A 56,286-nucleotide genomic window follows, 5' to 3' on the forward strand; every position below is an offset into this window, starting at 1 on the left:
AGGCTTATAAAGGGAAATAAAGCCATTTGTGAGCCTTCCTTGACCTGTCCCCACGATGAAGCCGATTGAGCAGTAAATTTCCAATTTAAGCGAAACAAAGCCTGAAACTTCTTGATGTACCGAGAAGTTTCAGGCTTTTTCTTTTGATGGATTTCCAGCGAAAATTGCGCCATACGCCAATTTTACGCCAAACGATGCAGGATTTTGTGCAGAGCAAAAAGAGCGTTGTTCGCGTTTGCGCAGCGAAGCGGAGCAATGAAAGCCCCAGTGGGGCTTTTAAGCGACCGAACGGTCTTGCGTAAGCAAGATGGAGGGGCCCCGCCCCGACAAGTTCGCGTTTGGTGTAAGAATTGGACGTGTGGTGGATGGATGTAGACCTGCAAAGGGCTGCATCAGGAAGTGGCTTTATATATTTGCAAACGGACAGCTGAAACTTTCCACCGCAAAAGAAGCAACTGTGAAGAACATGGAGGTTTCCTTATGAACAAACTGCTTTCCTGCCGCTACAACATGGACACCAACCGGGTGGAAGCCCGGTTCGAAGATGAAACTACTCTTGCCATCGACTGCATCGCCATTGAAGACGAGTATGGCAACACTCCGGCGCAGCGGGCAGAGCTGGACTGGCTGCTCTACAACAAGCTCTTGGAGTATGCCCAGCTTGTGCTGGGTGGGGAGATTGAGCGTTATCTCTCGCTTGGTTGCGACCACGGCAGGCTGGAAGATCAATGACATAACAAACACAGCCCCGCTTTGGTGAAGGAGAAGCCAAAGCGGGGCTGTATTCAATGAAGGAGAAATGAGGGGAATATCAGGTCACAGATTCAATTCAAACTGTTCTGCCGTGATGGTTGCTTTGCCATCGGCAGCAAAGGTGATGCCATCGGCAGACTGGGGAGTGTAGATCCATACGGTCATGGTCTGCTCGCCATCGTTGGCGAAAACTTCGATGCTGTTTTTATCCAGCAGGATGCGGAGCTTGAGCGCACCGTTCTGGCTGCGCACCTTGCAGCTGCGGCGGTGAACGATGTCGGCACGGGAACCGGCATAGCTGCGATCCAGCGTCAGCTCGGAGGTGTAGGGATCGTAGGTCAGGCTGGTGTGATGGTCTGCATCGGCGGCCAGCTTCAGGGTGAAGGAGCGGTATTCGCCAGGCTGCACCGTGACGGTCAGGTCCGCCACACGGCCCTTGATGCCTTCCAGAGAAGTTTCGTTTTGCACCGTCACATTTTCGTGGAAGATTCGCTTGCCGTGGACGGCATCCAGCTCCCGCACCGGGGCCTGAACAATGCGTCCGTCCTTGATGTGCAGTTCCCGGGGGCAGATGGTCTGCCCGAACCACTTGCAGCCCTGGGGCTTATCCTCGGTGTCCGACCAAGTCTGCAGCCATGCGGTCATGATCCGGCGGCCATCCGGGGCAAGGGTGGTCTGGGTGGCGTAGAAGTCGATGCCGCCGTCCATCAGCTGCACGTTTTCCTTGGTGAAGGTGTGGGTGGCTTCGTCGTAGCTGCCGATGAAGGCAATGACGTTGTGACCGTTGTGGAACTCGCCCTTGGGCAGCATCTCCATGGGGCCGAGCATCAGGACCTGCTTGCCATCCAGCGGGAAGAAGTCCGGGCACTCCCACATTTTGCCGTACTGATTGTTGCAGCGTTCCAGCACCGTGACAAAGTGCCAGTCGAAGCCGTCCTTGCTCTGGAACAGTGCCGCTGCGCCGCTGTCGTCCTCGGCCCGGCAGACGGTGACGACGGAGTAAGTGCCGTCGGCCTCCCGCCAGATCTTGGGGTCCCGGAAGTCAAACTTGCTGAAGCCTTCCGGCAGGTCTTTCTGGGTCAGCACCGGGTTGCAGGCAGGCTTTTCGTAGTTGAGACCGTCACCGATGGCAATGCTCTGGGTCTGGATATCCCGCATCTCCCCATTGGGCTGCTTTTCTGCAATCACGCTGGTGTACATCAGCAGCTGCTTGCCGTCATCCATCACGGTGGCAGAGCCGGAGAAGCAGCCGGGGCCGTTGTCCACCGGGGAATCCGGTGCCAGCGCACAGGGCAGATACTCCCAGTGCAGCAGGTCGGTGCTGACGGCGTGACCCCAGTGCATGGGCGCCCACCGCACATCGTAGGGGTTATACTGATAGAACTGGTGATACTTCCCTTTGTAATAAGAGAAACCGTTGGGGTCGTTCAGCCAGCCCACATAGGGGGTCATGTGGTAAGCAGGGCGTTCCGCCGGGGAAATGGCAGCACCGTGCTCGGCCTCGTAGGCACGGGCTTTTTGTAAAGTCAAATCGTTCATGGAATCCTCCAAAGGAAAGAATTCTTATGCGTAGTAAGCATCCAGATATTTCTGCATAATGCCCAGATAGTCGGACAGGCCGTAGTCTTCCAGCTTGCTCAGATATTCGTTCCACTCTGCATCCGTAGTGCCGTTCATGATCCAGTCGGCCTTCTGGGTATTCATGTAGGTCTGCAGATCTGCCTGCAGGTTAGAGACCTGCTCGGTGTCCTCGCTGCTCATAAAGACATTGGGATAGACATAATCGTTGTTCATATCCGGGGTGTAGATGTCCTTGATCCAATCCAGGCGGTACTGTGCATCGTCCGGGCAGGTAACGTATACACCATAGTAATCATCCAGAACCGCCAGAGGCCCGCTGACACACTGCGCTTCACGGACTTCCACGGGAGAAGCATCGCCCAGAGGAGCGTGCTTCAGCATGGGCTCGCCCTTATCGTTGGTGGACAGTTCAAAAATGTTAAAGCCTTCCGCATCGCCGTAGGTACCCCAGTTGTTCTGCGGAGACTGGAGGGGCGCGTACATCTGATCCAGCCATGCGCAAACCAGTGCGGGGTTCTCCGCCTTTGCGGTGACAACACATCTGCCGCGGGCAAAGCCGCTGGTGAAAGAGCCGTTCTGCGGAGTGATATTCCGGGTATCGGCGGTCAGGGCAGGCAGCGGCTCCCAATCGGTCAGGTTGTCAATGTTGGCAACATCCCAGCTGAAGCAGACACCATAGCGGCCAGCCTTGCCCTTGGAAACATAGGTGGACCACTCCTGCGTGAAGCACTCCGGGTCAATGAGCTTCTCGGCATACAGCTTGTGCAGCCAGTCCAGACCATCGCGGTAGCCTTGCTGGGTAGCGGCACAGATGACTTTCCGGTCGTTGGTAACGGCAATATGACGGTCTTTGTCTGCATCGCCGTAGCCTTCGCCAAAGCCATTGATGAGGATGCTGGGGTCCTGATCGCCGTTGTTGACGATGCAGGACATGGGGATGATGTCGCCGTCAATGCCATACTCTGCCTTGATAGAAGCAGCGTTATCACGGAATGCCATCAGCACCTGCTCAAACTCGTCCACCGTGGTGGGCATCGACAGACCGAGGAAGTTCAGCCACTTGGTATTGATGAAGCTCATGTTGCCAATGGTCTGGATGGCGGTCTTTTCTGAGCCGAGCTGCTCGATCCAAGGCAGTGCCCAGATGTGGCCATCGCTGTCGGTGCACATGGTGCGGTACTCCGGGTACTGCTCAAAGACCTTCTGGAGATAAGGCATATTGTTGTCAATGTAGTCTTCCAGATTGAGGATGACACCCTGATCTGCGTAGCGCAGCAGATTGCTGTCGGTAAAATCAGCAGTAAAAACAAAATCCGTCAGGGTGTTGGGGTTGGACATATTCAGGGTGATCTTATCGCTCCACTGGTCGGACTGGATGGCGGTCCAGTCGATGTGCACATTGGTCTGCTCTTCCAGACGCTTGAAGATGGTGCGGTTGTTCGGCTCGGGTTCGCTGCCCACAGGGAAGCTGGTCATACCGGTAAAGGTGACCTTTTCGGACAGCGGAAATGTAACGGCACCGGTCGTGTCCACAGCTGCGGCAGCAGAATTACCGCTGCCGGTGGATTTGCCGCCGCCACAGGCAGACAGAGCAGCGGCAGAGCCCGCCAGAGCGCAGACCTTGAGGAAGTTGCGGCGAGAAATCAGCTTTTTCATGGTATTTTCTCCTTTTTTATGTTTCTTTTTTCGTGTAACAGATGAGCGTACCGGCTCATAAAATTCTGGAATATCCTCAGCCCTTAATGGAACCAGCCATGATGCCGGCATCAAAATACTTCTGGAAGAAGGGATACATCACCAGCAGCGGCAGACTGGAAATAATAATGGTTGCATATTTGAGCAGCTCTGCCATCTTCGCACGTTCGGCCGTACTCTGGATATCTGCGATCATGCCGGATTCCGGCTGGCTCTGGATCAGGATGGAACGCAGCACCAGCTGCAGCGGCTGCTTCGATGCGCTGTTCAGGTAGATCATGGCGTCAAAGTAGCTGTTCCACATTGCCACGAACTGCCACAGGGCCAGAACTGCCACCACCGGCATACAGACGGGCAGCAGGATCTTGAAGAAGTAAAGCATCTCGCTGGCTCCATCCACATCCGCAGCTTCACGCAGCTCACGCGGGATGCCTTGATAATAAGTACGGGCAATGATCATGTTCCACACGCTGAATGCTCCCGGCAGAATGACCGCCCACATGGAATCCAGCAGACCCAGAGTGTTGATGAGCAGGTAGGTGGGGATCAGACCGCCGCTGAAAAACATCGTGATCACAAACAAGGTGTTGAAGATCGTTTTGCCTTTGAAGTCCGGCAGCGACATGGGATAAGCGGCAAGCATCGTCACAGCTACCGAGATGATGGTGAAGATGATGGAGTAAAGTACCGCGTTCTTGAAGCCGACCCAGATCTGCTTGTCCGAAACGACACGCTGGTAAGCATCCAGACTCCACTTGCTGAAATCAAAGGAGATGCCCTTGTTTTGCAGAGTGACCGGGTCCATAAAGGACGCGATGACGATGTAGATCATCGGAACGATGATCGCCAGCAGGAACAAGCCCAGAAGTGCGTAGCCGCAGTACAGGATGATCTTATCTTGTCTGGTGTAGAGGGCCATTTTTGATTTTTTCTGTTTTGCCATGGTAAACCCCTCCTTACAAGCCCTTGCCATCGTTCATTTTGGCAACGACCTTGTTCACTGCGATCAGCAGGATGACGTTGACAACGGTGTTGAACAGACCGACTGCCGTGGAAAAGCTGTAATCGCCGTCCAACAGGCCCTTTTTATAAACGTACGTTGCAATGATCTCGGCCGTGTTCAGGTTCAGGTCAGTTTGCAGGGCATAGGCCTTTTCAAAACCGATGCTCATGATGTTGCCTGCCTGCAGGATGAACTGAATAACGACCATATCCTTAATGGCGGGCCACTCCACTGTCATGATCTGCTGGATCAGGTTTGCGCCGTCGATCATCGCAGCTTCCTTCAGATCCTTGCTGGCGTTAGAAAGGGATGCGGTGTACATGATGGATGCCCAGCCGGCACCCTGCCAGATGCCGCTGATGATGTAGATGGGGCGGAACGCTTCCGGCAGCGTCATGAAGTTGATGCTGGTGTGAAGCAGGCCGTTCACAGGACCGGTGACACTCAGCAGCACACGGACGATACCGCACAGCACGATGACCGAGATGAAGTTGGGCATATACAGCACCAGCTGCACCTTCTGCTTGATCTTCTTGCTCTCGATACGGTTGAGCAGGAATGCCAGCAGGATGGGGATCGGGAAGCCCCACAGCAGACCGTAGACGCTCAGCTTCAGGGTGTTGATCAGATAGCGCTGGAAGTCCGGCGAGGACATGAAGCGGGTAAAGTTTTTCAAGCCTACCCACTCGCTGCCCCAGATACCTTTGAAGGGATTGTACTTCTGGAACGCGATCAGCACACCGCCCATGGGAGCGTACTTGAACACCAGCGTCAGCACCACGGCAGGCAGCAGGAACAACAGGTAAAGCTGCCAATGCCGTTTGATGTAGACCCATGTGTTGTGCAGCTTGCGTTCTGCTGTTAGCACAGCCGTTTCCGGCGAGGCCGTCTTTGCTTTCATGAATCATTCTCCTCCTTTTTGATTTGCTTGCCGTTTGATTTACGTTTTACATTTGCACCTTTGAATTTTACGTTTTCATCACTTCGCTTGTGCAAATGTAAAACTCTGTAATTCATTTATACCACGCAAACAAGCGAATGTCAATGATAATTCATGGGATACATAAAGAAATACTGTGCATTTGTACAGATGCACAAATCCGAACGTGCGCAAATATGCAAAATGCTGATTTGCATTTTTGCATTTGACTAATTTGTGCATTTGCACTATACTGGAGTCGCAAAGAATAAGATCCGTCACCAGACTTTATCTATAAAAGAAAGAGGATGACTTATGGCAACCAAGGTCACCATTCAGGATATTGCAAACGAGCTGCAGCTTTCCCGCAACACAGTTTCAAAGGCCATCAACAACACCGGTGTGCTGGCAGATGCCACACGGGAAAAGATCCTGCGCAAAGCCGCCGAAATGGGCTATAAGCAGTTTGCCTATCTGCCGCTGTTTCAGGAAGACGATGCAAAAGCAGCAGAGCCTTTCATTCTGCCGAGTGACAAACGGGAGATCGCCATGCTGACGACCCAGTTTCTGAGCAGCTCTCACTTTTCCTCCATGATGCTGGATCGTTTCCAGGCGGAAATCGACCATCTGCACAGCGGCATGACCATTCATCGCATTTCTCCCATAGAGCTGAAAGAGAAAAAACTTCCATCTTCTCTCAACATCCAGCGCACAGCCGGCATCATCTGCTTTGAAGTATTCGACTATGACTACGCACAGATGCTGTGCGATCTGGATGTTCCGCTGCTGTTTGTAGACACCCCCGTGATGGATATGCGTCCTCCTCTTAAAGCTGACCGCCTTTATATGGAAAACCGCATTGAGATCCAGAATGTGGTGGCCCACATGGTCCAGCGCGGCAAAAAACGCATCAGCTTTGCGGGGGATAAAAACCACTGTCAGTCCTTCTTTGAGCGTTATATGGCTTATAAGGATGCAATGGAGCACTTTGGTCTGACAGAAGGCCTGAGCACCTGTGCGATGCCATCTGGACAGCAGAACTATCCGGCATCCCTGTACGAAACCATACGTCGGTTCAAAACGATGCCGGATGCCTTTGTCTGCGCCAATGACTTTGTTGCTATGGATCTGGTCAAGGCATTGAATGAGCTGGGGTATTCGGTTCCCGATGATATCTGGGTCTGCGGCTTCGATGACAGTCAGGAGGCTTCCTACTTTGTCCCCCGTCTGACTTCGATCCATATCCATGAACAGATCATGGGCTACACCGCTGCCAATCTGCTTATGACCCGCATCGAAGAGCCATCGCTGAACTATCGCACCGTCTATACGGAAACCAACCTGATCCTGCGCGAATCCACAGGAGATTGAGCGAAAGGAGAACCCCCATGCGTGACCTGTGCAATACAGACAAGCCGCTGTTTGCTGTGCTGACGAAATTGACTTACAGTGCTTACCTGAACATCTTATGGCTCGTGTGCAGCCTGCCCATCGTTACCATAGGGGCTTCTACGACCGCCTTGTTCTACGTCACGCTCAAAATGGCGGAAGATCGGGACGATGGTCTGACCCGGATGTTTTTTAAGGCGTTCCGGGAAAATTTCAAGCCTGCCACAAAACTCTGGCTTATCCTGCTGGCAGTCGGCAGTTTCCTGGCTGCGGATGGCTTTGTGCTGCGCCGAATGTGGAGCGAAAACATTTTCTGGACGCTGCTCACTGCAACGCTTATTGGTGCGGCAGTTCTGTACGGCATCGTTCTGCTGTATGCCTTTCCTCTGCTGGCACGGTTTGAAAACACCACCTTCGGCATCCTGAAAACAGCGCTTCTCGTGGGTGTCCGGTATCTGTTTTGCACCCTGCTGATGGCGGCGATCTATGGCATCATGGGGTACGTCATTGTGTTTGTGTTCACACCTGCATTCCTGCTGGGCATGGGTTTCTGCGCCATGCTCTGCTCCTTTCTGATGCTTCGGATCCTCTATCTGATCGGTGGAGACCCTGATGCAGTACACGAGGAATACGACCATGACAAAAACTGACCGGGATACGCTCCGCTCCCTCCATGGGCGCAAAAAGTGGGAGCACATCTGGGCATATTACAAGCTGCCCATTGCGATCGTACTCATCGTCGTCTATATCCTTGGCTATACAGCCTACCGCCATGTGACGAAAAAAGAGGATGTGCTTTACCTTGGTCTGGTAAATATCACTGCCGGGTCTGATCTGACGGAACAGCTTACCACCGGCTTTGCCGAGGCGCAGGGTCTGACCAAAAAGCAACAGGTCGATCTGCTGTCCGGCTTGCTGCTCAGCGAGAGCGAACACGCAGAGGAGCAGTATGTATATGCTTCGGAGATGAAGCTGCTGGGTGCAGTCAGTGCCCAGCGGTTAGATGTTGTTCTGATGGACGAATATGCACGGGATCGACTGTTGGCTGATGATTATTTTCTCGATCTGCGGACGTTGGATGCGTCTTTCCGTGCACTGTCGGGTCTGAACGCCGGTGGAACCGTGCTGGATATTTCGGACACGCCGTTTGTCAGGCAGGCAGGTTTTTCTGGCAGGGTCTATCTTGGGGTGGTGCAGAATGCACCGCACCCGGAGCGTACAGCCGCTTACATTCATTATCTGTTCCAGCGGTGATCGTTGGGTTTCACATCAAGAATAAGGAGAAGTATCATGGACATTTTAACGATTGGTGAAGTTTTGATCGACCTGACCCAGACCGGCAAGGATGCGCGCGGCATCCCTCAATTTGCCGCAAACCCCGGCGGTGCCCCGGCAAATCTGGCTGTGGCTGCTTCCAGACTGGGCGCACAGACCGCCTTTATCGGCAAGGTGGGTGCGGATGCCTTTGGCCGCTACCTGAAAGCGGTTCTGGCAGAGAACAAGGTGGATGTTTCCGGCATGGCGGTGGATGCAGACCACCCCACCACCATGGCGGTGGTCTCGGTGGATGCCACCGGTGAGCGGGATTTCAGCTTCTACCGCAGTGCCAACGCTGATGTGATGCTGTGCAAAGAGGACATTTCGGACGAGGCTCTGAAAGCTGCCAAAATCGTCCACTTTGGTTCTGTCAGCCTGACCGCCGACCCCTCCCGTACCGCTACGCTGGACGCTGCCGCCCGTGCCAAAAAGCTGGGTGCTACCATCACCTACGACCCCAACTACCGTGCCAACCTCTGGAAGAGCAAAGAGGATGCCATTGCCCAGATGAAAGCACCCCTGCCGCTGGTGGATATCTTGAAAGTGTCCGATGAAGAGCTGCCCCTGCTCACCGGCACCACCGACTGTGAAAGCGGCACGGCACAGCTGGCACAGAACGGCATCCGGCTGATTTTTGTCACCTTGGGTGCAAACGGCGTATTCTACCGCTTTGGGGACAAGACCGGCCATGTGGCTGGCGTTCCCTGCAAGGTGGGTGACACCAACGGCGCAGGCGATACCTTCTTTGGGGCTGCCCTGTCCAAGCTCTGCAAGGAGAAGCTGGACACCCTGACTGTGGACAAGCTGGAAGGCATTCTGGCCTTTGCCAACAAGGCAGCCAGCATCACCACCAGCCGGCATGGTGCTATCCCCGCCATGCCCACCCTTGCGGAAGTGGAGGGCTGAACCATGGCAGTAAAACAGGAATTTGCGTCCCGATTTGCCAAGCACAAGGACGAACTGGAATGGCTGTTCATGGAACTGTACCACAACCGGGAAGGGCTGGAGGTTCTGGAGCGGGAGATGGCAGAAGCCTACAACGCCCGCAGCGCCGAGCTGAAAGCACTGGACAAGGCACGCTCTGCCGACCCGGAGTGGTACAAGCGGGGCAATATGTTCGGCATGACCATGTATACCGACCTCTTTGCCGGAAATTTGAAAGAGCTGGCAAAGAAGCTGCCCTATCTCAAGGAGCAGAAGCTGACCTATCTGCACCTGATGCCCCTTTTGCAGATGCCCCACCCCCACAACGACGGCGGCTATGCAGTGGAGGACTTCGACACCGTAGACCCTGCCCTTGGCACCAACAAAGATCTGGAAAACCTGACCCGTGAACTGCGGAAAGCAGGCATCAGCCTGTGTCTGGATTTTGTCATGAACCACACCGCCAGCACCCACCGCTGGGCCATGGCGGCAAAGGCGGGCGACCCGTGGTTTCAGGCTTATTACCATCTCTATGACGACCGCACCATCCCCGACCAGTACGAGCAGACTGTGCCGCAGGTGTTCCCCAACACCGCGCCCGGCAACTTTACATGGTGCGAGGAGATGCACAAGTGGGTGCTGACCACCTTCCACGACTACCAGTGGGACCTGAACTACGCAAACCCGGCGGTGTTCGTGGACATGACCAAGAGCATCCTGCACCTTGCAAATCTCGGTGTGGAAGTGTTCCGCATTGACGCAGTGCCCTATATCTGGAAGCAGCTGGGCACCACCTGCCGCAATCTGCCACAGGTGCACACCATTGTGCGGATGCTGCGCATGGTGCTGGAATGCGTCTGCCCCGCGGTCATCCTCAAGGGCGAGGTGGTCATGGCTCCCAAGGAGCTGGCGGCATACTTCGGCACCCCGGAAAAGCCGGAATGCCATATGCTCTACAACGTATCTACCATGGTCAACCTGTGGGGCGCCCTTGCCAGCCGGGACACCCGGCTGCTGAAGGCGCAGCTGGATGCCCTGCACGCCCTGCCGGACAACTGCTGGTTCGTGAACTATCTGCGCTGCCACGATGACATCGGCTGGGGTCTGGACGAAGCGGTGGAAAACCGGCTTGGCATCGACCCGCAGAAGCACAAGGAATACCTGTACCACTTCTACGAGGGCAATTTCCCCGGCAGCTGGGCAAAGGGCGAGCTGTACAACTACGACCCCGCCACCGGCGATGCCCGAAGCTGCGGCACCACCGCCAGCCTGTGCGGCGTGGAGCAGGCACTGGAAAAAGACGACAAAACCGCACTGGACTACGCTGTGAAGCGCGACCTGCTGCTGCACACTGCTATGGCATTTTTGCAGGGCTTCCCCATGCTGAACTGCGGGGACGAAATTGCACAACTCAATGGCTGGGACTACAAAAACGACCCTGACCGTGTGGAGGACAGCCGCAATCTGCACCGTACAAAATTCAACTGGGAGGACGCAAAGCAGCGCACCCGGAAGGGCACGCTGCAAAACCAGCTGTGGCAGGGCATGGAGCAGCTGCGCCAAATGCGTGCAGACCCCTGCTTTGCCCCGGATGCGTGGGTGACCACATGGGACAGCCACAACCCCGGCGTGCTGGCGCTGGTGCGCAAGCGCGGTGAGGAAACGCTGGTGGGACTGTTCAACTTTACCGAGTACCCGGCAGGGGCAAGTCTGGACGCTCTGGGCGGCGAGTATCACGCCCCGGAGGGCACTTCCGTCTGGCTGGCGGATGTGGAGCTGGAGCCGTACCAGGCAATGTTGGTAAAAAACAAATAAGCAAAACGAGCCCATCTGGCTCTCTCTTTTCGCCAAAGTTTTCAGAGCATTTTCTCGCAATCTGCCGAAAGTAGCGTGTTCTCAAAAGTTCGCGCTTGCGCAGCGCAGCGGAGCAATGAAAGCCCCAGTGGGGCTTTTAAGCGACAGAACGGTCTTGCGCAGCAAGATGGAGGGACTAAGTCCCGACAAGTTCACGTTGACACAACTCGATTTTTGTGGTAATCTATCCCAAAAATTTAATATAACATATTTACTTAGAGTTTCAGCTCGGCTCCCGAAGGAGCCGGAGCAAGTTTTTAACTTTCTATCGCTACATAGCAAACCCGAACCAAGGCCATCCCGGAAGGGATGGTCAGGTTCAGGTTGTTGTGTGGCGATTTTTTATTGCCAAATCCAGCACCGCACCTTGACAACCGCATGACCGTCTGCATGGGATACACGGCGATGACCCCGCAAGGGAGAGCCGGGAAACGCCGCCGAGAGGGGGCAGGAAAACCATGTGGGGAGAACGGCTAAACGTTGATTCCTCAGTTACCAGAAAACAATGTGGTCAAATTGACCACATTGTTTTTCTGTAACGCCAGTGAAAGGAGGGTCATCTCCATGTATATGACAAACGAAAAATGGGAGCAGAACAATCAGGATTATTTGAAAGAATCGTATGAGGAAACGGGTTTTACCGCCGGAGGATACGCCGTCCGCAAACTTATCTGCCGCGGCTGCGGTCGGGTGTTCTACACCACCATCTACACCAAGAAATACTGTCACAGCTACTGGTGCGGCAATCAGGCCAACAATCGGCGGCAGCGGGAATACCGCCAAATGCGCCGTCAGGATTTAGTATGCCAGTGCTGCGGTGAAAAATTCACACCCAAACGTGCAGATGCCCGCTATTGCAGCAATGCCTGTCGGCAAAAAGTCTATCGAAAACGTGTTACAGATGCTGCAAGTGCTCAAAATGAGCACTTGGTTAAGCGTAACGCATCTGCCAAATAAAACTCAGTCCCTCACAAATGAGGGAACAGAAATTCATCGACCTGTTACGGAAAACCAAGTGGTCAAAATGAGCACATCGTTTTTCCGTAACGCCTCAAGGCCTGTTGAAAATCAGGTTGCCAAGATGACAACCTGATTCTACCCGTAACGGAATCAGCGGGCCAAAATGGCCCGTTGAAAAAGCCGGACGAGCTGGTGGGCAGGGATTCGCAAATCTTTGACCGCCAGCTTGACCGGAGCAAGAGTGCAGAGAGTGCAGCTCTTTGCCCCAGTGATATGATGCTGTGCGTCATATCCTACTGGGTATTATCTGGCGCAAAAAGGCGGCAGATCCAGCAGCTTCGCTGCTGCGCTTTCCCCGCCAAGCTGTTGAAACGGAGGGATGTCTATCTGAAATTAACACGACACAACGGACGAGCCGGAACCCACGGCACTTACAACCCCAAGCACAACGACCGCAGTTTCAACCTTGCCAACAGTGAGCACATCGACCCGGAACGAGCCAAGGGCAACATCTACTGGGACTGCTTTCACGGTTTCCGTTCGGCTCTTGACCCACAAGACCCGGACGATCTGGCGGCAACCTTCTCGGACGTAGAACGGCAGTTCTACGAAACCCACTACACGGCTTTTGTGGAAAGCCAGAACGAGCGTAACGCCAAGATCCGGCACACAGAGCGCAACCGCTCCATTCCCGACCTGCTGTCCAGCCGCAAGACCTGCCCGGAAGAGACCATCTATCAACTTGGAACGCTGGATGAACACGCTTCGGCAGAGGACTTGCTGAGCGTCGTCACAGAGTTCATCGAGAAGTTCAAAGCCAAGTATGGCGACCATGTTCATGTGCTGGACTGGGCACTGCATCTGGACGAAAGCACACCCCACATCCACGAGCGTCATGTGTTCGACTGCGAGAACAAGTACGGCGAGGTTGCTCCCCAGCAGGAAAAGGCACTGGAAGCGTTGTGTTTCGACCTGCCTGACCCGGACAAGTCCCTCAGCCGCCGGAACAATCGCAAAATCTCCTTCGATGCCGCCTGTCGAAAGATGCTGTTCGAGATCGCCAAGCGGCACGGTCTGGAATTGGAGGAGGAAGCGGAGTACGGCAACCGCAAATATCTGGAAAAGCAGGACTTCATTCTTGCCAAGCAGAAGGAGCAGCTTGCCGCCCAGCAGAGCAAGCTGGACGAGTTGACCCTGAAAGTTTCGGACATGAAGACCCTGCTGGAGGATGTTTCGGCTGCAGCCTACGACAAGGCGGTGGAGGTCGTGACGGACGTGGTGCGCACCGAGACCCGCAAGGAAGATATGCGGATGATCGAGGACACAAAAAAGTGGGTGCTGTCCCCGGAACGCAAGGCTCCGCAGGCCACGAGAGAGTACGCCGCCCATCGGTTGGACACCGTGCTGGACAAGTTTCTCAAGACCATGCAGACCACTGCTGCCCGCTTGCAGGAGAAGCTGCTGAAGCCGGAAGTTCGGCAGAAAGGCAAAGAACAGGTCAAGGAGAAAGCACGGGATTCCGTTCTGCAACTGCTGAACCGCTTGCAGGCGGAACAGACCCAGCGGAAGCCCGGAGAGCAGCATACTGCGGAGAAATCAGAAACACGAGGTGATGTTTATTGAGCAAAGAAGCCAACGAAGAACGCACTCCACGAACCGTTGGAGATGTGAAGGAAATGCTCACCAAGCACTCCAACGGAGAGATCCAGCGGACGATTCAGAACTGCATCACGATTTTGCAGAACGACCATGTGCTGGCCGATGCCATTCGACTGAACCTGTTGAGCGAGCGCATCGACATCGTAAAGTCTGTGGGCTGGCCCCGCTCCGGCAAGACGCTGAGCGACACCGACATGAAGTATATCCTGCGTCGGATGGAGAAATACGGCATTTCCAGCGAAAAGAAAATCGAATCTGCCATCCGCATCGTTGCCAACGAGAACCGCTATCATCCCATCCGAGATTACCTGAACAGCCTAAAATGGGATGGAACAGAACGGATAGCCCACGTCCTGCACCACTTCCTCGGTGCTGCGGAGGACGAATACACTTGCGAAGCTATGAAAATTTTCCTGCTGGGAGCCATTAAGCGCGTGTTCCAGCCGGGATGCAAATTTGAAACCATGCTCTGTCTGGTGGGCGGGCAAGGCACAGGAAAGTCCAGCTTTTTTCGGCTGTTGGCGGTCAAGGATGAATGGTTCTCGGACGACCTGCGGCGGCTGGACGACGACAACGTGTACCGAAAGCTGCAGGGGCACTGGATCATTGAAATGTCGGAGATGATCGCCACCGCCAATGCCAAGAGTATCGAGGAGATCAAAAGTTTTCTCAGTAAACAGAAGGAAACCTATAAAGTCCCCTACGAGACCCATCCTGCCGACCGTCTGCGCCAGTGCATCTTTGCTGGCACGACCAATCGGCAGGATTTTTTGCCCCGTGACCGCACAGGCAACCGCCGCTTCATCCCCGTCCCGGTGGATGCGGAACTGGCCGAGGTGCACATTCTGGACAACGAGGAAGATTCCCGTGCCTATATCGACCAGCTCTGGGCGGAAGCCATGACCATCTACAACAGCGGTAACTACAAGCTGGCGTTCAGCCCCGCCATGCAGGAAACCCTGCAAGCCCATCAGCAGGACTTCATGCAGGAGGATGCACAGGCTGGCATGATCTACGCCTTTTTGGAGGACTACACGGGTGAACGAGTGTGTTCCAAGCAGCTCTATGCGGAAGCACTGGGCAACACCAACATCCCGGCAGAGTGGGAGACCCGTGCTATCTGCGAGATCATGAACACGGGTATTTCGCGCGGCGATATCCAAGGCTGGCAGGCGCACAAGACCGCCAAGCGTTACCCGAAGTACGGCGTTCAGAAAGGCTGGGAGCGCGTAACCAGCCCCGAAACCGGGGCTGAAGATTTCTCCGAAATAACGGACGCAGAAGCCAAGCAGCTGGGCTTTCCCTTCTGACGGACACCGGTTACACGTCTGGTTACAGATTCGGTTACGCCCCAGTTACAGCCCAAAAACCGCATGACTGCTGCGTTTTTCTCTTTCTGTAACCATGTAACCTTAAAAAGAGAAGAAAAAGTATAAAGCCCACCGGATGCCCTGTGTGCAGAAAAAGAGAGTTTTCCTGCCCGGTTACAGGCGTTCGGTTACAAGGAATTGGAGGTCTGCCTATGAAGGAAGTTCGCGTTTGCGAAGCAATGAAGTCTCCGGTGGAGACTTCAAGCGACGGAACGATCTTGCATCAGCAAGATGGAGGGACCAAGTCCCGACAAGTTCCGATTTGGGAAAAGAGCAATCTGACGCTGGAAGAAGCTGCGGCTTACTCCGGCATTGGCATCAACAAGCTGCGTTCATTATCAGATAACGAACATTGCCAGTTCGTGCTGTGGGTGGGTTCCAAGCGGCTCATCAAGCGGCGCAAGCTGGATGAATATACGGAGCGAATGTACTCGCTTTGAAAATGTCCCGGATAATTTTCAAAACGTCTTGCAGAGAATGGCGTATCTGTGGTACTATGAACACAGAACAACGCTCTTTTCTGCACCGCGATGTAGAAAGGAGCAACGCTCATGGCAACAACTCAGAATACGAAACGCAAAGACAAGGCGCGTGTGGTTCTCCGCAAAGGGGAATCCCAGCGCAAAGATGGCAAGTACGATTTCCGTTGGACTTCCCCGGATGGCAAGCGGCACTCTATTTATGCCGCGACCTTAGAGGAACTTCGGGAAAAGGAAAACGACATTCAGCGAGATTCGCTGGAAGGCATCAAGGCAGAAGCACGGTACGTCACTCTGAACGATGTGTTCACCCTGTGGGCAAAGGTCAAGCGTGGTCTGAAGGACAACACCTTTCAGAATTATCGGTACCTTTATCGGCAGTTCGTGGAGCCGGATTTCGGCAAATCGAAGGTGTCTGCGCTCAAGAAGTCGGACGTGAAGCAGTTCTACAACACGTTGGCGGATGAGCGGGGCTTGCAGATCTCTACGATTGACAGCGTACACACGGTTTTGCATCAGGTGCTGGACATGGCGGTGGATGATTGCTATCTGCGGAGCAATCCCTCGGACAATGTTCTGCGGGAGCTGAAAAAGGCACATCAGTTTGAAACCAACCGCCGTAAGGCACTGACCGTAGCAGAGCAGAATCTGTTGCTGTCCTACCTCTCCAAAACGCCGAAGTACCAGCACTGGTACCCGATTTTTGCGGTCATGCTGGGAACGGGCTTGCGCGTAGGAGAAGCCACTGGCCTGCGCTGGTGCGATGTGGATTTAGAGGAAGGCACGATCTCCGTCAACCACACGCTGGTCAACTACGACCACCGTGAGAACAACGGCGGCAGGAAGGGCTGCTACTTCAACTGCCACTCGCCCAAAACAAAGGCTGGTGTCCGCACTGTTCCGATGATGGACTTCGTGAAAGAAGCCTTTGAAAAGGAACGTGCCTATCAGGAAGAAGCAGAGATCCATTGCACGGTAACGGTGGACGGTTACACGGACTTTATCTTTGTCAACCGCTTTGGTGAGTGCCAGCATCAGGGAACGCTGAACAAGGCCATTCGGCGCATCATCCGGGACTGCAACGATGAAGTGCTGGCGAAGAATCCGAACAGCACCGTACTCCTGCCGCGTTTCAGCTGCCACACCCTGCGGCATACCTTCACGACCCGGATGTGCGAAGCGGGCGTGAACATCAAGGTGATTCAGGATGCGCTGGGACATTCGGATATTTCCACGACCTTGAACATCTATGCGGATGTGACCAAGGAACTGCGGAAGTCTGAATTTGAAAATCTTGACCGTCAGTTCGCACAGTGGAAAGACCCTGAAGAATAAAATAAAGCATACGCCAAATACGCCATACGCCATTTACGCCAATTCATACGCCAAACAATACAGTTCGGATAAAGGCTTGTGTAGAGATGTAAATGGAATGGCAAAATTCAACCCTTGCGGTGTAGAGTAGTATCAAGAAATAAAGGCTTATAACTGCTCGTCGATGACATCCCCACGATGAAGCCGATTGAGCAGTAAAACGTAAAAATAAAGCGCTGATACGATGAATTTTCGGCAGGAGTTCAAACGGTATCTGCGGTACTACACCACAACTACACCAATTTTGGGGCGTTTTCCCGAAAAGGAGCCTTACAAAGCGGTGTGGTGTAAGAATCGAATAGGCGGATTGGTGTAGTGGATACACCGAACCCCAAACGCAAAAAAGCGGCAGCTATGTTGTGAAAATACAACGTAGCTGCCGCTTTTTGTTTCGTATAGAGATTTTATGCTGACAGGCAACTTCTCCTGTGGTTAAATCAATTTGTCGTTGGCAAGTGTCAAACACTCCTGATTTGGCATACGCCAAAATTTACGCCAATTTAGCGCAGTTCCTCAAGCAATGCCGTGCATCCTTCCAGTATATCCTGCCATGTGGTTTCAAAATCTCCCGTGAACCATGGGTCTGCCACTTCACGGGGATGATCCGTATGCGCCATCAGCAGCGAGACTTTATGCTGTGGGTCTCCGCCGACAAGCCGCAGGATGTCGCACAGATTGCTTTCATCCATGCCAATCAGATGATCATACCGTGCATAATCCAGCCGGGTCATCTGCCGGGCGGTCTTGCCGTTGCAGTCGATGCCATGTTCTGCCAGCTTCTGCCGTGCAGGAGGATAGACCGGATTTCCGATTTCCCATGCACTGGTGGCGGCTGATGCGATTTCAAATTGCTCGGATAGTCCTGCCTTGGACGTAAGGTCTTTCATCACATACTCCGCCATCGGGCTTCGGCAGATATTTCCGAGACAAATAAATAAGATCCTGATCATGCCGGGTCGTTCTCCTTTTGGCTTACAAAAGCATAGCCGCCGTGGGTAGTGCGGATAAAGCTACCGCAGCCGACCAGCTTCTTTCGCAGATTGGAAACGGTATTTGCCACGACCTTTAAGGTGTCGTCACAGTTTTGTCCCCACACAGCACGGAAAAGCTCTTCTTTTGAGAAGATTTGTCCTTCGTGGGAGGCAAGCATCAGCAGCAAATCGAACTCCAGTCGTGTAAGGGAGACTTTTCTGCCGCTGCACAACACTTCGTGGGTCATTTCGTCCAGTGTAAGCCCCGGAAGAACCAACTTCTCCCATGAATCAATGGATATTTGCTCTGCCTCGATGTGCTCTCGTTCCAGAAGCATCCGGATCTTCTGCTCCAATTCCGGGTCAGGCTGTCGGGTCTTTATAACGATCATGGCAAACTCCTGCGTGTATTTTACTCTGCGGCGGTATCCATTTCCCGGAGCAGGTTTACCATCTCGATGGCACTGACTGCACAGTCATAGCCTTTATTACCTGCTTTGGTGCCTGCCCGCTCGATGGCCTGTTCGATGTTTTCGGTGGTCAGAACACCAAAGAGGACGGGAACCCCGCTTTCCAGCGAGACCGTGGCAATGCCTTTGGAAACCTCATTGCACACATAGTCGTAATGGCTGGTAGAACCGCGAATCACGGCACCAAGGCAGATCACAGCATCATACTTTCCGCTTTTTGCCATTTTAGAGGCAACCAGTGGGATCTCAAAAGCACCTGGAACCCATGCAACATGAATATCAGCGTCCTGCACATCGTGCCGGAGCAGACCATCCATTGCTCCGCTCAGAAGTTTGGACGTGATAAATTCGTTGAAGCGGGCAGCTACGATACCGACCTTGATGTTCTGAGAAACCAGCTTACCTTCAAATGTTTTCATTTTTAAATACCTCTTTCGTTGTTAATATTCCAGAAGATGTCCCATCCGTGCCTGCTTCGTTTTCAGGTAAAACAGGTCATACGGGGTCGCCGTCATCTGAATGGGTACGCGCTCGGAGATCTCCAGCCCAAACTCGGAGAGCTGATATACTTTGTCCGGGTTATTGGTAAGCAGGCGCAGGCTTTTTACGCCAAGTTCCCGGAGGATCTGTGCGCCGAGATAATACTCCCGTTCATCTCCATGGAACCCCAGAGCGAGATTGGCTTCCAGCGTATCCATGCCCTGCTCCTGAAGTTCATAGGCACGCAGCTTGTTGATCAGACCGATGCCTCGGCCTTCCTGCCGCATATAGAGCAGGATACCCCGGCCTTCTTTTTCGATCTGCGTCATGGCAGCGGCCAGCTGCTGGCCGCAGTCACAACGCAAAGAGCCAAATGTATCTCCTGTCAGGCATTCCGAGTGGACGCGGCACAGAATATCCTTTCCATCGCCAATCTCACCTTTTACCAGTGCAATGTGATGCTCTCCGTTCAGGCGGCTCACAAAACCATAAGCTCTGAAGGTGCCATACTTGGTGGGCAGGTTCACTGCCGTCACCTGATCGACCAGTTTATCGTGACACTTGCGGTACTCCTGTAAATCACGGATGGTGATGAATTTGATCTGGAAACGCTCTGCCAGCTTTGCCAGTTCAGCGGTGCGCATCATCGTGCCATCCTCCCGCATGATCTCGCAGCACAGGCCGCATTCTTTCAGCCCTGCCAGACGGCACAGGTCAACGGTTGCTTCCGTGTGACCGTTGCGCTCCAACACACCGTTCTTTTTTGCCAGAAGGGGGAACATATGGCCCGGTCTGCGGAAATCTTCTGCTTTTGCGTGATCGTCCACACAAGCCATCGCCGTAATGGAACGCTCTGCGGCAGAAATGCCCGTAGAAGTAGAAACGTGGTCGATGGACACCGTAAATGCCGTTTCATGGTTGTCGGTGTTATACTGCACCATCTGCGGAAATTGCAGCTTCTGGACGAAAGCCTCGGACATCGGCATACAGATCAGACCTTTGCCGTGGGTCGCCATAAAGTTGACGTTTTCGGTGGTGGCAAATTCGGCAGCACAGATGAAGTCCCCCTCGTTTTCACGGTCGGGGTCATCCGTTACCAGAATGATTTTTCCTTGCTTCAGATCTTGCAAAGCTTCGGGAATGGTATTGAAGTTCATCGTAAACTCTCCTTAAAAGCCGCAGCGCAGCAGCATTTCTTTTGTGAGCGTGTTTTGCTTCGGTGTTTCTGATGGAAGCAGCCTCTCGATATATTTTCCAACAACATCGGTTTCCAAATTGACAAAATCCCCTTTGTGCCGTTGGTTCAGGTTCGTCTGACGGACGGTGTGCGGTATCGTGGACACGGAAAAGCCCGTAGGTTCCACCGCAGCCACGGTCAGGCTGATACCGTCTATTGTGATAGAGCCTTTTTCAACGACATAGCGAAGGATCGCAGGATCTGCATGAATGGTGTACCAGATAGCCGTATCGTCTTTTCGGATATTAGCAATGCGTCCGACGCCATCCACATGGCCTGCTACGATGTGTCCGCCAAAACGTCCGTTGGCCGGCATGGCACGTTCCAGATTGACAGCACTTCCAATGGTGAGCTGTGCAAGTGCAGAGCGGTTCAAGGTCTCGTGCATGACATCCGCAGCAAAGCTATCCGGGAAGAGCTGCCTGACGGTCAGACAGATGCCGTTGACGGCGATGCTGTCGCCGATCCTGGTTCCTTCCAGAACCGTTTTTGCACGAACAGTCAGTACGGCGGAATGCTGTCCCCGATTGATGGATTTTATTGTTCCGACTTCTTCCACGATTCCGGTAAACACGGGTACTCCACCTCACTTTCGATCAGGAAATCTTTGCCAAGCTGTTCCAATCGGCTGTTCTTCAGGCGGAATGCAGCATCCGGAAGCGGGACACCTGCACCCTCAATGGGTGCTTTGGCATCCCTTCCTCCGAACAGCTTCGGGGCAATGTAAGCCTGTACCTGCTGCACGATGCCGCTTTCCAGTGCAGACCAGTTCAAGGTTCCGCCGCCTTCCAGCAGAATGCTGTCGATCTGCTCCTGCCCCAGCTGTTTTATCAGTTGCAGAAGATTCACATGACCGCAATGCGCTTCCAGACAAAGGACCCGGCACCCGGCCTGTTGATATGCCGCCTGCTTCTCCGGGTCGCCGCAGCAGGTCGCAAGAATGGTCGGAACCTGTTTGGCGGTCATGACCACCTGTGATTGCAGCGGTGTCCGCAAATGTGTATCACAGATGATCCGGACGGGATCACGGCCACCCTCTATCCGGCAGGTCAGCAGCGGGTCATCTGCTAGGATGGTTCCGACTCCCACCATAATGCCGCGGAATCGGTGTCGCTGCCGTTGAACATGATTCCGGGCAATTTCCCCGGTGATCCATTTGGAAGCGCCTGTGTATGTGGCGATTTTTCCGTCCATCGTCATGGCGTATTTCATGGAAACGAAGGGGCGTTTTGTGGTGATATAGTGGAAGAACACCTTGTTCAGCGCATCGCATTCCTCTTGCAGAACATTTTCGGTCACATCTATGCCGTGTGCGCGCAGGATTGCAATTCCTTTTCCAGCCACCAGCGGATTCGGGTCAGCAGAACCCACGACCACCCGGTGAATGCCCGCGTCCAGAATCGCATCCACGCAGGGCGGCTGCTTTCCGTAATGGCAGCACGGCTCCAATGTCACATACAGGGTCGCTCCCTGCGGATCTTCGGTGCAGGATGCCAGCGCATTGCGCTCCGCATGAGCCTGACCGTATCTCTGGTGCCAGCCCTGTCCGATGATCCTGCCCTCTTTTACGACCACGGCACCCACCATCGGGTTGGGAGACGTCCATCCGCAACCCTTTTTTGCAAGCTGCAAAGCCAGACGCATATACTCTTTGTCGTTCATCGTGTCGCCTCCAAAAGAAAAAGCCCTGAACAAAAACGTTCAGGGCAAGCCGAAAAGACACAAGGAACCCTTGTGCAAAAAAGAAAGCTCCAGAATGCAAACGCATCCCAGAGCAGCCTCCACAAGCGCAGAACCGTGCGGGCTCTGCGCTTGGTATCTTCTTTCATCCAGACTGTACTGTCGGCTTCGGAGTTTCACCGAATCATGCCTTACGGCTCGTGGGCTGTACCACCGGTAGGGAATCGCACCCTGCCCTGAAGATTTCTGATTCAATTACAGCGGCATTATAGCACGGCTCCTTTCGGATTGCAAGGGCATTCTGCAAACCGGGACGAAACCGGGATGAAGATGGGTACGAAACTTTTTGACTATTATTGCCTTGTCAAGAGGGCTTGCATCGTCCAGCTCTCTCTCTTTTTGCCAAAGTTTTCCTCGCCTTTTCTTGCAAGCTGCCGAAAGTGACGCGTTCTCAAAAGTTTTTGTTGACACGGCTCGATTTTTGTGGTAGCCTATCCCAACAATTGAATATAACATATTTTTACATATTCGTTCAGTCCCTGCGGGGATGAACATTTTGGCTTTCAGCCGTTACATAACCGACTAGCATGACCTTCCAGAAAAAGCGAAGGCAGGGCTGGTCTGTTTTGTGACGGCTTTTTTGTTGCCGTTTTGCCCGTTGGACCTTGAAAACCGCATGACCGTCTGCATGGGATACCCGGCGATGACCCTGAGAAGGAGAGCCGGAAAACGCCGCCGGAAGGGGGCAGGAAAGCCGTGCGGGGAGAACGGCAGGACGTTGATTTCCCAGTTGCGGAGAAAAACGATGTGGTCAAATTGACCACATCGTTTTCCGTAGCGCCAACGAAAGGATGGAATGCCTATGAGTAATTTTACCCCCGCATGGTTCAAAGGGCTTTTTCAACGAATCCCTGTTCTGTGACGATTTCCTGAGCACCCACCAGCTGCTTTACTCGAACGGCGCATTTTTCACCCCGGACGGCAGAATGGTGGACCCCATGCCCCTGCGGTGTGAGATCTTCGAGATGATGCGTGAATACGTTGGGGCGAACCTCGCCAAGAAGGTCACCAATGTGGTGGATGTGCTGAAGCTGGCGGCACAGGTGGAGGACTTCCCGCCTGTCACCGACCGTATCGCACTGGCAAACGGAACCCTGTATCTGGATGGCACCTTTCAGGAGGGCAAGGAGTGCACCATGGAGAGTATCCACAACTACCTGACCCATCTGCGGATGCAGCACTGCCGCAAGGCGTTGGAGGAGGGCGTTTCCGTCCTGAATGCCTGCACCGAAAGCGGCTTTCCGGATTACAGCAGCTTCCTGAAAACCTTCCGCCATCTGTACGGCATCACCCCCACCGAATACCGCGCACAGCACCGGACAATGGTGCGTTAAAAGCTGCGGCAGGAGAATACGAAAATTTTTCTCAAAAAGGGTTGACATTCTACCCGCTCTGTGGTATTATACTTGAGCAGTCAGCGAGAGCCGCTGAAAAGCAAAAAAGTAAATATCGCGGGGTGGAGCAGTCTGGTAGCTCGTCGGGCTCATAACCCGAAGGTCGTTGGTTCAAATCCGGCCCCCGCAACCACAAAAAGCACGATGGTTCGTAAAGAACTACCGTGCTTTTCTATTTGTCTTGCGTGCTCCGGGGCGATTTGGCTACTATTTGGCTACTACGCCCTCAAAAACTGCCCCGGTCTGGCTGCTGCGGCTCCTCCCCGTAAAATTCTGTTTTCAGGTCTTTGTAGACCCGCTGCAACAGCATCCATGACCCGAAAAGGGAACTCGCGCAAACTTCATTCGGCATATCTCCGGTTTGAATAGCGGTCTGCACAGCCTCGATCAGATCAACCGCATACCCCAGTTCACACAGGGAAACGTCCATTTCTGCCCAGTTGGGGACAGGGTGATTCTTGGCGGGATGGTTCATTCTGCTGCACTCCCTTCCTTGGCGGCCTTAGTCTGTGCAAGCAGCTTCCGGCTGGCTGCGATTTTCTGCTGCATCTCTGCCCAGAGTGCGGGCAGGTCTATGCGGGCATCGATGGTCTCCCCACGATGGATAGAGGACACGCGGAACCCCGCAGCCTCATACTGCTGTGTAATAAACGCCGCGGGGGTCTGGCCCAGACGTGCAAGGGCGCTCAGGCGGCCCCCGTCAAGCACGATCTGCTCCCAGTGAATCGTGCGGGGCTTGGGCTCCCGGGTGTCGATGTATTCCACCTCGTAGGCGGTCAAAGTGATTCGCTTTTCCAGTTTCATGGTGTTACCCTCCAACAATGGCCCGGCGGGGCTCCTCTGGCTCCGCCGGGGATCTCGGTTTGTGTTACTGCTGCGCCAGCGGCTGCACCTGCGAAACGCCAAAGAACGACGCTTTATAGGTCTGGCCGTCGCCCTTGCTGGCGTGAATCAACGGGCATTGGAACAGGCAGCGGCTGCCGTGGACAACCTCAAAACCCAGCTTGCGCCAGTCTGACCATGTGTGCACCTCCTCGGTCACGCCAAAGTCTTGGCGGCTCTCCTCGATGCGCTGGGCGTTGATCGGTGCGGCCTTGGCGGCCATCCATGCACGATGCAGGCACTCGGCAAAGGCTGCAACGCCCTTCCGGTACAGCTGCCATGCACGGGTCATAATCTGGGAAAGATCGTATTTTTTCATGGTGAAAACCTCCGCTTTACTCTGCGGGGCCATCCGTGTTATAATAAAGATAGCCCCTGTTCTGGGTGCGGCTCGGTGTAAGTTTGGTAGACGGCACCGGGCCTTTTCTTATATACAGCAGGCGGGAGTGGGTTACTGTCTTAGCTAACTCTAGGTCTTTGCGCTCCCGGTACATCCTTCGCCCCTTGCCTTCCGGTCGTGCTCCCTTGCTGTGATTATAGCATACACCTTTTAATGTGCATAATCTATTGATGCAGTGCACAAATATACATCATATAAAGTGTATATATTATACACTTGAAAGCGTGTACAACGTGTGTTATACTTAGTACAATGAAGGAGGTGCAGTTATATGCCGATCAGGTTTGACAAACTATTTGAACTCATGCACGAAAAAGGATTGACCACCTATAAGATACGAAAGAACAGGATTATTTCAGAAGGTACCTTGCAAAAGCTGCGGGAGAACAGCGCAGTTTCCACCGAAAGCATCACCGCTCTTTGCGCTGCATTGGACTGCCAGCCCGGCGACATTATGGAGTATGTTCCAGAGATTTCAGTAGAGCTCTCAGACAGCGCCAACGCCAAAGAGTAAAACTATCCAGACAAACAGAAAACGCCTCACACAGAGCCGCAGAGGGCCGCTGTGCGGGGCGTTTTGTCTTATCTGCGCCGCCGGGCGCGCGTGCCGTTCAAAGTACGATCTAAAAGCTCGTCCAGCTCATCGGCCACGATGTGCACATAGCGCCAGCCGTGGGCGCTGCACTCCTCGACACTGCACATGGTGCGCGAACCGTCCGGCCTCTGGCACTCGATCTGCAAAGGCTTGGCGCGGGTCTGGGCGATCTCCTCCAAAAGGTCAGGTGTCTGCATCCGGCTGCGCCTCCTCTTGGTTTCTGGGAGCGGGCAGCGGGGCCCCGGGGATATCGTCCACGAATACCACCCGCATAGCGCTGCCGCCGCTGCTGGCCTCAGAGAAGCGCAGGCCATAATCTAACAGCGCCTTGGCAGCATTCACGCGGGCTTGCGCCTGCTCCTTGGGATTCTCTGCAATGCTGCGCAGAGTACCCACAGCGGCCCCGTAGGACGCGGCCAGACTGTTCACAGCCTCGCTCAGTTGCGCCTCTCTGCCCTCTGCCAGAGCTGCGGCGAACTGGGGCAAAGTCTTGTATTTGGTTATGACCCGGTCACTCAGGCCGCAGGCCCGGGCTGCTGCTGCGGTGGTGGGGTTCGTCAGCAGTGCCGCCAGAGCCTTGCGCTGGTTCGGGGTCAGGGTTTCGGCGATCAATAAAATTCACCTCGTTTTCGGAAATTTGCGGCTGAACTGGGCACGATCAGGCACCGATCTGGGAGGCCAGCGCCTCGTTGAACGATGTCAGACTAGGAAAGCCCTCGGCAAAGGCAGCGGCCCGACGTTGGGACTGCTGCAAGACGTTTTCCCCTGCATCCAGCTTCTGCCGCCAAAGACTGAACGGCACCGGCCAGCGCTCGGCCATGTACGCCAAAGCCTCCGCCGGGGTGTCAAAGTATTTGCCGCTGCCGTGGAACTGCACCGAATAGGTGCCCCCGGCGGGCAGGGTCAGAGCGCCAGCCCGGAACAACAGCATAGCGTCAGCAGGCAGCACAAACAGGGTGTCACTCGTGCTGCGGTCGGATACGATGGGTAGGGACTTCAACCCTCCCGCCCAGTCAGGGGACAGCTCGAAACGGCGCTGCATGAACACCTCGCCGCCGGGCACTCGGAACGAAAAAATCTCAGAAAAAACAGATTCCATGTTGTACTCCTCTCGCGCACTGGCCCCGGCGGGGTGGGCGCTGCGGCCCTTTTCCCGCCAGAGTGTGCGTGATTTCAAAAATGACGTAATATCGTATGGGTGCAAGCTAGTGCAAGCTGATATGTAAATTCTAAAAAGTGAAATTTTAATCTCTTTAGGGAATTTACGTTTCGGCTTGCACAGCTTGCACCTTTTGGCGGAAAAGCGGGAATCAGAGGACGTCAACGCCCAGTCTTAAACCGGTGTAAATCATTCCTGCTTTTGTCTTGTGACGCTCAAACCCGGCGGCCTCCAAAGCTGTTTTGAAGTCATTGGAGCGGCGGCAGTATTCGCCGCTCTCGTCGCAGTATGTGCGGTAGGCAAGCTGCAAATCGCTGGCCTTTACCGTAAAATCCTTGCCCACCTCGCACTGTTCTGTAATAAACTGGCTCAACCAGTCATTTTCTGCCCGGTATGCCTCTACCTCGGTCTGTACGCATTGCGGGAGGGTCAGGGTGCAGCCGTTGGCAATAAACCGCCGGGCTCCCTCGACCATCCACGCCAGCACAGCGCCGCCAGCGCTTTCAACCAGAAAAGAACAATAATCTTTCACTTCGCCCCGCTGCCCACGAAAGGACGCACGGCAGGGAATGACGACCAGACGGCTCCACGTGCCTGCATCAGAGCTGCCCACTCGGGGGAGGAAATTGGTGTACAGCACCGGGGTATGGCTCGGGACGAACTGAAAAGGATCCCGATATTTTGGGTTTGCCGTGATGGGGTCGGTGCTGCTGATACGTTTCAAAATGGAGGTATCCAGACGGCGGCCCTCTTCTAGTTCGGCAGCGATCACCAACCGGCGGCCCCGTAGTTCTGCCAGCTCCGGCCCTGCGTTTTTGTTGGCGCTGGAGGTCAGCACATCAGCAGACAGCGCCCCGGCATAGTCCCCCAGCACGTGGGCCAGCGTGTTAAAGAAGGTGGATTTGCCGTTTCCGCCTGCGCCGTAGGCAATCAACAGCGCCTCGGTGTACACCCGGCCAACGGCAGCCATGCCAGCAACCTGCTGCAAGTAGTCGATCAACTCACGATCACCACAGGCGAACCGGTCAACAAACGCCGCCCAGAGTGCTGCGCCCTTGTCAGACAGGGCAACGGCGGTGCATTTGGTGCATCGGTCGGCGGGGGCGTTGGGGCGTGTCTGCCCGGTGCGCAGGTCGATCACGCCGCCAGGGGTGTTCAGCAAGAACGGATCAGCGTCCAGCTCGTCAACGCCAACGGCGACCATGTGGGCAGCCTCACCTAAAGCCGCCTTAATGCCGCCAGCGTTGCGCTGCTGCTGCACGAATTTGAGGTATGCCCGGGCAGCTGCCTGCTGCCGCTTGGCCTCGCCTGCCGCGATCTCGTCAGCATCGGCCAGAGCGTCCACAGCTGCGTGCACGTCCTTCCGGGCCTCGATTAGCTGCCGATCGGTCAGGTTATGGAACCGCAGATGCACGGCCGCCTCGCTCTGGGCGAACTTGTGCCCGTCCCAGCACAGCCAGCCGGTGCCCTCAGAATAGAGGACTTCCCCGGCGGTGTCAGCTGCGAACACGCGGGCCTGTCCGACGTTGGAGAAGTCCAGCGGGCGCAGACTGCCGCCGGGCTGCGGCTGCAAGCCTTGCAAAGCGTACTCCGCCGGGGTCAGATAGTCCGGGCGGCTCTCGACCTTGCGCCGGTAGGCGGCCACAGCTGTGCCCCAGATGGTAGACAGCTCGCCCTCGTCCAGCGGCGGGGTGCACGCCTCTGCCCGGCGGTCGAACTCGGCGCGGGCCTCCTCAGTGTCGCCCAGACGCTTGAGCAGCTGGAACGCAAAACGGGAAAGAGTGCTGTTTCGCTGCCCCTCCGGGATCTCCTGCAAGGCCGCTGTGCTGCCCTCTGCGCCCTCCTCGTCAACGTAGGGAAACAGGTCAGACAGTAGCAAAGCGCCCTCCACAGCAAAGCCCCGGGGTGATTCCACGCCAAACATAAACCGGGCTGCATCAATGGCGTTGGCATCAAAATAGGGGAACGCTGCACACACGCTGCGCTTCAGCTGTTCGACCTCTGCCCGGTCAGTGGTCGGCTCGATGGGAAAGTAGCAATGAAATCTCGGCACCGCCGGGCTGCTGCCTTTCGGCTGCATATCGTGGCGGGAGAAAACAATCATGTGCGCCACGCCGGGGAAGTCCTCGGCGATCTGCTCCGGCTGCACGATCTGGCCGTGGTCGTTGTCCACATCCAGAACGATGCAATCCGCCAGTCTAAAGCCGTCAAGGCTGCGGCGGCTGCCCTCAAATTCGGCCGCCACATGGTCGAACCGGGCAGCGGTCTGAAGGTCGGAAAAGCCGGTGATAACCCGGCGGCGGGGGTATAGGGTGTTTCGTGTGTCGCCTCTCTGGGCGGCGCAGTGAAGGGTAAAAGACATTGGTAAAGGCTCCTCTGTTCTGGTGAAAATTTACATCTCAGTTGACCCGGCGAACACCCTCGGCCTCAGCTGCTGCGGGCGTGTCGGTGCCGTTCAGATAGGCCGCCAGACTGTCAAGGTTGACAAGAATGCGGCGGCCGCAGCGGATGGACTGCACTGCCCCCTCTGCGCAGAGAACACGGACGCGATACACGGCCAAACCGCTGCGGCTGGCGGCATCGGTGACGGAACACATAGTAGGTAACGACATTGTAAAAGCCTCCTTGTTGTAGTTAAACGTGACTTAAAAGTACTTGACAGCGCTGTTCTGTGATGATAGTATAGCATTAGGAAATCTAAATGTTAAGTTGTATTTCAAAATGAAATAATCGAGAAAAATCTGACAGCGGTATTTCAAGGAGGCTATAAAATGGGCATTGAACTTGCACGGCTGCAAGGAGCTTTTGCAGCGTATCAAAAACAGCTTGGCGTACGAACACAAAGTGATCTCGGCGCGGAAATCCATGTGCAGCAGTCCACTGTTTCCAACTGGCTGCGGGGCGCTCGCTCTGTTCCTGCGGAAAAGGTGCCAGAACTCGCAAAGGCTCTCGGATGTTCGACCGACTATCTTTTTGGACTGACCGACCAACCCGCACCAGACCCGAACGCAAGAGGCGCAGGAGAATATACAGGTCTCAGCCCGGCGGCAATCTCCGCACTGCATGATATGGAAACGGCGCCATTCATTGCAGATTATACAAAAATGGCGCTGGAAGGTTTTTCCATGCCCGACAGTGCGGCAGATGTAAAAACAGCCCTCTCGCGGCTACTGTGCATGGATGAAATGCAGCGGGCGCTTGCATCTATTGAGCCATGTAAAGAGGCCCGACGGGTGGCCATTGCCTCGCAGGACTGGGAACAGCAGGAGCAGCGGAGCAAGGCCGAATTTGAAGCAGCGTATCTGCGTTTCCAAATAATTGATGCAGTCACACACTGTATCGACGATCTTTTGAAGGAGGAGTAAACCGTGGCCAGCATCAAAAAGCGCACCGGCAAAAATGGCGTTTCCTACCAAATCACTGTTTCCGCCGGGTATGATTCAACCGGGCGAAAGATGATTCACACTAAAACATGGGCACCAGAAAAAGGCATGACCCCACGCCAGACTGAAAAGGCTTTGCAGCGGGCGGCTGCTGATTTTGAGCGATCTATTGAATTGGGGTTTCAGCTGGACAACCGCCAGACCTTTGCAGAGTATGCCGGTTATGTGCTCGGCCTCAAAGAGCAAGAGGGCTGCAAGGTGCGAACGCTCGACCGGTACAAAGAACTCCTCGTGCGTATCAATCAGGCAATCGGCCATTTGAAACTCGTGGATATCCGGCCTCAGCACCTGAACGCATTCTATAAGAACCTTGGCGAAAATGGGCTGCGTAAAGGGAACGGCAAGGCTACGGCAAAGCCTGCGCTGCTGGAAAAGGTCAAGCAGCAGGGCATAAAACGCCCCGATCTGGCACAGGCCGCCGGGGTGGGCACCTCGACTATTAACGCCATCATGCGCGGGGAGAAGGTGCGGCAGGAAAAGGCGCAGGCCGTAGCGCAGGCTCTTGGCGCTCCCCTGTCAGAGCTTTTCAAGGTGGAGGCGAACACAGCCCCACTCTCTGCAAAAACCGTTCTGGAACACCATCGGTTGATCTCCACCATCCTTGCGCAGGCAGAGAAAGAAATGCTCGTGCCCTACAATGCAGCGGAAAAGGCAACTCCGCCAAAGGTAGCACGGGCAGAGCCGAACTATTTTCAACCGGCTGAAATCCGGGCGATTCTGGACGCGCTCGACACAGAGCCGCTCAAATGGCGCACCATTGTGAATCTCATGATCGTTACCGGCTGCCGCCGGGGTGAAATTATGGGTCTGCGGTGGGATAGGGTCAGTTTTGACCTGAACCGCATTAAGATTGACCGTGCCTTGCTTTACACAAAGTCCCGGGGCGTATATGAGGACAGCACGAAAACCAGTGATGTACGGTATCTGCGTCTCCCGGCGGAAACTATGCAGCTGCTGCGGGAGTGGAAACAGGAACAGGAGCACAACCGCCTCATGTGCGCCAACCTCTGGACGAATAGCGGCTATGTGTTCACACAGGACGATGGGCAGCGTATGAACCCGGACAGTATAACCGCTTGGCTGCGGGGCTTCTCTGAACGCCACGGGCTGCCGCACATCAACCCGCACGCATTCCGGCACACGGTCGCCTCTGTCCTGATCTCCAACGGCACAGACGTTGTGACAGTCAGCAAGCAGTTGGGCCATGCCTCCGTCACGACCACAGAGGGATTCTATGCGCACATGATTGAGGAGCAAAAGGCAAAGGCCACAGAGTGCATAGCGGATGTTCTGCTGCGCTCTGGGCGGCGATCTGGCCCCGATCTGAACGCCATCAAGCAGGCATGAAAAAAGCCCCGGCGGGAACTCCTGCCGGGGTGTATTTTTGGCTACTATTTGGCTACTACGACCACAGAAAGCTGCTGCACGTCACTAAATGACACTAAAAGTAAAATGACGCTTTATCGCTTTATATAAGACGTTGCAAAACGTGGCGAAATGGACAAACCGCAACTCATAACCCGAAGGTCGTTGGTTCAAATCCGGCCCCCGCAACCACCAAGCAGGTTGAATTTTTTAAATTCAACCTGTTTTTTTGTGTTCACATCAAAGTGGGAAGCGCCGCCGCTGTTGCACATTGTGCAGCGTGAACAGTGTAGAATATTATTATAACTTTTTATATTTGATCAGTGTGCAAAAAGAAACTGTCCTACGTTAAATGTTCACATCGTTCGGGTTGAACATTGTGGGTGCGGAATGCTGTGTTTCCAGGTCTGAATGCCCACATTGTTCAAAACTCTGTGGGTCATAGGTGCAGCCCGCTGCGGCTTGAACAGTGTAGCCCGCTGCGGGCAGCGCAGCCGAAGTCAGTATGTGTTTGTCATGCTTTTATCATACTGCATTTGCTTTGGAAGAGTTAGAAGATCTTCAAGGTAAAAACGGTCATTTTTGCAATTTTGCGCGATTGCGTCTGCACCGCATCCAGAAGATATCGTGCTTGTTGCCCGGCAAAAAGAATAAAACTTTCCCCTTTTATAATAAGAACGTTCTGGCAAAGACCGTCTTTTTCTGTTATACTCTAGCCAATGAATACAGCTGTAACAGGAGGATGTTATGGAAAAGAATGTACTGAACACCGATCTCACCGGCAAGGTGGCTGTCGTCACCGGCGCAAGCGGCACGCTGTGCTCCATTTTTGCCAAGGCGCTGGCCCGGGCGGGCGCAAAGGTGGCGCTGCTGGGCCGCAACATGGATAAGCTCAAGGAGCTTGCGGACAAGATCGAAGCCGAGGGCGGCACCGCCAAGGGCTACACCTGCAACGTGATGAACAAGGCCAACTGCCTGCAGGTAGCAGAGGATGTGCTGGCAGACTTTGGCCCCTGCGATATCCTTGTGAACGGTGCCGGCGGCAACAACGCCCGCGCCAATACGGACAAGGAATATTTTGAGATGGCCGATCTGGAAAGCGACACCGTCACCTTTTTTGATCTGGACGAGAGCGGCGTGGAGATGGTGTTCAACCTGAACTTTATCGGCACCCTGCTGCCCACGCAGGCCTTTGCACGGCAGATGGTAGGGCGCGAGGGCTGCAACATCCTGAACATTTCCAGCATGAATGCCTACCTGCCCCTGACCAAGATCCCTGCCTACTCCGGCTCCAAGGCTGCTGTGACCAACTTTACCCAGTGGCTGGCGGTACATTTCAGCAAGGTGGGCATCCGGGTCAACGCCATTGCCCCGGGCTTTTTTGCCAGCGAGCAGAACGCAAAGCTGCTCTTCAACGAGGACGGCACCCCCACCGACCGCACCAAAAAGATCCTTGCCGCCACCCCCATGGGACACTTTGGCGACAGTGAAAAAGACCTTGTGGGCGCGCTGCTGTTTTTGCTGAACAATGATGCAGCCGGTTTCATCACCGGCATCTGCCTGCCGGTGGACGGCGGCTTCTCGGCCTATTCCGGCGTGTAATAAGCACTGCAAAATATACAAAAATCACCCCTGTCTCCCGGTGCAGCAGCCCGGCGGGACAGGGGTGGTTTTTTCAACGGGGTTGAACAAAAGGCTTCCCCAGCCCGGGGGAAGCCTTTATGCGGAAAAATGGATTTCTATGGGGTCACTTCTTCGGGTGCTTTTTGCGCCATGCAAGCGCCACGGCAACAGCAGCGCACGCCAGCACTGCCAGCGGCCAGACGGAGGCCAGCGCAACTACCAGCTGCTGCAAGCCATTCACAAAGTTGCCCCAGCCGGAGACAAGGGCCGTGCCGATGCGGGAGAAGAAGCCCTCGTCGGCGGGTGTGTAGGTCTGCACCTCGTTCAGGTCGATATACACGGTGCACTGCTGCACCTGATCGCTGTACCAGTCCAGCTGGCTCTGCCAACTCTCAATCTGGGACTGCACCTCGGTGAGGGAGTCCTCAATCTGCAGCAAGTCCGAAAGAGTTTCGGCTTGTTCCTGCAATTGCTGTAAGCGGGTGCGCTGTGCCTGCAGATTAGAAAGCCGCGCGGACACGTCCATATACTGGGTGGTCACGTCATCGGCCTGCTGGCTGCGGTAGGTCACATTACCGGCAGCGGCCACAGCATCCAGAAAGCTCTGGTAGTTGGCCTGCGGCACCCGGTAGGTCAGGCTTACGGAGCGGCTGGAACCGGTGCGCGTGTACTCGCTGCTGGATTCCAGATAGCCGCCCGCCTCGGCAAGAGCGCTGTCCAGCGCACTGCGGGCTGTTTCGTAGTCCTTGCTTTCCAGTGTCAGGTTGGCGGTGTAGATGATCTTGGCACTGTCCACCGCAGGGGCAGCAGCCTCGGTGCTGCCGGTGCCGCTGTATTCCGTTTCCAGAGAGCGGTCGTCTGCCTCCAGACTGTAATTCACCGCCTCGGGGGTGCTGTCCAGCGCGGCGTGCTGGAGATCAAACCCGCCCGCTGCCACAGAAGCAGCGGAGCTGTCGGCAGAGCCTTCGGCTGCGTACAGGGTGGGCGCGCTGCTTTTTGCGCTGCCCATCCCGATGCCCAGATGCAGGGTGCTGTAACCCAGCACGCACACGGCCAGACAGGCAGCCAGCGTGCCCAGCTGCTTTACCGGGAAGTGGATGGGCTTTTTCTTCTTGGCTTCGGTGTTCAGGGGTGCTGCGGGTGCAGCGGTCTGCGGGGCAGGGGCAGCCATCATGGGCTCGGCCTTTTCCTCCGCAGTCAGGGTGTCGGTCATGGCCAGCAACTTTGCTTTCAGATCGTCCGGGGCAGTCAGGTCATCGACCTCCATCTTATATTCATACCACCTCATCTTCGATCTCCTCCTTCAGCATCGTATGTAACTGTGCCCGTGCGCGCCGCAGCCAGCTTAGTACCGTGTTTGTGGGCACCGCCATCATCCGCCCGATCTCTGCCGCAGTGTATCCTTCGTAGTAATGCAGATAGATGGCATTGCGGTAGTTTTCCGGCAGGGTGCGGATGGCATCCAGCACGCTGCCGTCCTCCGCAAGGACATCGGGGGCGGGCAGGTTCTCGTCCAGCTCGGTGTCCTTTTGGTGGGCGGCGCGGGTCAGGTCCCGGCAGCGGTTGATGGCCACCCGCAGCAGCCATGCTTTGAGATGCTCCTCACTCTCAAAGATGCCGTTGTAGTGCAGCAGTTTTTCAAATACATCCTGCACCACATCCTCAGCATCGGCTGTGCAGCGGCAATTATGCACCGCAGTGCGGTAGACGGTGTCGCTGTAACGCTGCACCGCCAAGGTAAATACTTCGTTTCTGGTCAGCTGTCCCATTGTATAAACTCTCCTTGGATGCCCGGAAGCGGGCTTCTCGATGGAATGTTTGTGGTTCTCACGGGGACGTTCACTCAATATACGGCTCAGCATCCCCGATTATTGCAGAACAAAACCCGGTTCCTTCCATTTTTTGTGTGCCGGACGCACCGGACCGCAAGGTGTGTCCACGTTCTCCGACAGGGGTTGGATATCCTGTCGGTTTACCGGTCAGTATACCACGGAATCGCAGAAAGTAAAAGAGGGGGAGGGTGCTCCTTCTTTATTTATAGACCCTTTGCAGCAACGCCAGCCGCTCGGAGAGAAAGGTCTCGGCCTTGGGGTGATGCAGCCAGCATTTGCCATCGGTGCTGTGCACCAGCTTCTGCGCCAGTGCGGCGGGGGAAGTGTCGATGGCCATCACGTCCTGCATGGTCAGTTGCAGGGTGAGCGCCGCCGGAACATCCGGCAGCGGCGGCAGCGGGTCCTCCCACACAAAGGGCGGCAGCAGCTGCACCGCCACGGTCAGGCGGGTGCACTCCTCGGTCAGCAGCAGGGCGGCGGGGGTGCCGTCCTGCTGCACCTGCAAGCTGCTGTATAAAAGCTGCATCCGGGCAGGGGAGAGCAGCCGGGTCAGGCCCTCTGCCGGAGCAGCCGCAAGCTGTAAATACCCGGCGGCCTCCTCCCGGTAGATGCGCCGGGCGGGGGAGTGCAGCCCTGCGTAGAGGGCGGGCAGCATAAAGCTGCCGCTTTTTTCCAGCGCCTGCTGCGCCAGCAGATAGAACTCGGTCAGCGGGTACGCAGCATCCGGCTGCGGCATCCCGAAATCCGGCCGCGATACATGACCTCCACCCATGGGAACCTCCTTGACAAAACACGATGGTGCGATTATACTATAAACAGAAGGGGCGCTGACTGCAAAGGTCAGCTTTCCATCCCGCATTAGTCAAAAAGATTGACCGCTAGTTTGGTAGACTGGGGCGGTCAATCTTTTTTGTTGTCATCGTTTTTCTTCTGCGAAGCTTTATCCATGACCTCAAGGGTCAGGCGAATTACCTCAATGATCAATCCCAACAGCGTAAGAATGACCATCAGCAGGTTCAGCATCTCCGACAGATCCATCTGACATCCCTCCCTTCGCCTTCAGGGCTTGGGGAGGCTTGGCTCAAAAAAGTTCTCCTCCCACAAGCCGCTGGTTCGTTCCATGTACAGGAAGAAGCAGTGCTGCGGGATGGGAAAGCATGACCACCGATTATGCAATCAGCGCCGTATTCTTAGAATATCATATTTTTTGACGGATTACAATATATCTATTGATTGTAAACCCTTTGCAAACTTTTCCGTTGACCTGTGGCGCACCGGTGCGGTATACTCGGGCACAGATGCCTTACAAAACGAAAAAACAGAGGGAAAACTGACCATGAAAGACAAAAAACTGACTACCTATCAGATGGCTGTCACCGCGGTGATGGCTGCCGTGCTGTGCGTGCTGGGCCCGCTGACCGTGCCTATCGGAGCCGTGCCCATCTCGCTGGCAAACTTTGTTATCTGCCTGACCGCATGGCTGCTGGGGCCGAAGTTCGGTACCCTGAGCGTGGTTATCTATCTGGTGCTGGGCGCCATCGGTATTCCGGTGTTCTCCGGCTACGGTGCCGGCCTTGCCAAGCTGGCAGGCCCTACCGGCGGCTATCTGGTGGGCTATCTGCTGCTGGCCTTCATCGGCGGGATGTTCATTGAAAAGAGCAAGGGCAACCCGGTGGTCTCCGCTGTGGGTCTGGTGCTGGGCGATGCCGCCTGCTATGTGCTGGGCACGGCATGGTTCGTGTTCCAGATGCAGTGCGAGCTGGGCTACGCGCTGACCGTCTGCGTCTACCCCTTTATTGCGCTGGATCTTGCAAAGATCGTGGTGTCCTGCATCGTGGGTGCGCTGCTGCGTAAGCGCCTGACGCAGGCAGGCGTGCTGAAACTGCAGAATGCAGTTTCGGAATGATCGCTGAGCGGAAAATTATTTTTAGATAGAATAAGCCCGGAGGGTCTGCGAACCTTCCGGGCTTATCTCGTTATTCCTGATATCCCAAGGTGGCTGCCATGACCGCCTTGATGGTGTGCATCCGGTTCTCGGCCTCGTCAAACACGATGCTCTGGGGGCCTTCGAATACCTCGTCGGTCACCTCCATGGCGTCGCGGCCAAAGCGTTCGCCCATCTCCTTGCCCACGGTGGTCTTGTGGTCGTGGTAGGCGGGCAGACAGTGCATAAATACTGCATCCGGGCCTGCAATATTCATCAGATCCTGATTGATCTGGTAGGGTGCAAGGTCGTGGATGCGCTCTGCCCATACCTCAACCGGCTCGCCCATGGACACCCACACATCGGTGTACAGCACATCCGCGCCCTTTGCTGCCTTGACGGGATCCTCCTCAAAGGAGAGGGTCGCCCCGGTCTGGGCGGCAATGGCCTGACACTGCTCCACCAGTGCGGGATCCGGCTGGTACTTTTTGGGGGCGCAGGCGGTAAAGTGTAAGCCCATCTTGGCGCAGCCCACCATCAGGCTGTTGCCCATGTTGTAGCGGGCGTCGCCGAAGTAAACGAAGTGGATGCCCTTCAGGTGACCGAAATGCTCCTGGATGGTAAGGAAATCGGCTAAGATCTGGGTGGGGTGAAACTCATTGGTCAGGCCGTTCCACACCGGAACACCGGCGTAGTTTGCCAGATCCTCCACGATCTGCTGGCCGTAGCCACGGTACTCGATGCCGTCAAACATCCGGCCCAGCACCCGGGCGGTGTCGGCGATGGACTCCTTTTTGCCGATCTGGCTGCCGGAGGGGTCCAGATAGGTCACTTCCATGCCCAGATCGTGGGCGGCCACCTCAAAGCTACAGCGGGTGCGGGTGGAGGTCTTTTCAAAGATCAGAGCAATATTTTTGCCCCGCAGCTGGTCATGACGGATACCGGCCTTCTTTTTGGCCTTCAGGTCAGCGGCCAGCTCCAGCAGCTGCCCGATCTCGGCGGGGGTGTAGTCCAATAGCTTCAAAAAGCTGCGATTTTTCAGTTCCATTGTATATTTCCCTCTCTATGCAAACACTCTTGAATATTTATTCAGGCTATGATTCTATTATAGTACGTTGCATCGGGAAGGTCAAGAGGAAGCTTACAGCTCCAGCTCTACCCGGCGTCCGGTGGGCTTATAGGGGGTCAGCCGGACACCGGCGTGCTCGAACATGAACCGCGCCGCAATGCTGGAATCGCTGTCGTGGTACTTGTCGCCGTAGTACACCACCTCGGCAATGCCGGACTGGATGATGGCCTTGGTGCACTCGTTGCAGGGGAACAGGGTCACATACACCCGGGCACCCTTCAGGTTGTTGTGGGCACTGTTGAGGATGGCGTTCAACTCGGCGTGGCAGACGTACATATACTTGGTCTGCAAAGGTGCACCCTCCCGCTCCCAGGGCATCTCGTCATCGTTGCAGCCCATGGGCATCCCGTTGTAGCCTAAGGAAAGGATCTTATTTTCCGGGCTTACGATGCACGCACCCACCTGACTGTTAGGGTCCTTGGAGCGCATGGCGGTAAGCAGCGCAATGCCCATAAAATATTCGTCCCAGTTGATATAATCCTCGCGCTTCATCGCGTAAAACCTCCTGCCTCTTCCGGCGGGTCTGCGGCTTGACAAACCCGGAAAAATAGACTATACTACGAATAGAAAGAGCGCTGACTGCAATGGTCAGCTCCTCATCCGGCTAATCAGTCGTAAAGAATGACCGCTTGCTTTCTGAGGGCATGAGCGGTCATTTCTTTTTGCCGTTGGAAATCGTCCATGTGATCTCGAAGGTAATGTAGATTGCTCCGCTAAGCAGCGTGAGCAACAGCACGACCTGTTCAAACGTCATGAGGCATCCCCCTTTCCGCTTTCGCGTCAGGGGAAGCAAAAAGTTTTTCGTCCCCCTCTGGCGCGCAGCCGGAAGGAGCTAGACCACCGATTATGCAATCAACGCCCTTACCGCCGAAGCGGCACTTACAGCATACCACAAAAACCGCATATTTGCAACGAAAACTCCCGGTTCCGCGCCTGTACGCGCTGCCGGGAGTTCTGCTTTTTCTGCCCGCCCGTTTTGCACCCGAATGTCAACTTGCACAAAACAGTGCCCGGAAGTTTGGCAGGCGTTTTTGCTAAATTTTGAAACGATATATTTAAAAATCGTTTCGGATGTGGTATTATCTTTGTAAAATATGCCACAAAAACGGAGAGAACGCTCCGTGCGGCGGAAATGAGGGAAAAACCGATATGAAATACGCAAGCAACAACATCCGCAATATTCTGATTGCCGGCCATGCCGGCAGCGGCAAGACCACGCTGACCGAAGCACTGGTCTATTTTTCGGGCGCTGCCGAGCGTATGGGCCGGGTTGAGGACGGTACCACGATTTCGGACTTTGATCCCGAGGAAGCAAAGCGCAAGGCCAGCCTGTCGGCGTCCGTTGTGCCGGTGGAGTACGAGGGCATCAAGTACAACCTGATCGATGCACCGGGTCTGTTCGACTTTGAAGCAGGCGAGTACGAGGGCATCCGCGCCGCCGAGAGCGTGCTGGTGTGCGTGTCCGGCCGCAGCGGCGTTACTGTGGGCGCAGAAAAGGCGTTCCAGCTGGCCCGCAAGAACGGCAAGGCCACCATGGTGTTCGTGTCCAAGTGCGATCTGGAAAACGCCAACTACTTCAAGATCCTTGAGGATATGAAGATCCGCTTCGGCTCCACCGTCTGCCCCTGCGTCGTGCCCGCAAAGCTGGATGACGGCACCCCTGTGTACATCAACCTGTTCAGCCAGAAGGCCTTCAAGTACGAGGGCGGCAAGCAGATTCAGGTAGACCTGCCGGACATCGGCCACCGCTTCCAGGGCCTGATCGAGGCTATGAGCGAGGCCATTGCAGAAACCGACGATGAACTGATGGAAAAGTTCTTCGGCGGCGAACCCTTTACCACCGAGGAGATCGTGGAGGGTATGCGCAAGGGCGTTAAGGACGGCCTGATCACCCCCGTGTTCTGCGGCAGCGCCGTGAATATGCAGGCACTGGATATGCTGCTGTTCAATATGCACAAGCTGCTGCCCAGCCCGGAGCACGAGGCCAGCACGCTGGCTGAGGACGCCAACGGTGAGCCGGTGGAACTGCACTGCACCGAGGATGAGCCCACTGCCGCCTACGTCTTTAAGACCGTGGCCGACCCGTTCGTGGGCAAGCTGAGCTATCTGCGTGTTATCAGCGGCAAGGTGACCGCAGGCGAACCGCTGACCAACGCCCGCACCGGCGAGGTGGAAAAGATCACTAAACCCCTGACTGTCCTTGGCAAGAAGCAGATGGAGAACGACGGCATCGGTGCCGGCGATATCGGCGCAGTGGCAAAGCTGGTGAGCGCAAAGACCGGCGATACTCTGTGCGATGCAGACCGCGTGGTCAAGCTGCCCGCACCTGTGTTCCCCAAGCCCAGCCTGTTTATGGCTGTTACCGTGGCCAAGAAGGGCGACGAGGGCAAGATCTCCAGCGCACTGGCACGCCTGATGGAAGAAGATCCCACCCTGTGCTACATCAACAACGCCGAGACCCATCAGCAGGTCATCGGCGGCTTGGGCGAGCAGCATCTGGACGTGGTCAAGGCCAAGCTGAAGAACAAGTTCGGCGTGGAGATCGGTCTGGAAGCTCCCCGCATCGCCTACCGCGAGTCTATCCGCAAGGCCTGCCAGAAACAGGGCCGCCACAAGAAGCAGACCGGCGGTCATGGCCAGTTCGGTGACGTTATCATCAACTTCGAGCCCTGCGACAGCGAGCAGGTGGTGTTCGAGGAAAAGGTGTTCGGCGGTAGCGTGCCCAAGAACTTCTTCCCCGCCGTAGAAAAGGGCGTGCGTCTGGCTGCCGAAAAGGGCGTGCTGGCCGGTTACCCCGTGGTCGGCCTGAAGGCCACCCTGCTGGACGGCAGCTACCACCCGGTGGATAGCTCTGAAATGGCCTTTATCATGGCTGCAAAGTTGGCCTATAAAGCTGCTATGCCGGAGGCTGGCCCCGTCATTCTGGAGCCTATCCACACCCTGAAGGCCCATGTGCCCAACGACAACACCGGCGACATCATGGGTGATGTGACCAAGCGCCGTGGCCGTGTGCTGGGCATGGAGCCGGACGAGGACGGCTTGCAGACCATCATTGCCGAGGTGCCGCTGGCAGAGCTTGCAAACTTTACCACCTTTATCCGGCAGACCACGCAGGGCCGTGGCTGGTTCACCACCGAGTTTGCCCGCTATGAGACCCTGCCCGAGATGCTGGTGCCTGCCGTTGTGGAGCAGGCCAAGAAGCTGGGCAATCTGGACGAGGCCGCAGACGACTGAGCTCTGAACCCCTGATTTGACATTTCCCCGAGCCCCCGCCGACACTTTTTTCCCTCTGTCGGCGGGGGCTTTTTTGCGTAAAAATGGAACACCGGAGCGTCCGCAGATGCTCCGGTGTTCCGAAATCATAAAAAGTTTTCTGCTGAAAAATGCTCTGGCGTTATACGCCGGAAGCACCATAGTTTGCCAGCACGCGGGCAGAGGGGTCGTTGACGTTGCAGCCCGGCCATGCTTTGTTGGGCATCCAGAAGCCTACGATGGTGCGGCTCTGGTCGTGGTAGTACTTCTCAAAAATTTCGCGGTAGAACAGGCTCTCCTTGGTAAAGGGCATGCAGTGTGCCGAGTAGTTTGCCCGGCGCATCTGGAACTCCTCGTCGGTGTACAGGCTCTCGGCGTACTCCTTGATGTCGTCCACCATGCTGTGGCCCACGGCGTCCGAGAAGGCGGCCTTTTCGCGCCACAGGATCTCCGGCGGCAGCCAGTCGCCCTCAAAGGCCTTGCGCAGCAGGTACTTGCCCTTGCCGTAGCGGTTCAGCTTCTTTTCCGGGTCGATGGCCATGACGTACCGCACAAAATCCAGATCGCCAAAGGGCACGCGGGCTTCGATGCTGTTGGAGGAGATGCAGCGGTCTGCCCGCAGCACATCGTACATATACAGCTCCCGGATGCGCTTCTGGCTCTCCTGCTGGAAAGCATCGGCGGTGGGGGCGTAATCGGTGTATTTGTAGCCGAACAGCTCGTCCGAAATCTCGCCGGTCAGCAGCACACGCACATCGGTCTGCTCGTGGATGGCCTTGCACAGCAGGTACATGCCCATGCTGGCGCGGATGGTGGTGATATCCCATGTGCCCAGCAGCCGGATGACCTCTTCCAAGCTGCTGAGCACCATCTCGCGGTTGATGATGATCTCGTGGTGCTCGCTGCCAAGATAGTCCGCAGTCTGCCGGGCGTATTTCAGGTCGATGGCATCAGTGTCCATGCCGATGGCAAAGGTGCGGATGGGCTTGCCCAGCTTCTTGGCAGCAATGGAGCACACCAAGGAGGAGTCGAGCCCGCCGGAAAGCAGGAAGCCCACGGGTGCATCGGCGTCCAGCCGCTTTTCCACACCGGCGATGAGCTTCTCGCGGATGTTCTGCAGGATGGTGGGCATATCGTCCTGCATGGGGGCGGGCACATCGGCAATGTCCTCGTAGCGCACAAAGCGGCCATCGCAGTAGTAGCTGCCGATGGGGAAGGGACGGATATCATCGCACCAGCCGATGAGGTTGCGCATCTCGGAGGAAAAGGCGATCTTGTGGCTGGACTTGGAGTAGCCGTAGAACAGCGGACGGATGCCGATGGGGTCGCGGGCGGCGATGAGACGATCCTTGCGGGAATCGTACAGGATCAGCGCAAACTCCGCGTCCATGTGGCGGAACATATCCAGCCCGTACTCGTAGTACAGCGGCAGCAGGATCTCGCAGTCGCAGTCGGAGCAGAACTTGTAGCCACGGCGCTTTAAGATCTCTTTTTCGAACCGGAAGCCGTACAGCTCGCCGTTGCACACCACGCAGTCAGCGCCCCGGTAAAAGGGCTGCATCCCCTCCGGGGTCAGTCCCATGATGGCAAGCCGCCCAAAGCCCATCAGGCCGTAGGGACCCTCCACCACTCGCTGGTCGTCCGGCCCGCGGTCCACGGTGCGCAGCAGATACTCTTTGAATTTTTCGGCACTCAGGTCGTGCCCCGTATAACCCATAACACAACACATACTTCTTACCCCTCTTAAAATAAAAAAATACGGCAGCACATTCATCCCATAGTCCTAGGACGAATATGCTGCCGTATCCGTGGTGCCACCTAAATTACCGGCATACGCAATACGCCGGTCACTTTTGTGCGCTCTCCCCGTTGAAAGCACTGCCGCGATAACGAGCGGCGCACGTCTGCCCCTACTGCTGCGCACGCAGGTTCAGGGAGCGGCTCACGGGTGTTCTTCGGGCTTCGTTTTCTGCGCGGTTTCCACCGTCCCGCGCTCTCTGCAAGAAAAACCTGAAACCTTACTTTTCCCGGTCAACGCTTTTATTGTCTGCATTGTATCACGGGTTTTTGTCCGTGTCAACACAGCAGGCGCATTTTTTTGCAGGCTGTTCTTCCGCTGCGGACGGTGCCGCGTTTTGCGCGCAATGACGGCACAGCCCGTACAGCACGCTGCCCTCACATTGCAGGGTAAAGCCGTGCTCCGCCATCAGGTGGGCGCGCACTTCATCCATAAAATGGCAGTCCAAGTGATAGATGCGCCCGCACTGCACGCACTTGAGGTGCAGGTGCTCCCGGCAATGGCGTCCCTCGTCCACATACTGGAACACCGCCCGCTCGCCTTTGTCGGCTACATATTTCATAATGCGCTGCTCGCCGGCAAGCTTGTCCAGATAGCGGTATACAGTGGTGGGGTTGGGGCTTGCGCCCTGCGCCTCCAGATGCTCCAGAATGTTGGAGGCACTTACTGCGTGCTGACGGTTGTTGATGAGGTAGTCTAAGATGAGTTGCCGGGTGCGGGTGTTGTAGCCATCGCTTCGTGCCATGAGAGTTTCGGTCCTTTCCGGTGTAGATGTGTTGTTTTTTACCCCTATTGTAGCACAGTTTGCGCTTGGATGCAAAAGAAGCGGGCGGAAAGTCGGCCTGTTTGGCGACAAGCACAAAAAACATTGTAAAAAGTAGCAAAATCGAGGCGTAATCTTTGTATAAAACGGAAAACACTCCAAAGTTAAGCAAAAAGTCTTGTAAAAAATGCCCTGATGTGAAATAATGTATTAGATAAAGTGGTTGGATTGCAGCCGGGATACAAGCTGGCTGAACATGAAGAAGAAGCCGGCAGCGGTGGGTTTGCGCTGCCGGTTCGGACGTTTTGGAACGTTTTTTGGAGAAGAATAGGAGAGTGTGCTTATGAAAGAGCAGGACGCACAGGCAAAGCTCAGCCTGAAGCTGCAGGCGTACCAGTACCTCAAAACCAAGATCTTGAACTGCGAGTACCGCCCCAACGAGTTTCTGAACGAGCAGAAACTCTGCGCCGAGATGGGCAACATCAGCCGCACCCCCATGCGGGATGCGCTGGGGCGTCTGGAGCAGGAGGGGCTGATCACCATTCTGCCCAAAAAGGGTCTGATGGTCTCCGGCATCACCGAAGAGGACGTGCACAGTATGTTTGAGATGCGTCTTTTGGTGGAGCCCTACGCCCTGCGTACTTACGGCAATGCCATCCCTCGGGAGCAGCTGGAGGCCTACGCTGAGCTGATGCACCACAGCGAGCGCATCGAGGACTTCTGCAAGTCGGACGACGACTTCCACGAGCTGCTGATGAGCACCCTGCCCAACAAGTATCTGCGCTCTGCCTACGACCGCATCACCGGCCTGAACACCCGTTTCCGCATCATGACCGGCAAGGTGAGCATGATCAATCAGGAGCAGACCTGTGAGGAGCATCTGCAGATTCTGGATGCTGCTCTGGCAGGGGACTGGGACGGCGCAGCCATGGCGCTGCAGCACCATCTGGAGCTGGCCCGCGATAAAGCCGAGGGCGTCATCAAGGTCATCCGCCTGTGGTAAAAGAATAAAAATTATAAGGTCTGCTGCACCGCACGGTGCAGCAGACCTTTTGCCTTTTGTCAGCAGAACGATTCAGAATGGCCGCCGCGTGCGCTTTGGCCATAATCAGCGGAATTGTTATTTATAATATACGAACAGCCAAGCCTGCGGGCTTGGCTGTTCGACTTTTCACAAGAGGAGAAAAACGGCAGGCTTATTTCTCCACCTTGCTCAGCAGGATACGGTCATTATCCAGATTTTTGCCAGCATTCTCGCGGAACTTTTCCAGCAGATCGTCCACTGTCATCTTGCTGCGTGCTGCGCCCTTTACGTCAAACACGATGCGCCCGGCGTCCATCATCAGGGTGCGGTTGCCCAGCTCCAGCGCCTGATGCATATTGTGGGTCACCATCAGGCAGGTGATCTTTTTCTCGGCCACGATGCTCTTGGTCAGCGCCAGCACCTTTTCGGCGGTGGCGGGGTCCAGCGCGGCGGTGTGCTCGTCCAACAGCAGCAGCTTCGGCGTGACAAGGGTAGCCATGAGCAGGGTAAGCGCCTGCCGCTGCCCGCCGGAGAGCAGCCCCACCGGCTGCTTCATGCGGTCCTCCAGCCCCATGTCCAGCAACGCCAGCTTTTCGCGGAAGAGCGCCTTATCCTTGCGGGAGATGCGGGAGAAGATGGCGTTGGGCGCAGTGCCTGCCCGCAGGTAGGCCAGCGCCAGATTTTCCTCAATGGTCATGTTGGGCGCAGTGCCCTTGAGCGGGTCCTGGAACAGATGTCCGATGACCTTGCTGCGCTGGTGCTCCGGCGCAAAGGTGATGTCCTGTCCGCCCAGCAGAATGCTGCCCTCATCGGCAATAAAGCCGCCGGTGATGGCATTGAACAGGGTGGATTTGCCCGCGCCGTTGGAGCCTACGATGGTGGCAAAATCTCCGGCTTCCATCTGCAGGCTCACCCCATTTAGCGCCACTTTTTCGTTGACGGTGCCGGGGTTAAAGGTTTTGTGCAGGTCGTTCAGTTGCAGCATTTCCATGTTACTGTCCCTCCCTGTTGGTCACGGTGCAGCGGGCACGGGCAGCGTGCCGGCGCTTTTCAAAGGCGAAGTGCTCCCGGATGGCGGGCATGGAGATGGCCACTGCCACAATGATGGCAGAAACCAGCTTCATGGCGGCGGCGGGCACGTTGAACCGCAGCGCCACGGCCACGATAAAGCGGTACAGGCAGCTTCCGAACACCACGCCCAGAATGCAGCGCAGCATGGTGCGCTTGCCCACCAGCGTCTCACCGATGATGAGGGAAGCCAGTGCAATGGTCACCATGCCGGTGCCCACGTTGATATCACAGCTTTTCTGGTACTGTGCCAGCAGCCCGCCGGACAGCGCACACAACGCACCGGATACGCACAGACCCACCGTGATGGTAAAGGCGGGGTTGATGCTGGAAGCCCGCACCATGGCGGCGTTATCGCCGGTGGCGCGGATGGAAAGCCCCAGCCGCGTGCCCAGAAAGCCCAGCATCGCCGCGCAGGCTACAGCAATGATGCCTGCCGCCAGTGCCAGCTTGTACCAGCTGCCCAGAAAGCCCAGCGAAGTTTTTGCCATGGAGAAGATGGTAGGGGTCTTGACCAGCGACATGGTGGAGGAAAAGCCCATCACTGCCAGATTGATGGTGTATAGGCCGGTGTTGACAATGATACCGGCCATAATGCTTTCCACCCCGAGCCTTGTCTGCAAAAAGGCGGTGACAAAGCCGGAGCACACCCCCGCAGCCATGGCTGCCGCCAGTGCAAGGATGGGGTGACCGGTCAGCGCCACCTGACAGGCCACGGCGCAGCCCAGCGTAAAGCAGCCGTCGGTGGAAAGGTCGGCAATATTCAGGATGGAGTAGCTCAGAAACAGTGCCAACGCCACCAGTCCGTAGATGCAGCCCAGCTCCAGCGCTGTCTGCAAAACGTTGAGGGAAAAAATACTCGCCAGCATGGTGTATGCTCCTTTTATGTTTTAGAGTGGACGAATTAACCGGTATTTCATTTTCACGGGAGGGAGATTATAAAAAGCATCTTTCCCCAGAACTGCCAAAAGCTCTCCCTTGCGGGAGAGCCGGAAAAGCCGTCAGGCTTTGACAGAGCGGGGCGTTCAGGAGAAGTTCTCGGCGGTGGTCACCTCGCAGATCTCGGTGCAGTAGGGCTTGAAGGCTTCCTTCAGGGCAGCCAGATCCAGACCCAGCGCTTCGGCGGTCTCGGTGTTGATGGTGACGATGCCGTTATCAAAGGTCTGGTAGGGCAGGTCTGCGGGGGTCTTGCCGTCGCACAGCAGCTGGCTGACCATATCGGCGGTGGCTTCGCCCAGCTGAACGTAGTCCACGCCGTAGCCCACCATTGCGCCGTTCAGCGCAAAGCTGTCGGCACCGGTGTAGTGCTGCACACCGGCCTCGATGAAGCTCTCGTAGATGGACAGCTCGGCGGTCATGATGGTGTTGTCGGTGGGGGTGAACACGGCCTTGACCCCAGCGGCGACCAGTGCTTCGGCAGCCATCTGCACCTCGGCGGTGGTGGTGCCGTTCTTTTCCACCACCTTGATGCCGTTCTTCTCGCAGAAGGCCTTGGCGTCCGCAATGGCCTGGGTGGAGGAATCCTGACTCAAGTCGTACAGCAGACCGATGGTGTCGATGCCGGGGTTTGCCGCCACGATCAGGTTCATGATGGCGTCGGTGTTCAGGGCATCGGAGGTGCCGGTGATGTTCTCCTCCCCGTCAAACCCGGCGGCGGCGGGGTCGGTCACGGCAGAGTAGACCACCGGGATGTCGGTGTCCTCCACAGCGGCCAGCATGGTAGCGGCGGTGGGGGTGGCCACTGCCACGATCACGTCCACGCCGTCAGCCACAAGGTCTGCACCGATCTGGTTCAGGTTGGACTGGTCGGCCTGTGCGTTGGCATAGTAATCGGCGTAGTCAAAGGTGACACCCTTCTCCTTGCCGATGGCGTCCAGACGGCTCTCCACAGATTCTACGATCTGGTTGAGGGAAGCGTGGTCCACATAGTTGACGATGCCCACCTTGAAGGTCTCGCCAGTGGCAGCGGCGCTGCCGGAAGCCGCTGCGGAGGAGGAGACCGCTGCACTGGAGACGGTGCTGGAAGCAGCACTGCCGCAACCGGTCAGTGCCATGGCAGAAACAGCAGAAGCGGCCAGAGCGGCCTTCAGGAAGCTGCGGCGGGAGATCATGTTCAGGTTTTTCATAGTGGTAACTCCTTTCCCGGAGCGGGCGGCAAATCAAAAGACCCGCTCCCTTTGCGGGACGGGTCTTAAAACAAAACGACCCTGTCCCTGTGTGTTATCCACAAGGACAGGATCGGTAAATTACGATTCTGCGGTGCCACCTTGCTTGCTCTGCATCCAATACAGCAGAGCCACTCACGGAGAGCCAACACTCCCCTGTCCTATAACGGAGACTTCCGTCCAAAGCTACTAGGGCTTCTGCCCGTTTGCCCGGCCCTCGGCGGCCCACGAATCTCTGCCCCGCTTTCGCCCGTTTGCACTGTCCGGGCTCACTGCAGATGCGCTGTGCAGGTTCTCTTCCGCCTCATCGGTTTGATTGCATTATACACTTTATCTTCGTAAAGTCAAGAGGGAATTTAAAATTTTTATTTTTCTGTCCGGTCAAAGTCATTCTTCTGCCGGGGTGCCGGTGCTGCGGCGCTTGCGGCGCACAAAGCAGGCAACGTACACCACCCACACCGGAATTGCCACGGCGGTGACCACCCGGCTGGCGGAAAGCCCGGCGGCCTGATACACAAAGTCGATGCTGCTTGCACCCGCCGGGCAGAGCACTGCCATCAGTCCCTCGTCCACCTGAAGGATATCGGCCTTTTCGCCGTTGACGTAGGCGGTAAAGCCGTCGTCGTAGGGCACGGAGAAAAAGACGAGGTTTGCCTTGTCCAGCGTGATCTCGGCATGGAAACCGGCATTATTCATCTGGAACACCGAGCAGCTGTGGGCGCGGCGGTCGGCGCAGTCCTGCGTGTAGCTGTCGTAGTGCAGGTCATCCAGCATGGCGTCCGGCAGCTCGGTCAGGTACTGGCCGTACTGCGCCACATCCTCGTCCTCCAGCACCAGCGCCCGCATCAGCAGGTTGGAGCGCAGGGTCTTGACCGAAGCTTCGTAGGTAGCTTTGGTCACATAGTAGTCGTAGGTAAAGCCCATGGGCACATAGTTATCGTTGTGGTACAGCGCGTAGCCGTCCACATCGGCAAGGTAGGTCCAGCCCGCGTCTGCTTCGTCCTCAAAGCTCTCGCGCTTTTCCGGAGTGGTGATGAGGTACTCCACGCTCAAAAGGCCGCGCAACGCGTAGTTTGCGATCTCCGGCTCGCTGCGCACATCCCGCTTGACCCCCAGCGCCGGGTAGAAGCTGAGGATGCTGGGGGCAGCCGTGCTGCCGAAGTATTGCAGGCAGCTTTTATCCAGCCACATCCCGATGTTATCGTGGATCTTGTAGGTGTCTATCCGGTAGTCGCCCTCCGGCAGGTCGTTTTTCAGCAGCAAGGCGTTGGTGTCCTGCTCCACAAGGTCGCTGTCGGTGTACCACTGGCCAAACTTGCCAATGCCGATGTGCACCATGGTGAATGCGCAGGCAAACACCAGCACTGCCGCCGTCATGCGCTGGGCAAAGCGGCTGTCCTGCCGCCACTTGCTGCAAAGAACGCGGTACAGCATAAGCCCCAGCAGACCAAAGCCCAGCACGACAAAGAACTGCCCCGGGTTCTTCAGCACGCCCAGCGACCATGTCTCGGTGGTATCGTCCCGCACGGGCACCACCGCAAAAACAAGCGTAGCCAGCATGATCCAGCCGATGCCCCGGGCGGGTGCATCCAGATCAACGTCCGGGTCCTCCAGCGCGTTCACGGTCATGGCGGCAAGGATGAGGGTGGGCATATAGTACCAGCGGGCGTAGTAGCTGGAATTGAGCGCGTAGAAGGCGCTGTTCAGCACCGGCACCAGTGCGCATACGGCGCATACCGCCACGATGCGCTTTTTGCTGTCTGCCTTCCGGCTGCGCCAGTAGGCCATGGCACCGGCCAGACTGCACAGGGGCAGATAGGCCGTCATGCTCGTCCACTTGATGACGCCCTCCGACCAGACCGAGGTAAGATAAGGGGAGTCCGGCGGTAGGATCCAGCTGAGCAGGATGGCCAGATACTGCTGCACCTTGGAGTAGGTCAGGAAGCCCCACCCGGAGGAAAGGTCGATGGTGCGCGGGTTCTGCAGCAGACTGAGCACCGCCGGGAACAGCAGCAGACAGCCCATGGCTACGCCCAGCACGCTTTCCCACAACAGATGGCCGAACTTGCGCCCGGTCAGCCGGAAGTCCCGCGCCGAAAGCTTGCACACAAAGTAGATGCACAAAAAGAGCACCTGTCCCACAAAGAAGAAGTAGTTATTGAGCAGGTTTACCGCCACCCAGAAGGCGAACAGGCCGTGACGATCCTCATAAATGGCTTCGTCCAGCGCCCAGAGCAGGTATGGAAACAGCGCCACCACATCCACAAAGTGGTTGAAGAACACGTTGTACACCGCAAAGCCGGAAAGCGCGTACAGACAGGCACCCAGCACCGCGTAGTTCGCATTTTTGACGTAGCGGCGCAGATACAGGAACGCGCCGCCGCCCGCCACGCCGAACTTGAGCACCAGCAGCGGCACCATCATATAGGGCAGCCAGCTCTGCGGCAGCAGCATCGACAGCCAGAAGAACGGCGAGCCGTACAGGTAGAAGGAGTAGGCGTTCATCACCCCGCTGCCAAGGTCGGTCGCCCACGAAAAGGTATTGCGCGGCGCACCGGCAAAGGCACTGTCCGGGTAACCTGCGCCCTTGACGAAGCCGTTCATATACCGGTAAAAGGTGATCTGCTGGCTGTTAAAATCGCCTGCATAGTGGAAAAAGCCGCCGTCAAGGATGTAGAACGGCAAAAAGAAGATGGCCGCCGTCAGGGCGCACAGCCCCACCGCCTGCCAGAATTTTTTATGGCTCTGCTCCCTTTGCGTGAGCAGCCGTGGTTTTTTGAACTTTTCCATAGCGTTCCTCTTTCTCCGCGCACCGGCGCGGAAGTGGATTTGATGTCACCTTGTAGTATAGCACGGCGGCGCGCAAGAAAAAAGGGCTTGACAAGCGCACGCGGGGCGGGTATGGTGAAGAAAAGGAGGCGTATTGCCATGCTGTATCCCTTCAGCGCCCTGCTGGCGCGCATGAAGTACATTACCCGGTGGAGCCTGATGCACTCCACCCGGGCGGAATCCCTCAGCGAGCACACCTGCGACACCGCACTGCTGGCACACCTGCTGTGCCTCATCGCCAAGCACTACACCGGCACGCCCTGCCGCCCCGAGGTGGTGGCAGTGGCGGCACTGTACCACGACGCGCCGGAGATCATCACCGGGGATATGCCCACGCCGGTCAAGTACCACTCCCCAGCGCTGCGGGACGCCTACAAGGCACTGGAGACTGAGAGCGTGCGCTCCATGGCGGCTCTGCTGCCCGCAGAGCTGGCTGCAGAGCTGACCCCCTGCATGGACGGCAGCGTCCTGACGGCAGAGGAGCATCGTCTGCTCAAGGCTGCCGACCGGCTGAGTGCCCTCATCAAATGCACCGAGGAGCAGCGCAGCGGCAACCACGAATTTGACGCCGCGCTCACGCAGCAGCGCGCCGCGCTGCTGGCCATGCACTGCCCGGAGGCCGACTGGTTTCTGGAGCACTGCCTGCCATGCTATACCCAGAATCTGGACGAGCTGACGAAGGCGTAAAGGCGAGGAGCGGGCAGCCGAGGGAGGTTCTCTTTTGGTGGCAAAAACCCAAAAAGAGCTGCCGCGCTCCGCGGGGAAAGTAATTGCTTGCCGCAAGCGCGCAGGGACGCTCCGCTGGGCCAGAGGCAGGGAGGGGTGTTCCGACTCCCCCCTCCCTACCTCTGGACTCCACCCACCCCGCAACGGGCCAAGGGCTACACGCCCTTGACAATCCTAAAGAAGAAGTCGAAGCACAAAAAAGCTAGCGCTGCGCCAGTCGGCGCTATCGCTTTAACGCTTTTTTCGCTTCTCCATCCATAGCCCCTCAGTCGCTGCGCGACAGCTCCCCCGGGGGAGCAAGGACGCCCGCCGTAAGCGCCGCGCTTCCGTAGGAAGCGGCGCTGCAAATGCCGTTTCTCTCTACGACCCCTCCCGTGAAAATGCAATGCCGGAGCGTCCGCAGACGCTCCGGCATTGCTCTATTTAAAATATTCTTTCCGCTGAACATGGCTAGAGCACAGCGGAAGCCATTCTAAATCGTTGTTCGAGCCACGGGCTTACGGGAACGGCACTTCCCGCACATCATCGGGGTCCAGCCCGGCCTTACGCTGCTCTTCAAATACGGCGGCGATCAGCTCGTCCAAGTCCTCTAAGTGGGTCAGGGTGCAGCAGTAGCGGCGCAGGGCGGCTGCGCCCTTCAGCCCCTTCATGTAGTGCATGGTCTGGGCGCGTGCCTGCGGCATGGCCACAAACTCGCCCTTCTGCTCCACCATCTCCTCCACCTGACGGCGCAGCGCGTTCATCCGTGCCTGCAGGTTCGGCTCCTTGGGGGCGGGCAGGCCCTCCAGCGCGGCGTTCACCCGCTCAAAAAGCCACGGGTCGCCCAGTGCGCCCCGGGCGATCATCACGCCGTCGCAGTTTGTCTCCCGCACCATGCGCAGCGCATCCTCGGCGCAGTGGATATCGCCGTTGCCCAGCACCGGCACCTTTACCGCGTCCTTTACCCGGGCGATGATCTCCGGGTCGATGCCCGGGGTGTACATTTGCTCCCGGGTGCGGGCGTGCACCGCCACCAGCGCCGCGCCCGCCTGCTCGCAGGCTTTGGCGCATTCCACGGCGGTGATATGGTCGGCATCCCAGCCCTTGCGCATTTTTACGGTGACCGGGCGCTTGGTGTGCGCCACTACCTGCTCCACGATGCGCCCGCAGCGGTCGGGGTCCAGCATCAGCTTGCTGCCCGCCCCGCCGGAAACGATCTTAGGGGCAGGGCAGCCCATGTTGATGTCCACAAAGTCAAATTCATACTGCTCGATGGCGGCTGTGGCCTCGCCCATGATCTCCGGCACCTCGCCGAAGATCTGCACCCCATAGGGTGCGCCGTTGGGCGCTGCCTTCAGCAGGCTGACGGTCTTATGGTCGCCGTACACCAGCGCCCTGCTGGACACCATCTCGCTGACCGTAAAGCCAGCGCCGTGCTGCGCCATCAGGCGGCGGCAGGGGGCATCCGTAAAGCCCGCCATAGGGCCGAACACTGCCCGGTGGGGCAGGGTGATATTGCCGATCTTCAAAGGTTCCATGGGTTCTCCTTGTATCTGTTTTATCAAAAAGGGGCTGCTGCACATTGTTTGGTGCAACAGCCCCTGTGATTTTATGTTACATCTTCTCGGGCACGTTGATCTTGAACATGGTGAGCACGTTGAAGATGACGTTCTTCACGCCGATGCACAAGGCAAGGCGTGCCTGCTGCACGGCGGGGTCTGCGCCCTGAATGCGGCAGTTGCCGTAGAAGCGATGGAAGGCGCTTGCAAGGTCGATGACAAAGCGGTTGATGCGGCTGGGGTCGTACTTCTCGGCAGCCATCACGATCTCCTGCGGGAAGGCAGCCAGCATCCGGATCAGATCCATCTCGGAAGGCTCGGTGAGCAGGGTGGCGTCGATGTGCTCTGCACCGGCAAACTGCACACCCTCGCTCTCCATCTTCTTCAGGATGGAGCAGATGCGGGCATGGGCGTACTGCACATAGTACACGGGGTTGTCGTTGTCGGTCTTGACGGCCTGATCCAGATCAAAGTCGATGCCGCTGCCGGCGTCGTGCATATTGAACAGGAAGCGTGCGCTGTCGATGGGCACCTCCTCCAGCAGGTCGGTCAGGGTGATGGCGTTGCCGGTGCGCTTGGACATACGGACAGGCTGGCCGTCCCGCATCAGGTTGACCATCTGCATCAGCACAACGTCCAGATCCTCGCCGTGCAGGCCGATGGCATCCATGGCACCCTTCATGCGGGCCACATGGCCATGGTGGTCTGCGCCCCACACGTCGATGGCCTTGGCAAAGCCGCGGGTAGCCAGCTTGTTGTAGTGGTAGGCGATATCGGCGGCAAAGTAGGTGGGGATGCCGTTGGCGCGGACGAGTACCTCGTCCTTGGCCTCCTCCTCGGTGCCGTCCTCGGTCTTTTTCTTGTTCACGGTGCCGTACTTGGCAGCGTACTGAGCGCTGCGGTACATGATAGCACCGTCCTCGGCCTTGTAGCAGGCACCCAGCTCCAGCAGCTTATCCACCACAGCCAGCACTGCGCCGGACTCGTGCAGGGTGCTCTCGTGGAACCAGACGTCGTAATCAATGCGGTACTTGCCGAGGTCGCGTTTCAGAGCAGCAATGTTCTTGGGCAGGGCGTAGGCCACCAGTGCGTCCTTCAGGGCGGCAAAGGCCTCGCTCTCGAACAGAGCTTCCTCGTCCATACCCTTGCAGGCGGCAACGTACTTGTCGCCGTTCAGCTGGGCAAACTCACCGGCCAGCACCTTGATGTCGCCGCCCTGATAGCACTCCTTGGGCAGGGGATAGGCATCCTCACCGCAGAACTGCTGCAGGTAGCGCACCGCCAGACTTTTGCCGAACTTCTGGATCTGGTTGCCGGCGTCGTTGATATAGAACTCGCGGGTTACATCGTAGCCGGACCAGTCCAGCACAGCGGCCAGACAGTCGCCCAGTGCGCCGCCGCGGGCGTTGCCCATGTGCATGGGGCCGGTGGGGTTGGCAGAAACGAACTCCACATTGTACTTTGCGCCCTTGCCGTGGTCGGTGCGGCCATACTCCTTGTTGGCGCAGGCACCCAGCACCACGCCCGCCCAGAAGCTCTGGGACAGGAACAGGTTGATGAAGCCGGGACCGGCAACCTCCACCTTGGAGAACACGCTGTTCTCAAGGGAGGGCAGGTGTGCCAGCAGGGCGTCTGCAATCATCTTGGGCGCCTTGCGCCAGGTGCGTGCACCGGCCATGGCGAGGTTGGAGGCGATATCACCGTTCTTCACATCGGCGGGGATCTCCACGATAAAGGCGGGCAGCTCTGCTTCGGGCAGGGTGCCGTCTGCCATGGCAGCCTTGGCGGCTGCGGTCAGCAGAGCGCGTGCCTCATCCAGCGCAGCCTGCCGGGGGTTGTAGTTCTGGTAGGTCTTTTCAAAATCAGTCATGGGTCGGATTCCTTTCACAGTCTCAGGGAACTTCGTCAATTCACATGGGTCACGGTAACTTCCAGCCGGTTGCGGCTCACCAGCTCGGCGCTGTCGGCATCCAGCAGGTAGGCAAACCGGGCGGTGCCGCCCTTTTCGGTCAGCTGACAGTCGATCTCGTCCGCAGTCACGCCCAAGGTCATGGAGCCGAAGCCGGTCTCGTAGTGGCACAGGTTGCGGCGGCCTTTTTCAATCAGCAGCTGGGTGCCTGCCCCGCCGCCCTTGCCGAACCGCAGCATCGCCACCCGGCTGCCGTCTGCGGCGATCTTCAGAGTGGTAGTGCAGCCCTCGTAGCCGGTGGTCTCGGTCTCGCGGTAGGTCACATAGTAGCTGCCGCCCTTCAGCACAAGGCTGCCCCGGGTCATCAGCTCCACAAATTCTTCTTTTTCTTCCTCCGCAGCCGGTTCGTCCAGCCGCTGCTCAATGCGGCTTTTGATGCGGATGATATAGTCTTCCTTCAGTGGCTTGCTCACGTTGTTTTTCCTTATCAATATTTATCAATGGCGATCTGCTCCACCGGGCCGCCCTTGTACTCGCCCAGAAACAGGTCTGCCGTCTGCACAAAGCAGTCCGGCACATCGCTGACGTAAAAGTGCGCCTGCCCGTTCTCGTGGTCGGCGCGCAGCCCGCGCTCGGCAAGCATCCGCTCCAGATGATGGGCGGCGGTCATGGCGGGGTCCACCAGCGTGACGCCCGGGCCCATAAACTCCCCGATCATGCTTTTCAGCAGCGGGTAGTGGGTGCAGCCCAAAATCAGGGTATCCACCCCGGCTTCGCGCACCTCGGTCAGGTACTGGGCAATGACCAGCTTCGTGATCTGCTGCTTTCCGGCTTCGCTGTGATCCACATACCCGGCCTCCACCAGCGGTACAAACAGCGGGCAGGGGCGGGCAGTGATCTCCACCCCGGGTACCAGCTGCCGCAGCAGCTTTTCGTAGCTGCGGGAGCGGATGGTGGCGGCTGTGCCGATGACGCCGATGCGGCGGTTGCGGGTGACAAAGGCTGCTTCCCGGGCGGCGGCGTCCACTACGCCAAGGTAGGGCACCGGCAACTGGGCTGCCTCCGCAGCCGGGTAGGTGCTGCTCACCGTGCCGCAGGCGGCCATGATGCATTTGACGTTTTTGGAAAGCAGAAAGGCCACGTCCTGCCGGGCGTACTGCAGAATGGTCTCTGGGCTGCGGCTGCCGTAGGGTACCCGGCCGGTATCGCCGAAGTAGATGATATCCTCATGGGGCAGGCGCTTGCGCAGCTCCCGCACACCGGTCAGGCCGCCCAGACCGCTGTCGAACACAC

Annotated in this window: 54 protein-coding genes, 1 tRNA gene, 1 riboswitch and 1 other annotated feature (1 of these 57 only partly in view); of the genes, 21 read left to right on the plus strand and 34 right to left on the minus strand. The window is 56.6% G+C overall.

Features of this window, described 5'->3' with window-relative positions:
* The first annotated feature begins 480 nt into the window (after positions 1-480).
* Positions 481-732, plus strand: a complete 252-nt coding sequence (locus tag C7J97_RS10170; RefSeq protein ID WP_113992998.1) for a DUF6061 family protein — start codon at positions 481-483, stop codon at positions 730-732.
* 84 nt (positions 733-816) lie between these two features.
* Here C7J97_RS10170 and C7J97_RS10175 read toward each other — a convergent pair whose 3' ends face one another.
* The 4 genes from C7J97_RS10175 to C7J97_RS10190 form a co-directional block, all read right to left on the minus strand.
* Entirely contained in the window at positions 817-2,292 is a 1,476-nt protein-coding gene (locus C7J97_RS10175) for a glycoside hydrolase family 32 protein (protein WP_113992997.1), read from the minus strand.
* A gap of 24 nt (positions 2,293-2,316) precedes the next feature.
* On the minus strand, positions 2,317-3,990 hold the full coding sequence (locus C7J97_RS10180) for an extracellular solute-binding protein (RefSeq protein ID WP_113992996.1): 1,674 nt from the start codon (positions 3,988-3,990) through the stop codon (positions 2,317-2,319).
* A 76-nt stretch (positions 3,991-4,066) separates the two neighbouring features.
* Positions 4,067-5,002, minus strand: a complete 936-nt coding sequence (locus C7J97_RS10185; RefSeq protein ID WP_113992995.1) for a carbohydrate ABC transporter permease — start codon at positions 5,000-5,002, stop codon at positions 4,067-4,069.
* Complete coding sequence (locus C7J97_RS10190; protein WP_113992994.1) at positions 4,986-5,933, minus strand: ABC transporter permease; 948 nt, start codon at positions 5,931-5,933, stop codon at positions 4,986-4,988. Before C7J97_RS10190 ends, C7J97_RS10185 begins: the two co-directional genes overlap by 17 nt.
* 333 nt (positions 5,934-6,266) lie before the next feature.
* On the opposite strand from C7J97_RS10190, the gene C7J97_RS10195 reads away from it, so the two are divergent.
* From C7J97_RS10195 to C7J97_RS10240, 10 genes are all read left to right on the plus strand, one after another.
* Positions 6,267-7,322: a LacI family DNA-binding transcriptional regulator gene (locus C7J97_RS10195; protein ID WP_113992993.1), complete on the plus strand. Its 1,056-nt coding sequence runs from the start codon at positions 6,267-6,269 to the stop codon at positions 7,320-7,322.
* A gap of 17 nt (positions 7,323-7,339) precedes the next feature.
* Positions 7,340-7,990 (plus strand): YesL family protein, encoded by a 651-nt coding sequence (locus tag C7J97_RS10200; protein ID WP_113992992.1) that lies wholly within the window; start codon positions 7,340-7,342, stop codon positions 7,988-7,990.
* Positions 7,977-8,594, plus strand: a complete 618-nt coding sequence (locus C7J97_RS10205) for a hypothetical protein (protein WP_113992991.1) — start codon at positions 7,977-7,979, stop codon at positions 8,592-8,594. The genes C7J97_RS10200 and C7J97_RS10205 overlap by 14 nt, the downstream gene beginning before the upstream one ends.
* 36 nt (positions 8,595-8,630) lie before the next feature.
* Complete coding sequence (locus tag C7J97_RS10210) at positions 8,631-9,563, plus strand: carbohydrate kinase family protein (protein WP_097779278.1); 933 nt, start codon at positions 8,631-8,633, stop codon at positions 9,561-9,563.
* A 3-nt stretch (positions 9,564-9,566) separates the two neighbouring features.
* On the plus strand, positions 9,567-11,396 hold the full coding sequence (locus tag C7J97_RS10215) for an amylosucrase (RefSeq protein ID WP_113992990.1): 1,830 nt from the start codon (positions 9,567-9,569) through the stop codon (positions 11,394-11,396).
* A gap of 546 nt (positions 11,397-11,942) precedes the next feature.
* A complete protein-coding gene (locus C7J97_RS10220) occupies positions 11,943-12,392 on the plus strand; it encodes a hypothetical protein (RefSeq protein WP_242983497.1) in 450 nt (149 codons plus the stop codon).
* Between the two features lie 276 nt (positions 12,393-12,668).
* Entirely contained in the window at positions 12,669-14,018 is a 1,350-nt protein-coding gene (locus C7J97_RS10225) for a plasmid recombination protein (RefSeq protein WP_113993002.1), read from the plus strand.
* Positions 14,019-14,071: 53 nt separating this feature from the next.
* Complete coding sequence (locus C7J97_RS10230; protein WP_242983499.1) at positions 14,072-15,364, plus strand: virulence-associated E family protein; 1,293 nt, start codon at positions 14,072-14,074, stop codon at positions 15,362-15,364.
* 212 nt (positions 15,365-15,576) lie between these two features.
* Positions 15,577-15,864, plus strand: coding sequence for an excisionase (locus tag C7J97_RS10235; RefSeq protein ID WP_113992989.1), 288 nt, complete (start codon positions 15,577-15,579; stop codon positions 15,862-15,864).
* A gap of 111 nt (positions 15,865-15,975) precedes the next feature.
* Positions 15,976-17,238, plus strand: coding sequence for a tyrosine-type recombinase/integrase (locus tag C7J97_RS10240; protein ID WP_113992988.1), 1,263 nt, complete (start codon positions 15,976-15,978; stop codon positions 17,236-17,238).
* A 539-nt stretch (positions 17,239-17,777) separates the two neighbouring features.
* On the opposite strand, the gene C7J97_RS10245 is transcribed toward C7J97_RS10240, so the two are convergent.
* Genes C7J97_RS10245 through ribD form a run of 6 tightly spaced genes read right to left on the minus strand, consistent with a single transcriptional unit; the run spans position 17,778 to position 22,097 of the window.
* Entirely contained in the window at positions 17,778-18,227 is a 450-nt protein-coding gene (locus C7J97_RS10245) for a low molecular weight protein-tyrosine-phosphatase (RefSeq protein WP_113992987.1), read from the minus strand.
* Positions 18,224-18,640 (minus strand): winged helix-turn-helix domain-containing protein, encoded by a 417-nt coding sequence (locus C7J97_RS10250; RefSeq protein WP_113992986.1) that lies wholly within the window; start codon positions 18,638-18,640, stop codon positions 18,224-18,226. The genes C7J97_RS10245 and C7J97_RS10250 overlap by 4 nt, the downstream gene beginning before the upstream one ends.
* A gap of 20 nt (positions 18,641-18,660) precedes the next feature.
* Entirely contained in the window at positions 18,661-19,137 is a 477-nt protein-coding gene (gene ribH / locus C7J97_RS10255; RefSeq protein WP_097781396.1) for a 6,7-dimethyl-8-ribityllumazine synthase, read from the minus strand.
* A gap of 21 nt (positions 19,138-19,158) precedes the next feature.
* Complete coding sequence (locus C7J97_RS10260; protein ID WP_113992985.1) at positions 19,159-20,355, minus strand: bifunctional 3,4-dihydroxy-2-butanone-4-phosphate synthase/GTP cyclohydrolase II; 1,197 nt, start codon at positions 20,353-20,355, stop codon at positions 19,159-19,161.
* Positions 20,356-20,367: 12 nt separating this feature from the next.
* Complete coding sequence (locus C7J97_RS10265; protein WP_181823398.1) at positions 20,368-21,009, minus strand: riboflavin synthase; 642 nt, start codon at positions 21,007-21,009, stop codon at positions 20,368-20,370.
* Positions 20,973-22,097, minus strand: a complete 1,125-nt coding sequence (ribD, locus tag C7J97_RS10270; protein ID WP_113992984.1) for a bifunctional diaminohydroxyphosphoribosylaminopyrimidine deaminase/5-amino-6-(5-phosphoribosylamino)uracil reductase RibD — start codon at positions 22,095-22,097, stop codon at positions 20,973-20,975. The genes C7J97_RS10265 and ribD overlap by 37 nt, the downstream gene beginning before the upstream one ends.
* A 151-nt stretch (positions 22,098-22,248) precedes the next feature.
* Positions 22,249-22,363: riboswitch (FMN riboswitch) on the minus strand.
* 750 nt (positions 22,364-23,113) lie between these two features.
* On the opposite strand from ribD, the gene C7J97_RS15250 reads away from it, so the two are divergent.
* The gene (locus tag C7J97_RS15250; protein WP_242983498.1) at positions 23,114-23,509 is read left to right on the plus strand and encodes a helix-turn-helix domain-containing protein; all 396 of its coding nucleotides are present in this window, start codon (positions 23,114-23,116) and stop codon (positions 23,507-23,509) included.
* A 116-nt stretch (positions 23,510-23,625) separates the two neighbouring features.
* Positions 23,626-23,702 (plus strand) — tRNA-Met (locus tag C7J97_RS10280).
* A 93-nt stretch (positions 23,703-23,795) separates the two neighbouring features.
* Here the strand turns inward: C7J97_RS10280 and C7J97_RS10285 are convergent.
* From C7J97_RS10285 to C7J97_RS10295, 3 genes are all read right to left on the minus strand, one after another.
* On the minus strand, positions 23,796-24,044 hold the full coding sequence (locus tag C7J97_RS10285) for a hypothetical protein (RefSeq protein WP_113992982.1): 249 nt from the start codon (positions 24,042-24,044) through the stop codon (positions 23,796-23,798).
* Entirely contained in the window at positions 24,041-24,373 is a 333-nt protein-coding gene (locus C7J97_RS10290) for a hypothetical protein (protein ID WP_113992981.1), read from the minus strand. The genes C7J97_RS10285 and C7J97_RS10290 overlap by 4 nt, the downstream gene beginning before the upstream one ends.
* A gap of 64 nt (positions 24,374-24,437) precedes the next feature.
* Complete coding sequence (locus C7J97_RS10295; protein WP_113992980.1) at positions 24,438-24,770, minus strand: hypothetical protein; 333 nt, start codon at positions 24,768-24,770, stop codon at positions 24,438-24,440.
* A gap of 352 nt (positions 24,771-25,122) precedes the next feature.
* Here C7J97_RS10295 and C7J97_RS10300 point away from each other — a divergent pair, with 352 nt between their 5' ends.
* The gene (locus C7J97_RS10300; protein WP_113992979.1) at positions 25,123-25,365 is read left to right on the plus strand and encodes a helix-turn-helix domain-containing protein; all 243 of its coding nucleotides are present in this window, start codon (positions 25,123-25,125) and stop codon (positions 25,363-25,365) included.
* A 68-nt stretch (positions 25,366-25,433) separates the two neighbouring features.
* Here the strand turns inward: C7J97_RS10300 and C7J97_RS10305 are convergent, their stop codons facing one another.
* From C7J97_RS10305 to C7J97_RS10325, 5 genes are all read right to left on the minus strand, one after another.
* Positions 25,434-25,643, minus strand: a complete 210-nt coding sequence (locus tag C7J97_RS10305) for a hypothetical protein (RefSeq protein ID WP_113992978.1) — start codon at positions 25,641-25,643, stop codon at positions 25,434-25,436.
* Positions 25,630-26,058, minus strand: coding sequence for a hypothetical protein (locus C7J97_RS10310; protein ID WP_113992977.1), 429 nt, complete (start codon positions 26,056-26,058; stop codon positions 25,630-25,632). Before C7J97_RS10310 ends, C7J97_RS10305 begins: the two co-directional genes overlap by 14 nt.
* 46 nt (positions 26,059-26,104) lie before the next feature.
* Positions 26,105-26,545, minus strand: coding sequence for a hypothetical protein (locus C7J97_RS10315; RefSeq protein ID WP_113992976.1), 441 nt, complete (start codon positions 26,543-26,545; stop codon positions 26,105-26,107).
* A 211-nt stretch (positions 26,546-26,756) separates the two neighbouring features.
* Positions 26,757-28,967, minus strand: a complete 2,211-nt coding sequence (locus tag C7J97_RS10320) for a phage/plasmid primase, P4 family (RefSeq protein ID WP_113992975.1) — start codon at positions 28,965-28,967, stop codon at positions 26,757-26,759.
* A 37-nt stretch (positions 28,968-29,004) separates the two neighbouring features.
* Complete coding sequence (locus tag C7J97_RS10325) at positions 29,005-29,217, minus strand: DNA-binding protein (RefSeq protein WP_147232767.1); 213 nt, start codon at positions 29,215-29,217, stop codon at positions 29,005-29,007.
* Positions 29,218-29,376: 159 nt separating this feature from the next.
* Here C7J97_RS10325 and C7J97_RS10330 point away from each other — a divergent pair, with 159 nt between their 5' ends.
* The 3 genes from C7J97_RS10330 (at position 29,377) to C7J97_RS10340 (ending at position 33,015) form a co-directional block, all read left to right on the plus strand.
* Complete coding sequence (locus C7J97_RS10330; protein ID WP_113992973.1) at positions 29,377-29,970, plus strand: helix-turn-helix domain-containing protein; 594 nt, start codon at positions 29,377-29,379, stop codon at positions 29,968-29,970.
* A 3-nt stretch (positions 29,971-29,973) separates the two neighbouring features.
* Positions 29,974-31,395 (plus strand): tyrosine-type recombinase/integrase, encoded by a 1,422-nt coding sequence (locus C7J97_RS10335; RefSeq protein ID WP_113992972.1) that lies wholly within the window; start codon positions 29,974-29,976, stop codon positions 31,393-31,395.
* Between the two features lie 765 nt (positions 31,396-32,160).
* Positions 32,161-33,015: an SDR family oxidoreductase gene (locus tag C7J97_RS10340; RefSeq protein ID WP_113992971.1), complete on the plus strand. Its 855-nt coding sequence runs from the start codon at positions 32,161-32,163 to the stop codon at positions 33,013-33,015.
* Positions 33,016-33,160: 145 nt separating this feature from the next.
* On the opposite strand, the gene C7J97_RS10345 is transcribed toward C7J97_RS10340, so the two are convergent.
* The 4 genes from C7J97_RS10345 to C7J97_RS15030 all read right to left on the minus strand — a co-directional run bounded on the left by C7J97_RS10345 (position 33,161) and on the right by C7J97_RS15030 (position 35,906).
* Positions 33,161-34,324 carry a DUF4349 domain-containing protein gene (locus tag C7J97_RS10345; protein WP_113992970.1) on the minus strand — a complete coding sequence of 388 codons (1,164 nt, stop codon included), beginning with the start codon at positions 34,322-34,324 and terminating at the stop codon, positions 33,161-33,163.
* Positions 34,311-34,805, minus strand: a complete 495-nt coding sequence (locus C7J97_RS10350; protein ID WP_055186376.1) for an RNA polymerase sigma factor — start codon at positions 34,803-34,805, stop codon at positions 34,311-34,313. The genes C7J97_RS10345 and C7J97_RS10350 overlap by 14 nt, the downstream gene beginning before the upstream one ends.
* A 262-nt stretch (positions 34,806-35,067) precedes the next feature.
* Positions 35,068-35,640 carry a hypothetical protein gene (locus C7J97_RS10355; protein WP_113992969.1) on the minus strand — a complete coding sequence of 191 codons (573 nt, stop codon included), beginning with the start codon at positions 35,638-35,640 and terminating at the stop codon, positions 35,068-35,070.
* A gap of 128 nt (positions 35,641-35,768) precedes the next feature.
* Positions 35,769-35,906, minus strand: coding sequence for a hypothetical protein (locus tag C7J97_RS15030; RefSeq protein WP_005920549.1), 138 nt, complete (start codon positions 35,904-35,906; stop codon positions 35,769-35,771).
* Positions 35,907-36,204: 298 nt separating this feature from the next.
* Between C7J97_RS15030 and C7J97_RS10360 the strand changes: the two genes are divergently transcribed.
* On the plus strand, positions 36,205-36,774 hold the full coding sequence (locus C7J97_RS10360; protein WP_113992968.1) for a biotin transporter BioY: 570 nt from the start codon (positions 36,205-36,207) through the stop codon (positions 36,772-36,774).
* Between the two features lie 70 nt (positions 36,775-36,844).
* Here the strand turns inward: C7J97_RS10360 and argF are convergent, their stop codons facing one another.
* Positions 36,845-37,840 (minus strand): ornithine carbamoyltransferase, encoded by a 996-nt coding sequence (argF, locus tag C7J97_RS10365; protein WP_113620843.1) that lies wholly within the window; start codon positions 37,838-37,840, stop codon positions 36,845-36,847.
* 93 nt (positions 37,841-37,933) lie between these two features.
* Entirely contained in the window at positions 37,934-38,413 is a 480-nt protein-coding gene (locus tag C7J97_RS10370) for a deoxycytidylate deaminase (protein ID WP_113620844.1), read from the minus strand.
* A gap of 657 nt (positions 38,414-39,070) precedes the next feature.
* Between C7J97_RS10370 and C7J97_RS10375 the strand changes: the two genes are divergently transcribed.
* Positions 39,071-41,155 carry an elongation factor G gene (locus C7J97_RS10375; protein WP_113992967.1) on the plus strand — a complete coding sequence of 695 codons (2,085 nt, stop codon included), beginning with the start codon at positions 39,071-39,073 and terminating at the stop codon, positions 41,153-41,155.
* A gap of 160 nt (positions 41,156-41,315) precedes the next feature.
* Here C7J97_RS10375 and asnB read toward each other — a convergent pair whose 3' ends face one another.
* Complete coding sequence (gene asnB, locus C7J97_RS10380) at positions 41,316-42,902, minus strand: asparagine synthase B (RefSeq protein WP_044959541.1); 1,587 nt, start codon at positions 42,900-42,902, stop codon at positions 41,316-41,318.
* Between the two features lie 52 nt (positions 42,903-42,954).
* Positions 42,955-43,217 (minus strand) — a binding site (T-box leader).
* A 13-nt stretch (positions 43,218-43,230) separates the two neighbouring features.
* Positions 43,231-43,716 (minus strand): Fur family transcriptional regulator, encoded by a 486-nt coding sequence (locus C7J97_RS10385; protein ID WP_055186382.1) that lies wholly within the window; start codon positions 43,714-43,716, stop codon positions 43,231-43,233.
* A gap of 361 nt (positions 43,717-44,077) precedes the next feature.
* On the opposite strand from C7J97_RS10385, the gene C7J97_RS10390 reads away from it, so the two are divergent.
* Positions 44,078-44,737 carry a GntR family transcriptional regulator gene (locus C7J97_RS10390; RefSeq protein WP_097779298.1) on the plus strand — a complete coding sequence of 220 codons (660 nt, stop codon included), beginning with the start codon at positions 44,078-44,080 and terminating at the stop codon, positions 44,735-44,737.
* Positions 44,738-44,930: 193 nt separating this feature from the next.
* On the opposite strand, the gene C7J97_RS10395 is transcribed toward C7J97_RS10390, so the two are convergent.
* The 4 genes from C7J97_RS10395 to C7J97_RS10410 form a co-directional block, all read right to left on the minus strand.
* The gene (locus tag C7J97_RS10395) at positions 44,931-45,743 is read right to left on the minus strand and encodes an ABC transporter ATP-binding protein (protein ID WP_055186389.1); all 813 of its coding nucleotides are present in this window, start codon (positions 45,741-45,743) and stop codon (positions 44,931-44,933) included.
* A gap of 7 nt (positions 45,744-45,750) precedes the next feature.
* Positions 45,751-46,695, minus strand: a complete 945-nt coding sequence (locus C7J97_RS10400) for an ABC transporter permease (RefSeq protein ID WP_113998223.1) — start codon at positions 46,693-46,695, stop codon at positions 45,751-45,753.
* Positions 46,696-46,851: 156 nt separating this feature from the next.
* Positions 46,852-47,952: an ABC transporter substrate-binding protein gene (locus C7J97_RS10405; protein WP_113992965.1), complete on the minus strand. Its 1,101-nt coding sequence runs from the start codon at positions 47,950-47,952 to the stop codon at positions 46,852-46,854.
* Positions 47,953-48,378: 426 nt separating this feature from the next.
* Entirely contained in the window at positions 48,379-50,781 is a 2,403-nt protein-coding gene (locus C7J97_RS10410) for a YfhO family protein (protein ID WP_113992964.1), read from the minus strand.
* 138 nt (positions 50,782-50,919) lie between these two features.
* On the opposite strand from C7J97_RS10410, the gene yfbR reads away from it, so the two are divergent.
* A complete protein-coding gene (yfbR, locus tag C7J97_RS10415) occupies positions 50,920-51,507 on the plus strand; it encodes a 5'-deoxynucleotidase (RefSeq protein ID WP_113992963.1) in 588 nt (195 codons plus the stop codon).
* A gap of 536 nt (positions 51,508-52,043) precedes the next feature.
* On the opposite strand, the gene dusB is transcribed toward yfbR, so the two are convergent.
* The 4 genes from dusB to murI form a co-directional block, all read right to left on the minus strand.
* Positions 52,044-53,063, minus strand: a complete 1,020-nt coding sequence (dusB, locus tag C7J97_RS10430; protein WP_044959537.1) for a tRNA dihydrouridine synthase DusB — start codon at positions 53,061-53,063, stop codon at positions 52,044-52,046.
* 76 nt (positions 53,064-53,139) lie between these two features.
* Positions 53,140-54,954 carry an arginine--tRNA ligase gene (argS, locus tag C7J97_RS10435; protein ID WP_113992960.1) on the minus strand — a complete coding sequence of 605 codons (1,815 nt, stop codon included), beginning with the start codon at positions 54,952-54,954 and terminating at the stop codon, positions 53,140-53,142.
* A 35-nt stretch (positions 54,955-54,989) separates the two neighbouring features.
* Entirely contained in the window at positions 54,990-55,466 is a 477-nt protein-coding gene (locus C7J97_RS10440; RefSeq protein ID WP_112121406.1) for a YwiB family protein, read from the minus strand.
* A 14-nt stretch (positions 55,467-55,480) separates the two neighbouring features.
* Positions 55,481-56,286: the 3' portion of a glutamate racemase gene (gene murI, locus C7J97_RS10445; protein ID WP_113992959.1), read on the minus strand. The gene runs 19 nt beyond the window's last position; 806 of the gene's 825 nt are visible here — the last part of the coding sequence; the start codon falls outside the window, past its right edge; the stop codon is at positions 55,481-55,483.

This window comes from Faecalibacterium prausnitzii (assembly GCF_003324185.1).
GTDB classification, from domain to species: Bacteria; Bacillota; Clostridia; order Oscillospirales; family Ruminococcaceae; genus Faecalibacterium; species Faecalibacterium prausnitzii.

What these genes read in the sequence shown, in the direction of transcription:
- C7J97_RS10390 (WP_097779298.1), top strand. Translation starts at nt 44,078, where the DNA reads ATGAAAGAGCAGGACGCACAGGCAAAGCTCAGCCTGAAGCTGCAGGCG.
- C7J97_RS10360 (WP_113992968.1), top strand. Translation starts at nt 36,205, where the DNA reads ATGAAAGACAAAAAACTGACTACCTATCAGATGGCTGTCACCGCGGTG.
- C7J97_RS10395 (WP_055186389.1), bottom strand. Translation starts at nt 45,743, where the DNA reads ATGCTGCAACTGAACGACCTGCACAAAACCTTTAACCCCGGCACCGTC.
- C7J97_RS10235 (WP_113992989.1), top strand. Translation starts at nt 15,577, where the DNA reads ATGAAGGAAGTTCGCGTTTGCGAAGCAATGAAGTCTCCGGTGGAGACT.
- C7J97_RS10190 (WP_113992994.1), bottom strand. Translation starts at nt 5,933, where the DNA reads ATGAAAGCAAAGACGGCCTCGCCGGAAACGGCTGTGCTAACAGCAGAA.
- C7J97_RS10320 (WP_113992975.1), bottom strand. Translation starts at nt 28,967, where the DNA reads ATGTCTTTTACCCTTCACTGCGCCGCCCAGAGAGGCGACACACGAAAC.
- C7J97_RS10350 (WP_055186376.1), bottom strand. Translation starts at nt 34,805, where the DNA reads ATGGGACAGCTGACCAGAAACGAAGTATTTACCTTGGCGGTGCAGCGT.
- C7J97_RS10230 (WP_242983499.1), top strand. Translation starts at nt 14,072, where the DNA reads ATGCTCACCAAGCACTCCAACGGAGAGATCCAGCGGACGATTCAGAAC.
- argF (WP_113620843.1), bottom strand. Translation starts at nt 37,840, where the DNA reads ATGGAACTGAAAAATCGCAGCTTTTTGAAGCTATTGGACTACACCCCC.
- yfbR (WP_113992963.1), top strand. Translation starts at nt 50,920, where the DNA reads ATGCTGTATCCCTTCAGCGCCCTGCTGGCGCGCATGAAGTACATTACC.
- asnB (WP_044959541.1), bottom strand. Translation starts at nt 42,902, where the DNA reads ATGTGTTGTGTTATGGGTTATACGGGGCACGACCTGAGTGCCGAAAAA.
- C7J97_RS10325 (WP_147232767.1), bottom strand. Translation starts at nt 29,217, where the DNA reads ATGTCGTTACCTACTATGTGTTCCGTCACCGATGCCGCCAGCCGCAGC.
- C7J97_RS10180 (WP_113992996.1), bottom strand. Translation starts at nt 3,990, where the DNA reads ATGAAAAAGCTGATTTCTCGCCGCAACTTCCTCAAGGTCTGCGCTCTG.
- argS (WP_113992960.1), bottom strand. Translation starts at nt 54,954, where the DNA reads ATGACTGATTTTGAAAAGACCTACCAGAACTACAACCCCCGGCAGGCT.
- C7J97_RS10410 (WP_113992964.1), bottom strand. Translation starts at nt 50,781, where the DNA reads ATGGAAAAGTTCAAAAAACCACGGCTGCTCACGCAAAGGGAGCAGAGC.
- C7J97_RS10345 (WP_113992970.1), bottom strand. Translation starts at nt 34,324, where the DNA reads ATGAGGTGGTATGAATATAAGATGGAGGTCGATGACCTGACTGCCCCG.
- C7J97_RS15030 (WP_005920549.1), bottom strand. Translation starts at nt 35,906, where the DNA reads ATGGATCTGTCGGAGATGCTGAACCTGCTGATGGTCATTCTTACGCTG.
- C7J97_RS10385 (WP_055186382.1), bottom strand. Translation starts at nt 43,716, where the DNA reads ATGGCACGAAGCGATGGCTACAACACCCGCACCCGGCAACTCATCTTA.
- C7J97_RS10305 (WP_113992978.1), bottom strand. Translation starts at nt 25,643, where the DNA reads ATGCAGACACCTGACCTTTTGGAGGAGATCGCCCAGACCCGCGCCAAG.
- C7J97_RS10195 (WP_113992993.1), top strand. Translation starts at nt 6,267, where the DNA reads ATGGCAACCAAGGTCACCATTCAGGATATTGCAAACGAGCTGCAGCTT.
- C7J97_RS10285 (WP_113992982.1), bottom strand. Translation starts at nt 24,044, where the DNA reads ATGAACCATCCCGCCAAGAATCACCCTGTCCCCAACTGGGCAGAAATG.
- C7J97_RS10210 (WP_097779278.1), top strand. Translation starts at nt 8,631, where the DNA reads ATGGACATTTTAACGATTGGTGAAGTTTTGATCGACCTGACCCAGACC.
- C7J97_RS10405 (WP_113992965.1), bottom strand. Translation starts at nt 47,952, where the DNA reads ATGAAAAACCTGAACATGATCTCCCGCCGCAGCTTCCTGAAGGCCGCT.
- C7J97_RS10215 (WP_113992990.1), top strand. Translation starts at nt 9,567, where the DNA reads ATGGCAGTAAAACAGGAATTTGCGTCCCGATTTGCCAAGCACAAGGAC.
- C7J97_RS10250 (WP_113992986.1), bottom strand. Translation starts at nt 18,640, where the DNA reads ATGATCGTTATAAAGACCCGACAGCCTGACCCGGAATTGGAGCAGAAG.
- C7J97_RS10185 (WP_113992995.1), bottom strand. Translation starts at nt 5,002, where the DNA reads ATGGCAAGGGCTTGTAAGGAGGGGTTTACCATGGCAAAACAGAAAAAA.
- C7J97_RS10340 (WP_113992971.1), top strand. Translation starts at nt 32,161, where the DNA reads ATGGAAAAGAATGTACTGAACACCGATCTCACCGGCAAGGTGGCTGTC.
- C7J97_RS10225 (WP_113993002.1), top strand. Translation starts at nt 12,669, where the DNA reads ATGATGCTGTGCGTCATATCCTACTGGGTATTATCTGGCGCAAAAAGG.
- C7J97_RS10240 (WP_113992988.1), top strand. Translation starts at nt 15,976, where the DNA reads ATGGCAACAACTCAGAATACGAAACGCAAAGACAAGGCGCGTGTGGTT.
- C7J97_RS10300 (WP_113992979.1), top strand. Translation starts at nt 25,123, where the DNA reads ATGCCGATCAGGTTTGACAAACTATTTGAACTCATGCACGAAAAAGGA.
- C7J97_RS10245 (WP_113992987.1), bottom strand. Translation starts at nt 18,227, where the DNA reads ATGATCAGGATCTTATTTATTTGTCTCGGAAATATCTGCCGAAGCCCG.
- C7J97_RS10260 (WP_113992985.1), bottom strand. Translation starts at nt 20,355, where the DNA reads ATGAACTTCAATACCATTCCCGAAGCTTTGCAAGATCTGAAGCAAGGA.
- C7J97_RS15250 (WP_242983498.1), top strand. Translation starts at nt 23,114, where the DNA reads ATGCCCCTGCGGTGTGAGATCTTCGAGATGATGCGTGAATACGTTGGG.
- ribD (WP_113992984.1), bottom strand. Translation starts at nt 22,097, where the DNA reads ATGAACGACAAAGAGTATATGCGTCTGGCTTTGCAGCTTGCAAAAAAG.
- C7J97_RS10295 (WP_113992980.1), bottom strand. Translation starts at nt 24,770, where the DNA reads ATGAAAAAATACGATCTTTCCCAGATTATGACCCGTGCATGGCAGCTG.
- C7J97_RS10330 (WP_113992973.1), top strand. Translation starts at nt 29,377, where the DNA reads ATGGGCATTGAACTTGCACGGCTGCAAGGAGCTTTTGCAGCGTATCAA.
- ribH (WP_097781396.1), bottom strand. Translation starts at nt 19,137, where the DNA reads ATGAAAACATTTGAAGGTAAGCTGGTTTCTCAGAACATCAAGGTCGGT.
- dusB (WP_044959537.1), bottom strand. Translation starts at nt 53,063, where the DNA reads ATGGAACCTTTGAAGATCGGCAATATCACCCTGCCCCACCGGGCAGTG.
- C7J97_RS10200 (WP_113992992.1), top strand. Translation starts at nt 7,340, where the DNA reads ATGCGTGACCTGTGCAATACAGACAAGCCGCTGTTTGCTGTGCTGACG.
- C7J97_RS10400 (WP_113998223.1), bottom strand. Translation starts at nt 46,695, where the DNA reads ATGCTGGCGAGTATTTTTTCCCTCAACGTTTTGCAGACAGCGCTGGAG.
- C7J97_RS10175 (WP_113992997.1), bottom strand. Translation starts at nt 2,292, where the DNA reads ATGAACGATTTGACTTTACAAAAAGCCCGTGCCTACGAGGCCGAGCAC.
- C7J97_RS10170 (WP_113992998.1), top strand. Translation starts at nt 481, where the DNA reads ATGAACAAACTGCTTTCCTGCCGCTACAACATGGACACCAACCGGGTG.
- C7J97_RS10290 (WP_113992981.1), bottom strand. Translation starts at nt 24,373, where the DNA reads ATGAAACTGGAAAAGCGAATCACTTTGACCGCCTACGAGGTGGAATAC.
- C7J97_RS10315 (WP_113992976.1), bottom strand. Translation starts at nt 26,545, where the DNA reads ATGGAATCTGTTTTTTCTGAGATTTTTTCGTTCCGAGTGCCCGGCGGC.
- C7J97_RS10355 (WP_113992969.1), bottom strand. Translation starts at nt 35,640, where the DNA reads ATGGGTGGAGGTCATGTATCGCGGCCGGATTTCGGGATGCCGCAGCCG.
- C7J97_RS10205 (WP_113992991.1), top strand. Translation starts at nt 7,977, where the DNA reads ATGACAAAAACTGACCGGGATACGCTCCGCTCCCTCCATGGGCGCAAA.
- C7J97_RS10370 (WP_113620844.1), bottom strand. Translation starts at nt 38,413, where the DNA reads ATGAAGCGCGAGGATTATATCAACTGGGACGAATATTTTATGGGCATT.
- C7J97_RS10375 (WP_113992967.1), top strand. Translation starts at nt 39,071, where the DNA reads ATGAAATACGCAAGCAACAACATCCGCAATATTCTGATTGCCGGCCAT.